55 protein-coding genes and 1 pseudogene (1 of these 56 only partly in view) are annotated in these 56,079 nt (G+C 72.3%); 32 read left to right on the top strand and 24 right to left on the bottom strand.

Going from position 1 to position 56,079, the window contains the following annotated elements:
* On the top strand, positions 1-701 hold the final stretch of the coding sequence (locus tag BSB02_RS24375; protein ID WP_240506627.1) for a substrate-binding and VWA domain-containing protein. Its footprint begins 823 nt before the window's first position; 701 of the gene's 1,524 nt are visible here — the last part of the coding sequence; its start codon lies off the left edge, out of view; it ends in the stop codon at positions 699-701.
* Here the strand turns inward: BSB02_RS24375 and BSB02_RS24370 are convergent.
* Both BSB02_RS24370 and BSB02_RS24365 read right to left on the bottom strand, forming a co-directional pair.
* A complete protein-coding gene (locus BSB02_RS24370; protein WP_084962187.1) occupies positions 693-1,811 on the bottom strand; it encodes a coenzyme F420-0:L-glutamate ligase in 1,119 nt (372 codons plus the stop codon). The two genes, BSB02_RS24375 and BSB02_RS24370, sit on opposite strands and share 9 nt — an antisense overlap.
* Positions 1,808-2,827, bottom strand: coding sequence for a 2-phospho-L-lactate transferase (locus BSB02_RS24365; protein ID WP_084962185.1), 1,020 nt, complete (start codon positions 2,825-2,827; stop codon positions 1,808-1,810). Before BSB02_RS24365 ends, BSB02_RS24370 begins: the two co-directional genes overlap by 4 nt.
* Positions 2,828-3,005: 178 nt before the next feature.
* Here BSB02_RS24365 and BSB02_RS24360 point away from each other — a divergent pair, with 178 nt between their 5' ends.
* Both BSB02_RS24360 and BSB02_RS24355 read left to right on the top strand, forming a co-directional pair.
* Positions 3,006-4,757, top strand: coding sequence for a hypothetical protein (locus tag BSB02_RS24360; RefSeq protein WP_143591077.1), 1,752 nt, complete (start codon positions 3,006-3,008; stop codon positions 4,755-4,757).
* 330 nt (positions 4,758-5,087) lie between these two features.
* Complete coding sequence (locus BSB02_RS24355; protein WP_084962182.1) at positions 5,088-5,348, top strand: WhiB family transcriptional regulator; 261 nt, start codon at positions 5,088-5,090, stop codon at positions 5,346-5,348.
* Positions 5,349-5,436: 88 nt separating this feature from the next.
* On the opposite strand, the gene BSB02_RS24350 is transcribed toward BSB02_RS24355, so the two are convergent.
* Positions 5,437-5,874 (bottom strand): metallopeptidase family protein, encoded by a 438-nt coding sequence (locus BSB02_RS24350; RefSeq protein ID WP_240506626.1) that lies wholly within the window; start codon positions 5,872-5,874, stop codon positions 5,437-5,439.
* A 108-nt stretch (positions 5,875-5,982) separates the two neighbouring features.
* Between BSB02_RS24350 and BSB02_RS24345 the strand changes: the two genes are divergently transcribed.
* The 5 genes from BSB02_RS24345 to BSB02_RS24325 are packed head-to-tail and all read left to right on the top strand — an operon-like array spanning position 5,983 to position 9,973.
* Complete coding sequence (locus tag BSB02_RS24345) at positions 5,983-6,348, top strand: DUF3499 domain-containing protein (RefSeq protein ID WP_084962281.1); 366 nt, start codon at positions 5,983-5,985, stop codon at positions 6,346-6,348.
* Positions 6,349-6,392: 44 nt separating this feature from the next.
* Positions 6,393-7,727: a phosphomannomutase/phosphoglucomutase gene (locus tag BSB02_RS24340; RefSeq protein ID WP_084962180.1), complete on the top strand. Its 1,335-nt coding sequence runs from the start codon at positions 6,393-6,395 to the stop codon at positions 7,725-7,727.
* The gene (locus tag BSB02_RS24335; protein WP_084962178.1) at positions 7,724-7,891 is read left to right on the top strand and encodes a Trm112 family protein; all 168 of its coding nucleotides are present in this window, start codon (positions 7,724-7,726) and stop codon (positions 7,889-7,891) included. The genes BSB02_RS24340 and BSB02_RS24335 overlap by 4 nt, the downstream gene beginning before the upstream one ends.
* A 25-nt stretch (positions 7,892-7,916) precedes the next feature.
* Positions 7,917-9,005, top strand: coding sequence for an SIS domain-containing protein (locus BSB02_RS24330; protein ID WP_084962176.1), 1,089 nt, complete (start codon positions 7,917-7,919; stop codon positions 9,003-9,005).
* A gap of 41 nt (positions 9,006-9,046) precedes the next feature.
* Positions 9,047-9,973 carry a cation diffusion facilitator family transporter gene (locus BSB02_RS24325; RefSeq protein ID WP_084962174.1) on the top strand — a complete coding sequence of 309 codons (927 nt, stop codon included), beginning with the start codon at positions 9,047-9,049 and terminating at the stop codon, positions 9,971-9,973.
* Here the strand turns inward: BSB02_RS24325 and BSB02_RS24320 are convergent.
* The 4 genes and pseudogenes from BSB02_RS24320 to BSB02_RS43655 form a co-directional block, all read right to left on the bottom strand.
* Complete coding sequence (locus tag BSB02_RS24320) at positions 9,928-10,581, bottom strand: response regulator (RefSeq protein WP_084962172.1); 654 nt, start codon at positions 10,579-10,581, stop codon at positions 9,928-9,930. The genes BSB02_RS24325 and BSB02_RS24320 overlap by 46 nt on opposite strands.
* The gene (locus BSB02_RS24315) at positions 10,578-11,720 is read right to left on the bottom strand and encodes a sensor histidine kinase (protein WP_084962170.1); all 1,143 of its coding nucleotides are present in this window, start codon (positions 11,718-11,720) and stop codon (positions 10,578-10,580) included. The genes BSB02_RS24320 and BSB02_RS24315 overlap by 4 nt, the downstream gene beginning before the upstream one ends.
* A gap of 9 nt (positions 11,721-11,729) precedes the next feature.
* Entirely contained in the window at positions 11,730-13,277 is a 1,548-nt protein-coding gene (locus tag BSB02_RS24310) for an asparagine synthase-related protein (protein ID WP_084962168.1), read from the bottom strand.
* Positions 13,278-13,388: 111 nt separating this feature from the next.
* Positions 13,389-14,541: pseudogene (locus tag BSB02_RS43655) on the bottom strand (RNA-guided endonuclease InsQ/TnpB family protein).
* Between the two features lie 23 nt (positions 14,542-14,564).
* On the opposite strand from BSB02_RS43655, the gene tnpA reads away from it, so the two are divergent.
* Positions 14,565-14,993 (top strand): IS200/IS605 family transposase, encoded by a 429-nt coding sequence (gene tnpA, locus BSB02_RS24300; RefSeq protein ID WP_084962166.1) that lies wholly within the window; start codon positions 14,565-14,567, stop codon positions 14,991-14,993.
* Here tnpA and BSB02_RS24295 read toward each other — a convergent pair.
* A complete protein-coding gene (locus BSB02_RS24295; protein ID WP_240506625.1) occupies positions 14,990-15,409 on the bottom strand; it encodes a MerR family transcriptional regulator in 420 nt (139 codons plus the stop codon). The genes tnpA and BSB02_RS24295 overlap by 4 nt on opposite strands.
* Positions 15,410-15,524: 115 nt before the next feature.
* Between BSB02_RS24295 and ahcY the strand changes: the two genes are divergently transcribed.
* A complete protein-coding gene (gene ahcY / locus BSB02_RS24290; RefSeq protein WP_084962164.1) occupies positions 15,525-16,952 on the top strand; it encodes an adenosylhomocysteinase in 1,428 nt (475 codons plus the stop codon).
* A gap of 126 nt (positions 16,953-17,078) precedes the next feature.
* Here ahcY and BSB02_RS43085 read toward each other — a convergent pair whose 3' ends face one another.
* Positions 17,079-17,201 carry a hypothetical protein gene (locus BSB02_RS43085; RefSeq protein WP_276206350.1) on the bottom strand — a complete coding sequence of 41 codons (123 nt, stop codon included), beginning with the start codon at positions 17,199-17,201 and terminating at the stop codon, positions 17,079-17,081.
* 125 nt (positions 17,202-17,326) lie between these two features.
* On the opposite strand from BSB02_RS43085, the gene BSB02_RS24285 reads away from it, so the two are divergent.
* Complete coding sequence (locus BSB02_RS24285; RefSeq protein ID WP_276206349.1) at positions 17,327-18,541, top strand: adenosylhomocysteinase; 1,215 nt, start codon at positions 17,327-17,329, stop codon at positions 18,539-18,541.
* Positions 18,542-18,592: 51 nt separating this feature from the next.
* Complete coding sequence (locus BSB02_RS24280) at positions 18,593-19,957, top strand: LVIVD repeat-containing protein (RefSeq protein WP_084962162.1); 1,365 nt, start codon at positions 18,593-18,595, stop codon at positions 19,955-19,957.
* A 54-nt stretch (positions 19,958-20,011) separates the two neighbouring features.
* On the opposite strand, the gene BSB02_RS24275 is transcribed toward BSB02_RS24280, so the two are convergent.
* Together BSB02_RS24275 and BSB02_RS24270 are read right to left on the bottom strand one after the other, a co-directional pair.
* The gene (locus BSB02_RS24275) at positions 20,012-20,632 is read right to left on the bottom strand and encodes a DUF305 domain-containing protein (RefSeq protein ID WP_143591075.1); all 621 of its coding nucleotides are present in this window, start codon (positions 20,630-20,632) and stop codon (positions 20,012-20,014) included.
* A 53-nt stretch (positions 20,633-20,685) separates the two neighbouring features.
* Positions 20,686-21,636 carry an RDD family protein gene (locus tag BSB02_RS24270; RefSeq protein WP_084962158.1) on the bottom strand — a complete coding sequence of 317 codons (951 nt, stop codon included), beginning with the start codon at positions 21,634-21,636 and terminating at the stop codon, positions 20,686-20,688.
* A gap of 30 nt (positions 21,637-21,666) precedes the next feature.
* Between BSB02_RS24270 and BSB02_RS24265 the strand changes: the two genes are divergently transcribed.
* Positions 21,667-22,662 (top strand): stage II sporulation protein M, encoded by a 996-nt coding sequence (locus BSB02_RS24265; RefSeq protein ID WP_084962156.1) that lies wholly within the window; start codon positions 21,667-21,669, stop codon positions 22,660-22,662.
* A gap of 4 nt (positions 22,663-22,666) precedes the next feature.
* Here BSB02_RS24265 and BSB02_RS24260 read toward each other — a convergent pair whose 3' ends face one another.
* From BSB02_RS24260 to BSB02_RS24240, 5 genes are read right to left on the bottom strand one after another with little or no spacing between them, the layout of a single operon-like run.
* Complete coding sequence (locus tag BSB02_RS24260; RefSeq protein WP_084962154.1) at positions 22,667-24,082, bottom strand: DUF58 domain-containing protein; 1,416 nt, start codon at positions 24,080-24,082, stop codon at positions 22,667-22,669.
* 58 nt (positions 24,083-24,140) lie between these two features.
* Entirely contained in the window at positions 24,141-25,121 is a 981-nt protein-coding gene (locus BSB02_RS24255) for an AAA family ATPase (RefSeq protein WP_084962152.1), read from the bottom strand.
* Positions 25,118-26,335: a DUF4350 domain-containing protein gene (locus tag BSB02_RS24250; RefSeq protein WP_084962150.1), complete on the bottom strand. Its 1,218-nt coding sequence runs from the start codon at positions 26,333-26,335 to the stop codon at positions 25,118-25,120. Before BSB02_RS24250 ends, BSB02_RS24255 begins: the two co-directional genes overlap by 4 nt.
* On the bottom strand, positions 26,332-27,045 hold the full coding sequence (locus BSB02_RS24245; protein WP_084962148.1) for a DUF4129 domain-containing protein: 714 nt from the start codon (positions 27,043-27,045) through the stop codon (positions 26,332-26,334). The genes BSB02_RS24250 and BSB02_RS24245 overlap by 4 nt, the downstream gene beginning before the upstream one ends.
* Positions 27,042-28,325, bottom strand: a complete 1,284-nt coding sequence (locus tag BSB02_RS24240) for a DUF7847 domain-containing protein (protein WP_143591073.1) — start codon at positions 28,323-28,325, stop codon at positions 27,042-27,044. Before BSB02_RS24240 ends, BSB02_RS24245 begins: the two co-directional genes overlap by 4 nt.
* Positions 28,326-28,588: 263 nt before the next feature.
* On the opposite strand from BSB02_RS24240, the gene mtrA reads away from it, so the two are divergent.
* From mtrA to BSB02_RS24210, 6 genes are all read left to right on the top strand, one after another.
* Entirely contained in the window at positions 28,589-29,266 is a 678-nt protein-coding gene (mtrA, locus tag BSB02_RS24235; protein ID WP_084962146.1) for an MtrAB system response regulator MtrA, read from the top strand.
* A gap of 20 nt (positions 29,267-29,286) precedes the next feature.
* On the top strand, positions 29,287-31,044 hold the full coding sequence (mtrB, locus tag BSB02_RS24230; protein ID WP_084962144.1) for an MtrAB system histidine kinase MtrB: 1,758 nt from the start codon (positions 29,287-29,289) through the stop codon (positions 31,042-31,044).
* 4 nt (positions 31,045-31,048) lie between these two features.
* Positions 31,049-32,764, top strand: a complete 1,716-nt coding sequence (locus tag BSB02_RS24225) for an LpqB family beta-propeller domain-containing protein (RefSeq protein WP_143591071.1) — start codon at positions 31,049-31,051, stop codon at positions 32,762-32,764.
* A 132-nt stretch (positions 32,765-32,896) separates the two neighbouring features.
* Positions 32,897-33,682, top strand: a complete 786-nt coding sequence (locus BSB02_RS24220; protein ID WP_084962140.1) for a ComF family protein — start codon at positions 32,897-32,899, stop codon at positions 33,680-33,682.
* 625 nt (positions 33,683-34,307) lie between these two features.
* A complete protein-coding gene (gene hpf, locus BSB02_RS24215) occupies positions 34,308-34,979 on the top strand; it encodes a ribosome hibernation-promoting factor, HPF/YfiA family (RefSeq protein ID WP_084962138.1) in 672 nt (223 codons plus the stop codon).
* Between the two features lie 168 nt (positions 34,980-35,147).
* Positions 35,148-35,834 carry a response regulator gene (locus BSB02_RS24210; protein ID WP_206184857.1) on the top strand — a complete coding sequence of 229 codons (687 nt, stop codon included), beginning with the start codon at positions 35,148-35,150 and terminating at the stop codon, positions 35,832-35,834.
* 173 nt (positions 35,835-36,007) lie between these two features.
* Here BSB02_RS24210 and BSB02_RS41115 read toward each other — a convergent pair whose 3' ends face one another.
* The 4 genes from BSB02_RS41115 to BSB02_RS24195 are packed head-to-tail and all read right to left on the bottom strand — an operon-like array spanning position 36,008 to position 38,321.
* Positions 36,008-36,157, bottom strand: coding sequence for a hypothetical protein (locus BSB02_RS41115; RefSeq protein ID WP_169729423.1), 150 nt, complete (start codon positions 36,155-36,157; stop codon positions 36,008-36,010).
* Between the two features lie 40 nt (positions 36,158-36,197).
* The gene (locus tag BSB02_RS24205) at positions 36,198-36,773 is read right to left on the bottom strand and encodes an AAA family ATPase (RefSeq protein ID WP_084962134.1); all 576 of its coding nucleotides are present in this window, start codon (positions 36,771-36,773) and stop codon (positions 36,198-36,200) included.
* 60 nt (positions 36,774-36,833) lie between these two features.
* The gene (locus tag BSB02_RS24200) at positions 36,834-38,021 is read right to left on the bottom strand and encodes a winged helix-turn-helix domain-containing protein (RefSeq protein ID WP_084962132.1); all 1,188 of its coding nucleotides are present in this window, start codon (positions 38,019-38,021) and stop codon (positions 36,834-36,836) included.
* 39 nt (positions 38,022-38,060) lie between these two features.
* Entirely contained in the window at positions 38,061-38,321 is a 261-nt protein-coding gene (locus tag BSB02_RS24195; RefSeq protein ID WP_084962130.1) for an HGxxPAAW family protein, read from the bottom strand.
* Positions 38,322-38,533: 212 nt separating this feature from the next.
* Here BSB02_RS24195 and secA point away from each other — a divergent pair, with 212 nt between their 5' ends.
* The gene (gene secA / locus BSB02_RS24190) at positions 38,534-41,329 is read left to right on the top strand and encodes a preprotein translocase subunit SecA (RefSeq protein WP_084962128.1); all 2,796 of its coding nucleotides are present in this window, start codon (positions 38,534-38,536) and stop codon (positions 41,327-41,329) included.
* A 670-nt stretch (positions 41,330-41,999) separates the two neighbouring features.
* Here the strand turns inward: secA and BSB02_RS24185 are convergent.
* Positions 42,000-42,437, bottom strand: a complete 438-nt coding sequence (locus tag BSB02_RS24185; protein ID WP_240506623.1) for an Rv3235 family protein — start codon at positions 42,435-42,437, stop codon at positions 42,000-42,002.
* Between the two features lie 485 nt (positions 42,438-42,922).
* On the opposite strand from BSB02_RS24185, the gene BSB02_RS24180 reads away from it, so the two are divergent.
* The gene (locus BSB02_RS24180; protein WP_084962275.1) at positions 42,923-44,296 is read left to right on the top strand and encodes a carbohydrate-binding protein; all 1,374 of its coding nucleotides are present in this window, start codon (positions 42,923-42,925) and stop codon (positions 44,294-44,296) included.
* A 23-nt stretch (positions 44,297-44,319) separates the two neighbouring features.
* Here BSB02_RS24180 and BSB02_RS24175 read toward each other — a convergent pair whose 3' ends face one another.
* Together BSB02_RS24175 and BSB02_RS24170 are read right to left on the bottom strand one after the other, a co-directional pair.
* Positions 44,320-45,657 carry a PTS transporter subunit EIIC gene (locus tag BSB02_RS24175; protein ID WP_240506622.1) on the bottom strand — a complete coding sequence of 446 codons (1,338 nt, stop codon included), beginning with the start codon at positions 45,655-45,657 and terminating at the stop codon, positions 44,320-44,322.
* A gap of 68 nt (positions 45,658-45,725) precedes the next feature.
* Positions 45,726-46,466 carry a GntR family transcriptional regulator gene (locus BSB02_RS24170; RefSeq protein WP_240506621.1) on the bottom strand — a complete coding sequence of 247 codons (741 nt, stop codon included), beginning with the start codon at positions 46,464-46,466 and terminating at the stop codon, positions 45,726-45,728.
* Positions 46,467-46,564: 98 nt separating this feature from the next.
* Between BSB02_RS24170 and BSB02_RS24165 the strand changes: the two genes are divergently transcribed.
* The gene (locus BSB02_RS24165) at positions 46,565-47,599 is read left to right on the top strand and encodes an SIS domain-containing protein (protein WP_084962122.1); all 1,035 of its coding nucleotides are present in this window, start codon (positions 46,565-46,567) and stop codon (positions 47,597-47,599) included.
* Between the two features lie 184 nt (positions 47,600-47,783).
* Complete coding sequence (locus tag BSB02_RS24160) at positions 47,784-48,023, top strand: PTS sugar transporter subunit IIB (protein WP_084962120.1); 240 nt, start codon at positions 47,784-47,786, stop codon at positions 48,021-48,023.
* Positions 48,024-48,079: 56 nt separating this feature from the next.
* On the opposite strand, the gene BSB02_RS24155 is transcribed toward BSB02_RS24160, so the two are convergent.
* A complete protein-coding gene (locus BSB02_RS24155) occupies positions 48,080-49,045 on the bottom strand; it encodes an RNA-guided endonuclease InsQ/TnpB family protein (RefSeq protein WP_240506620.1) in 966 nt (321 codons plus the stop codon).
* Positions 49,046-49,179: 134 nt separating this feature from the next.
* Between BSB02_RS24155 and BSB02_RS24150 the strand changes: the two genes are divergently transcribed.
* From BSB02_RS24150 to BSB02_RS24110, 9 genes are all read left to right on the top strand, one after another.
* Entirely contained in the window at positions 49,180-49,626 is a 447-nt protein-coding gene (locus BSB02_RS24150; RefSeq protein WP_084962117.1) for a PTS sugar transporter subunit IIA, read from the top strand.
* Between the two features lie 111 nt (positions 49,627-49,737).
* Entirely contained in the window at positions 49,738-49,995 is a 258-nt protein-coding gene (locus BSB02_RS24145) for an HPr family phosphocarrier protein (RefSeq protein ID WP_084962115.1), read from the top strand.
* Positions 49,992-51,674 (top strand): phosphoenolpyruvate--protein phosphotransferase, encoded by a 1,683-nt coding sequence (gene ptsP, locus BSB02_RS24140; protein ID WP_084962113.1) that lies wholly within the window; start codon positions 49,992-49,994, stop codon positions 51,672-51,674. The genes BSB02_RS24145 and ptsP overlap by 4 nt, the downstream gene beginning before the upstream one ends.
* An 83-nt stretch (positions 51,675-51,757) precedes the next feature.
* Positions 51,758-52,969: a glycoside hydrolase family 3 protein gene (locus BSB02_RS24135; RefSeq protein WP_240506619.1), complete on the top strand. Its 1,212-nt coding sequence runs from the start codon at positions 51,758-51,760 to the stop codon at positions 52,967-52,969.
* Between the two features lie 22 nt (positions 52,970-52,991).
* Entirely contained in the window at positions 52,992-53,654 is a 663-nt protein-coding gene (locus BSB02_RS24130) for an HAD family hydrolase (protein WP_240506618.1), read from the top strand.
* Between the two features lie 8 nt (positions 53,655-53,662).
* A complete protein-coding gene (locus BSB02_RS24125) occupies positions 53,663-54,175 on the top strand; it encodes a DUF6912 family protein (protein ID WP_084962269.1) in 513 nt (170 codons plus the stop codon).
* A gap of 9 nt (positions 54,176-54,184) precedes the next feature.
* The gene (locus tag BSB02_RS24120) at positions 54,185-54,625 is read left to right on the top strand and encodes a DUF2690 domain-containing protein (RefSeq protein WP_084962112.1); all 441 of its coding nucleotides are present in this window, start codon (positions 54,185-54,187) and stop codon (positions 54,623-54,625) included.
* A 29-nt stretch (positions 54,626-54,654) separates the two neighbouring features.
* Positions 54,655-55,281 (top strand): HAD family hydrolase, encoded by a 627-nt coding sequence (locus tag BSB02_RS24115; RefSeq protein ID WP_084962267.1) that lies wholly within the window; start codon positions 54,655-54,657, stop codon positions 55,279-55,281.
* A 50-nt stretch (positions 55,282-55,331) separates the two neighbouring features.
* Positions 55,332-56,054, top strand: coding sequence for an HAD family hydrolase (locus tag BSB02_RS24110; protein WP_240506617.1), 723 nt, complete (start codon positions 55,332-55,334; stop codon positions 56,052-56,054).
* Positions 56,055-56,079 lie beyond the last annotated feature (25 nt).

The following is a 56,079-nucleotide window of genomic DNA, read 5'->3' as shown; positions in this document are numbered from 1 at the left end:
TGCCCACCCAGGCGCCCAAGATCCGGCAGGAGATCTCGCCCGAGGACATCGACGAGGGCCTGCGCGCCTGGAGCAGGCTCGCGCCGCCCACCAACATGCTCGTGCTCGCCGAGACCTCCCGCCACATGGCCGAGCGGCTGAAGGACGGCACCCGCCTGTCGGTCGCGCTGGCCGCCGCCCGCCTGGGCCTGCAGCTGTTCCCCGACTCCACCCACATGGGCATGTGGGAGTTCGCCGAGCGCACCCGCCCGCGCGTGACCGTCGGGCCGATCACCGAACCGGAGACCGGCCAGGTCATCCGGCGCAGCACGCTCGCCCAGCTCGCCACCGACCTGCGCGCCCGGGAGGGCGAGGACAGCCACCTCTACCGGGCCGTGCTGGACGGCTTCCGCGAGATGACCGAACGCTACGCGGAGGACATGAACAACGCCCTGCTCGTGGTGACGTCGGGACGCGACGACGGCGGCGGGATCGGGCTGCGGGAGCTGACGGACCGGCTGCGCGAGGAGTGGGACCCGGACCGGCCGGTGCAGATCATCGTCGTCGCCTTCGGCGACGGGGTCGACCGCGACGCGCTCGGCCAGATCACCGCCGCCACCAACGGCTCGCTGCACGTCGCCCAGCGCCCCGAGGAGATCATCGACGTGTTCCTGTCCGCCCTGGCCCGGCGGCTGTGCCACCCGACCTGCGGGTCAACGTAGGACGACGACCTCGTCGACATCGCGGTCGACGTCGTACGGCGGGCGGCCCGGCGGGGGAGCCGCGGGGTGGCCGACCGCCACGACGCCGAGCGGCCGCCAGCCCTCGGGCAGGCCGAGCAGGCCGGCCAGGGGCAGCTCGGGGAAGGTCCAGGCCGAGCCGAGGCCCTCGACGGCCAGCTGGATGAGGAGGTTCTCCACGCTCGCGCCCGCCGCCAGCAGGGCCTGGGCGCTCTCCTCGCCCAGGAGGCAGGGCACGACCGCGTAGGGCGGGCGGCCGGGGAGCTTCGCGCGAGCTTCGGCAGATTCCGCCAACACGAACCGGATCCGCTCGGGCGCGGGAGCGGCCATGGCGGCGGCGACCGCCCGCCGTACCGCCGCCGGGTTCACGGGGCGGTCGGCGAAGGCCGTGACCGTGCGGCGGGCGTGGACGACGTCGCGGGAGCCGTACCGGAAGAGGTCCTCGTCGGCGGGGCGGATGAGCGGGCGGACGCCGGGGCCGTCGTCGGGGGTCACCAGGTGGGCCAGGCCCCGCACGACCGCGACGGGGACGCCGGACAGCTTGCCCTTGACCAGCTCGGCCGCCGCGGCGATCTCGTCGGCCAGGGCGGTGACGGTGACGTTGAGCGGGTTGCCGTGCGTGTCGGCGCGCCCGCGGAAGTCCTCGAGCGTGACCACGCCCGCGGCGCCGATGGCCACGTCGGTCAGGCCGTGCCGCCAGGGGCGGCCGAACGTGTCGGTGATGATCACGCCGACGTGCCCGCCGAGGCCCTTCCTGATCCGCCGCGCCGAGGCGTCGGGGTCCTCGGGCAACAGCAGCACGGTCCCCGGCTCGGTGTTGGAGGCGTCCACGCCCGCCGCCGCCATCACGAACCCGTGCCGGGTCTGGGAGATGACGGTGTCGCCGCGCCTGGCCACGACCCGCTCGGTCTCCTCCATGATCGCGGCTGTGCGGTCGGTGGCCCGCCTGATCCGGCCCTCCGCCTTGCTGACGATCTTCGAGGTGACCACGACGATGTCGCCCTCGCGCAGGTCGGCGTCCCGGAGCAGGGCGGCGACGTCGTCGCCCGGGACGACCTCGGGGAGCCCGGGGACGCCGAAGATCTCGATCATCGCGCCAGGTCCAGCGCCAGGTCCAGGGCCGCGCGGGCGATGGCGGCGGCGGCGTCGACGTCGTGCATGAGCAGCGGCCTGGCCGCCACCCGGACGCCCTCGAGCGCGACGCCGGCGTCCTCGGGCGCCACGAGCCAGCCGTCGAGCAGGTCGGCGCCGTACAGCTCCAGCACCGCCTGGGCGCTGGTCTCCACCCCGATCGCGGTCAGGCAGGCGTCGGCCATCCCGCGCACCGGAGCGCCGCCGATGATGGGGGAGACGCCGACCACCGTCTTGGCCAGCAGCGCGTCGCGGATGCCGGGCACCTGGAGGATCGTGCCGATGCTGACCACGGGGTTGGAGGGCGGCAGGAGCACCACGTCGGCCTCGGCGATCGCCTCGAGCACGCCGGGGGCGGGCCGGGCGGTGTCGATCCCGATCAGCGCGAACGACTCGGCGGGCACGGACGCGCGCAGCCTGACCCACCACTCCTGGAAGTGGATCGCGCGGCGGCGGCGCTTATTGGTCGGCTCCGTCGAACCTTGCACCCTGACGTCCGCTTTGCTCCCGTCAGTGTCCGCTTCGACTCCGCCTCCGGGTTCCTCGGTGATGACCACATGCGTCTCGCAGCGGTCGTCGCTCATGGGCAGCAGACGCACCCCGGGCTGCCAGCGCGTGCACAGCGCCTCGGTGACCTGGGAGAGCGGGTAGCCGGCGGCCAGCATCTGGGAGCGCACGATGTGGGTGGCGAAGTCGCGGTCGCCCAGGCCGAACCACTGCGGCTCCACGCCGTACGCGGCCAGTTCCTCCTTGACGACGTGCGTCTCCTTCTCGCGTCCCCAGCCCTGCTCCTCGTTGATCCCGCCGCCGAGGGTGTACATGACGGTGTCGAGGTCGGGGCAGACCCGCAGGCCGAACAGGGTGATGTCGTCGCCGGTGTTGACGATCACGGTGATGTCCGCGTCGGGGGCGGCGGCGCGCAGTCCTCGCAGGAAGCGTGCGCCGCCGATGCCGCCGGCCAGGGAGACGATACGCATGCGGCCCAGTCTGTCACCCATGGGGGTCACTGTTCGCCGACGCCCCTGCCCGCCGCGCGTGAGCGGATTCGACAGGAGATTTGGCGAATTGTGATAGTTGCGGTTGTTGGGACTCCCGCCGTCAGAGTCGCGCATGTGGCACACTCCAGACGGACCAAAGGTCTGTTTGGGGGTAGCTGTGACTAAAGGGAACGCCAACGGGCTGCGAGAACCGGCGGCCTGGATCGTCATCGCGTGGGGAGCGGTGAGCATCCTGGGTGCGGTGCTCGAAACCTTCGCGGGTTCCGGCATGTCCTTCGCCGAACGCGCGGGCGCGCACCTGGCGGGCCTGGCCACCCCCGTCCTGACCGCGCTGCTGGTGGCGGCCGTCCTCCTGGTCACCAAGGCGGGCCCGGCGACGCCGCGCGCCAAGCTCGTCGCCACGATCGCCGCCGCCGAGCTGGTGCTCGCGGTCGTGCTCGGGGCCCTGGGCGTGGTGCTGCGCCTGTTCGACGGCGGCAGCGTGATCAGCTCGATCTGGCTGCTGCTGTCCGGCCTGGCCGGGGTGGCGCTGGCGGTGCTGGCTGTGCTGTACCTGCGCCCGCAGGTGATGGGCGAGCGCACGGCCGCTCCCGGGTACGGCGCGGCCTCCGGGTACACGCCGCCGCCGTCCTACGCGCAGGAGGGCTTCGGCCAGCAGGCCGCCGCGCCGTTCGCCGGTCAGCACGCCGCCCAGCCGTACGGCCAGCAGGCCGAGCAGCCGATGGGTGGGCCCGCGCCCTTCGGCGGCCAGGGCCCGGCCTTCGGCGGGCAACCGGCCCAGGCGCAGCCGCAGATGGCACACGCCCAGCAGGCCCCGGGGCAGGCGCCGTTCGGCCAGCAGCCGCCGATGTACGGCCAGCCGGAGCCGCAACCGGTCCCCTACCAGCCGCCGCAGCCTCAGGCCCAGGCGCCGGCGACGGACTTCGCCCAGCCGAGGGCCGCGCTGCCCGCTCCGGTCGTGGAGCAGCCGCAGAGTGGTGCCTTCCAGGGCTACCAGCCGCAGCCCCAGTCCGCCGGCCACCAGCTGCCGTCCGCTCAGCCTCAGCCCGCTCAGCCGCATCCCGTCCAGCCGCAGCCCGTCGCGCAGCCGGATCCGCTTCACCAGCCCGCGACCCCGCCGCAGGACAGCGGCTACCAGCCCGCGTCGACGAGCCCGGACGTCGGCTATCAGCCCGCCTCGACCTCCCCGGATCTGGGTTACCAGCCGGCGTCGGCCTCGCCTGACGCGGGTTACCAGCCCGCGTCGACGTCTCCGGACCTGGGTTACCAGCCCGCGTCGACCTCCCCGGATCTCGGCTACCAGCCCGCCGGGACACTGCCCGACGCCCGCTCCCCGCTCGCCGGCGAGTACACCCCACCCCCCTACACCCCGGCCGACGCCCAGCCGTCCGCGCCCTACACCCCCAGCCACGCGCAGCCCGGCTCCTACACCCCCGCCCAGACCGAGCCGAGCCTGCCGTACCCCCCGGCGGCCGACCAGCAGCAGCCCTACTACGCCCAGCCCTCGCCGTTCGACCAGCAGGGCGGCCAGCCGTTCACCGGATTCTCCGGCCGCGAGTACGCCCAGACGCTCGGCGAGCCCGACCCGCCCGTCGACCCCCGCTCGCAGCAGCTCCTGGACGCCTACCAGCAGGCCGAGTCCTACCAGCAGTCCGCCTCGGGCGCGCACCACCAGCTGCGCGTGCCCGACTACACGCCCGGCCACGCGGCCCAGCCGTACGACGACCCGTTCGGCCACCCGCAGAGCCCGCCCGCCAGCGCCCCGCAGTCGCCCTCGCCGGCGGAGTCCACCATCCGCATGGACCAGTCCGCCTACCAGGGGGACGCGCTCGGCGGCCCGGCGGCCCGCCAGCAGGGAGACGACCCCATCGACCCCACCGCCATCTACACCCCGGATCCCCGCAGATGAACACCTCGCCGGCGCCGGGCTCGGGTAAAGGAAGGCTGAAGCGGTGCTAGAGAGAAGGTGAGCCCGAGGCGGGAGTCAATCCCGCCCTGGTACGTTCCCGACCGCTGCCGGCGTTGACAACGTCTAGGCAGTGTCATGGACCCCAGGTCCGGGTACACATCGCTAACACACCGGGGCGAGCTGGTCTTTCCCCGGATACCGGCATGCCGCTTGACGTCGCGTGGGACACGCGCGTGTAATTACAGCCATGTTGTTACGCCTCCAGGGTGGGTATTAGGGAGGCGTTCAAAAGGGGGGCTCCAGTGGGGGCGGGCGGCAGGGAGGTGCGCATTGGCCGATCTGGTCATCGCACATGACGAGTTTGACGGCGAAGAGCTCGGGTGGCAGGAGCGGGCCCTGTGCGCCCAGACCGACCCGGAGGCGTTCTTCCCGGAGAAGGGCGGTTCCACACGCGAGGCGAAGAAAGTTTGCCGCGCCTGCGAGGTGCGCGCCGAGTGCCTGGAGTACGCGCTCGAGCACGACGAGCGCTTCGGCATCTGGGGCGGGCTGTCGGAGCGGGAGCGGCGCAGGCTCAAGCGCCAGGCGGTGTGAGGCGGTCGAGGGCCACGTCGTGGCCCTCTTTTCGCGTTCGGGCGCGCCCTGGTCACAGCCGGGCTTTCCGTTGCCGGGCCTGTCGCGGTCAGGCGCCCTCGTCGTAGCCGGGGTCGACCGTCTCGGGCGACAGGCCGAGCAGGCTGGCCACCTGCTCGACGACCGTGTCGTGGATCAGCGCCCCGAGCGTGTCGCGGTCGCGGGCGCGCGCCTCCAGCGGGCGGCGGTAGATCACCACGGCCGCGGGACGGCGGCCGTGCGCCGCCTCGGCGCGCCCGAACGGGATGGCGTCGACGTGGCCGGGACCGTCGCCCAGCTCCCTGGCGGGAGGCACCTCCTCCACCGCGAACTCCACCGCGGCCAGCTGCTTGCCCCACTGCGGGCGCAGCCGCTCGACCGCGTCGAGCACGAGGTCGTCGAAGCGCTCGCCACGGGATCTTGCCATCGGCACCCACGAGGGGGCCAGCGGTCCGCGCAGACCCCGTCCGTGCCGGTCGCGGCGGCGCCCGCCGCGCTTGTCAGTCACGGCTCCAGTTTAGAAGCAGGGCCCGACAGCTGTCCGAATTGTGGCGACACGCTCGTTAGGAGCGGCGAGATAGTGGCGCCCGGGTCGCTGACCGGATACGGTCCCTCCGTGAGCCCCGTCCGCCGCTGTTCCCGCACTGCTTGCCGTCAGCCTGCCGTCTTCACGCTCACGTACGTTTACGCCGACTCGACCGCTGTGCTCGGCCCCCTGGCGACGTACGCGGAGCCACACTGCTACGACCTGTGCGCCGAACATGCCGAGCGACTGACCGCGCCGCGCGGGTGGGAGGTGGTCCGCCTGCCCACCGACGGCGCGGCGCCCAGCTCGGACGACCTGGAGGCGCTCGCCAACGCCGTCCGCGAGGCCGCCCGTCCGGCCCCGTCGGGGACCGAGCCGGTGGGCCAGGGCGTCGAGGTCGGCAGGCGCGGGCACCTGCGGGTTCTGCGTTCGGCCCAGCAGCACCGAGACCGATAGGCTCTGGCTCTGGGGAAACCATCACCAAGGGGCGGAGCTGACGAGTGGGCGACCTCGCCAGGATCTTCAAGGCATACGACGTTCGCGGCGTGGTGCCCGACGAGCTCGACGAGCCCGTCGCCGCCGCCGTGGGCGCCGCCTTCGTCGAGGTGACCGGCGCGCGATCGCTCGTGGTCGCGCGCGACATGCGCGTGTCGTCCGAGCCGTTGGCGCAGGCGTTCGTCCGGGGCGCGCTCGCCAGGGGCGCGCACGTGGTCGACGCGGGCCTGGCCTCCACGGACCTGCTCTACTACGCCAGCGGCAGCATGGAGCTGCCGGGCGTGATGTTCACGGCGAGCCACAACCCGGCCCGCTACAACGGCATGAAGATGTGCCACGCCGGTGCCGTGCCCGTGGGGGCCGACACCGGCCTGACCGAGATACGCGATCGTGCCGCCCGCATCGCCGACGTCGGCCCGGCCACCGGCACGGTCGTCCGCAAGGACCTGCTGCGCGGCTACGCCGCCCACCTGCGCACGCTCGTCGACCTCCACGCGATCCGCCCGCTCAAGGTGGTCGTCGACGCGGGCAACGCCATGGCCGGCCACACGGTCCCCGCCGTCTTCGAGGGCCTGCCGCTGGAGCTCGTCCCGCTCTACTTCGAGCTCGACGGCACCTTCCCCCACCACGAGGCCAACCCGCTGGAGCCGGAGAACCTGCGCGACCTGCAGAAGGCCGTCATCGACAGCCGCGCCGACATCGGCCTGGCCTTCGACGGCGACGCCGACCGCTGCTGGGTGGTCGACGAGCGGGGCGAGTCCGTCTCCCCGTCCGCCATCACCGCGCTGGTGGCCACGCGCGAGCTGGCCAAGCATCCCGGCAGCGTCATCATCCACAACCTGATCACCTCGCGGGCCGTGCCGGAGATCGTGGCCGAGCACGGCGGGCGGCCGGTCCGCACCCGCGTCGGCCACTCCTTCATCAAGGCCGAGATGGCCCGCACCGGCGCGGTCTTCGGCGGCGAGCACTCGGCCCACTACTACTTCCGCGACTTCTGGTACGCCGACTCCGGCATGCTGGCCGCGCTCCACGTGCTGGCCGCGCTGGGCGGGCAGGACCGGCCGCTGTCGGAGGTGGTGGCCGCCTACACCCGCTACCACGCCTCCGGCGAGATCAACAGCTCGGTGCCCGACGTCGCCGGCGCCATGGCCCGCGTACGGCGGGCGTTCGCGGGCAGGGGTGAGGTCGACGAGCTCGACGGCCTGACGGTCACCGGGGCGGGCTGGTGGTTCAACCTGCGCCCGTCCAACACCGAGCCGTTGCTGAGGCTCAACGCCGAGGCGGAGGACGAGCGGACCATGACCACGATCAGGGACGAGGTTCTAGGAGTGATCAAGTGAAGATCGACGACTGGCTGCTGGAGATCCTGGCCTGCCCGGCGTGCAAGTCGCCGCTGCGCGCCGACGCCGAGCACGACGAGCTGGCCTGCACCTCCTGCGGCCTGATCTACCCGGTCCGCGACGACATCCCCGTCCTGCTGGTGGACGAGGCCAGGAAGCCTTGAGCCGGGGGACCGGGAGGAGCCGCGGATGAGGTTCGAGCCCGACCTCCTCGACGACCAGGCCCACCTGGCCGACGCCGATCCCGGGGGCATGCTGCCCGCCGTAGCCTCGGCGGCCGCCCACGTCCGCACGGCGCACCGGATCGCGCTGGAGTGCGGCCTCGACTCCGTCAAGGACCGCCCGCGGGCGATCGTGGTGGTCGGGATGGGGGCGCCCGGCCTGGTCGGCGACATCCTCGGGGCCGCGTGCGGGCCGGGCGCCGCCGTACCCGTCGTGACCGTGAGCTCCCACCGGCTGCCCGGCTGGGTGGGCGCGGCCGACCTGGTGTTCGCCGTCTCCGGGTCCGGCCACAGCCGCGAGACGCTGTCCGCGGCGGCCGAGGCGGCGCGGCGCGGCTGCCACCTGATCGCCGTGGCCAGGAAGGGCTCGCCGCTGGAGTCCGTCGCCGCGCAGAGCTCGGGGACCTTCGTGCCGGTGCCCACGCACGGCCCGTCCCGCTCCAACCTGTGGCTGCTGGCCGTGCCGCCGCTGGTGGCCGCGGCCTCGCTCGGGCTGCTCAGGGCCGAGGCCGAGGTGTTCGAGCGGATGGCCGGGTTGCTGGAGGACGTCGCCTTCCGATGCCGGCCCGCCAGCGAGTCGTTCGTCAACGCCGGCAAGTCGCTGGCCATGGAGCTGGCGGGGACCGTCCCGCTCATCTGGGGCTCCTCGCCCGTGGCGGCCGTGGCGGCCCACCGGATGGCCACCCAGCTCGGCAAGAACGCCAAGTACCCCGCCCTCCACGGCGGGCTGTTCGACCTGGTCGCCGCCTTCGACGGCCCGCTCGCCGAGCGCGACGTCTTCGCCGACGAGGCGACCCCGTCGGTCCGCCTGGTCGTGCTGCGCGACGTCGCCGAGGACGCCGAGCTCGAACAGCGCAGGGTGCTGTCGGTACGGCTCGCGCAGGACCGCGGCGTGCCGGTCTCCGAGGTGACGGCCGAGGGCGAGCACCCGCTGGAGCGCCTGGCCACGTTGATCGAGCTCGTCGACTACGCCAGCGTCTACCTGGCCCTCGGCTACGGCCTGGACCCCACCCCGGTGTCGGCTGTGGCGGAGATGAAGTCCAGAATTTCCCAATAGGATCCTCTGGACCGGAACGATCTGATGACTGGAGTGGACCGTTGAGCGCGAGTGGCGGCACCAAAGCGATCATCGCGGCACTGGCGGCGAACCTTGCCATCGCGACGGCCAAGTTCGTGGCCGCGGCCTTCACCGGGTCCTCGGCCATGCTGGCGGAGGGCATCCACTCGGTCGCCGACTCGGGCAACCAGGTGCTGCTGCTGTTCGGCGGCAAGCGGGCGCAGCGGGCCAGCACCCCCGAGCACCCCTTCGGCTACGGCCGCGAGCGGTACTTCTACTCGTTCATCGTGGCGGTCGTGCTGTTCACCATCGGCGCGGCCTTCTCCCTCTACGAGGGCGTCAGCAAGCTGACGCACCCGCACGAGACCAGCTCCCTGGGGTGGGCGATCGGTGTGCTGGTCTTCGCGATCATCGCCGAGTCGCTGTCGTTCCGCACCGCGATCAAGGAGTCCAACGCGGTGCGCGGCAACCAGTCGTGGGTGGCGTTCGTGCGCCGGGCCAAGTCGCCGGAGCTGCCGGTGATCCTGCTGGAGGACCTCGGCGCCCTGCTCGGCCTGATCTTCGCGCTGTTCGGCGTGTCCATGACGGCCGTGACCGGCGACCCGGTCTGGGACGCCATCGGCACCATCATGATCGGCGCGCTGCTGGCCGTCATCGCGGTCGTGCTGGCCATCGAGACCAAGTCGCTGCTGATCGGCGAGGGCGCCGACCCGGCCACCGAGGAGCAGATCCGCAGCGCGCTGCAGAGCGCGCCCGAGGTCGAGCGCATCATCCACATGAAGACGCTCCACCTCGGCCCCGAGGAGCTGCTCGTCGCCGCCAAGATTGCAGTCGCGCACGACGACACCGCGGCCGAGGTGGCGCGCGGCATCGACGAGGCCGAGCAGCGCATCCGGGCCGCCGTGCCGATCGCCCGCGTCATCTACCTGGAGCCCGACCTGTTCCGCAGCACCAAGCCGGTCTCGTAGGCGTAGACGATGGCCTGCGCCCGGTCGCGCAGGCCCAGCTTGGTCAGCATCCGCGCCACGTGCGTCTTGACCGTGTGCTCCGTCACCACCAGCTCGGCGGCGATCTCCGCGTTCGACAGGCCCCTGGCGACCAGGCGCAGCACCTGCGCCTCGCGCGGCGTCAGGTCGGCGGGCGGCGGGGCCGGGCGCCGCCTGGCGAACTCGGCGATCAGCCGCCTGGTGATCCGGGGCGCGAGCAGCGCGTCGCCCTTGGCCACCACCCGCACCGCCGCGGTCAGCTCGGCGGCGGTGACGTCCTTGAGCAGGAAGCCGCTGGCGCCCGCGGCGAGCGCGTCGTAGACGTAGTCGTCCAGGTCGAACGTCGTGATCATGATGGCGCGGGTGGGCAGGCCCGCCCCGGCGATGCGCCGCACCGCCTCGATGCCGTTCAGCTCGGGCATCCTGATGTCCATCAGCGCGACATCCGGGACGTGCTGCCGCGCCAGCCGTACCGCCTCCAGGCCGTCGGCGGCGGCGCCCACCACGGTCAGGTCGGGGGCGGCCGACAGCACGGCGGTGAAGGCCCGCCGTACGGTCGGCTGGTCGTCGGCGACGAGGACGGTCGTCATTCGGTCGGCAGCCCTGCCTTCACCAGGAAACCGCCGCCGGTGATCGGCTCGGCGGAGAACCAGCCGCCCAGGCTCAAAGCCCGCTCGCGCATGCCGATCAGGCCGTGCCCGCCCTCGCCGATGCTCGCCTCGGGGCCGTCGTCGGCCACGCGCAGCACCAGCATGGCCGGGCGGTAGGCCAGTTCGATCGACACGCGCGAGCCCGGGGCGTGCTTGGCGGCGTTGGCCAGGCACTCCTGGACGATCCGGTAGGCGGACACGTCCACCGCCTGCGGCAGCGGCCTGGGCTCGCCGACCACGTCCAGGTCCACCGGGCCGTCGTGCTGCTCGATCAGCTCCGGCAGCCGTTCCACCCCCGGCTGTGGCGCGGTCTCCGGCGCGTCCTTGACGTCGGCGCGCAGCACGCCCAGCAGGCGGCGCATCTCCGCCAGCGTGGTGCGGGCGTTGGCGGCGATCTCCGCGAACTCCGCCCTGGCGTCCTCGCCCAGGTCCTTGAGGGTGTACGGCGCGGCCTCCGCCTGGACGGCGATCATGGAGATGGAGTGCGCCACGACGTCGTGCATCTCGCGGGCGATCCTGGCGCGCTCGGCCATCGCCGCCTGGTGGCGCAGCGCCTCGGTGTTGTCGGCCCTGACCTGCCGCACCTCGTTGCGGGTGCGCCGCAGGTCGGCGGCCAGGGTGACGATGGCGACGGTCCCGCCCGCCGCCGCGGACAGCAGGATCACCTCCTGCCCCGGCGAGCGGCCGAGGAACACGTAGCCCGCCAGCATCATCACGCACGCGCCCAGGAACGCGGCGGCGAGCAGCCCGCCCGCCAGCCAGGCCAGCCGGCGCTCCAGCAGGCGCAGCAGCGTGTACAGGCTCAGCACGCCCGAGCCGAGCACGCCCAGCAGCAGGCCGTCCGTGCCGATGCCGGAGGCCACCAGCAGGACCACGCCCCCCAGAGGGACGAGCGCCGAGGGCAGCGGGTCGGTGTGGCGGAACGCCTGCGGCAGGGTGGCGGCCAGCACGCCGAGCACGGCCAGCGGCCAGTGGTAGGCCAGGCCGTCGAGGGACAGGAGCTGGAGGAGCCCCACCAGCGCCAGCGCCACGGCGGTCGCCACGTCGGCGAGCGGGAGCGTTCTGTTCAGCAGTCTCATGGCCGTTCCTCAGTGAACCACGTCGAGCAGGCTGGCGACCGTGTACAGGTTCCAGACCGGGGCGGGCTTGGCGGCGTCCAGGGCCGCCCGGTCGAGCCGGACGATCCGCGCCAGGCCGGGCGAGCGCGGGAGCGCCGGCTTGAGCCCCGCGGCGGCTTCCGCACGCCAGTCCGGCGGCTTGGGCACGGCCTTGGCCTTGGTGGCCTCGGCCTCGAAGCGCCAGGGCCGCCCCTCCAGCGGGAGGCCGGCCAGGCCGGGCGCGTACTGCCGCAGCAGCTCGTGGACCAGGCGCTCCGAGCGCCGCCACACCGGGTCGAGCGCCAGCGCGGCGGCCACCACCCGGTGGTCGAGGAACGGCTGGACGCGCAGGCCCCCGCGCTGCGCGCCCGCACGGGAGGCGGCGTGCCAGCGGCCGACCCGATAGCGGAGGTAGAGGTGGTCGAGCGTGTCAGGGGTGGCCCGCTCCAGCCACGGTTTGGCCAGCGTCCTGGCGTGCTCGGCCGCCTCGGGGACGAGCAGCTTCTCGTGGCCCAGGAACATCGAGCGCAGCCGCCTGGCGACGGCGTCGCCGTCCAGGGTGCCCAGCCCGGCCAGGAAGCCGCCGCGCAGGATCTCGCCGCCCTGGCCGCCCAGCGACGGGCGCGGCTGGAAGGGCGCGTAGCGGGCGATGTTCTCGTACGCCGAGGTCATGCCCTCGCAGGCCCGCAGCACCTCCAGGGTCCGCTCCCGTGGGTCCTGGGCGGCGGCGGGCTTGGGCGGCACCACCTGGTGCTCGACGCCGAGCCGCCGGGCGACCTGGCGGGCGAGCACCACGTCGGGGTGGTCGTCGGCGCCGTAGGTGACGGCGACGAACGGCACCCCGGCCGTCTTCAGCAGGACGGCGACCAGGCGGCTGTCCCTGCCTCCCGTCAGCGTCAGCCGTACCGGCTCGGCGACGGCACGCAGCGGCTCGACCGCGGCCACCAGGGCGGAGGCCACGTCGCCGCGACCGGGCAGCGGCACCTCCTCCAGCCGTCTAAGCGGCCCTTCGGTGGTCAGGCGGGTGGCGGGCGGCAGGGCGTGGACGCCCCGGTAGGGGGTCTCGTCGGACAGGAAGTAGCCGGGGCCGACCATGGCCTGCAGCGCGAGCGGGTCCAGCTCGACCCGGCCGCCGGTGGCCACCAGGTGGACCAGCAGCGCCCGGCTGCCCACCACGTGCAGCTCGGGCGTCTCGGCGTAGTAGACCGGGTCGGCGCCGGTCGGCCCGGTGACGGCGGTGACGCCCTGGGGGGTGGCGGCGAAGACCGAATAGCAGCCGCCCAGGTCCAGCCGCCCCGCCAGGGCCTCGGGCAGGTCGGCCGGGTCGGCGAGGTAACCGCTCAGGCCCGCCGAGCCGACCAGCGGCCTGCCGGGCTCGTTGGACCAGGCCAGCAGCGCCACACCGGGCGCGTGCCACTCCTGGCGGGTGACGGTGTCCTGCGGCACGGGGAAGGCCGCCTCGATCGCCTCCATGGCGGTCTGGGTCGCCCGTTCGGCCGCTCCCCGGGCTTTGGCCGCGACGGCGAGGAAGACTTTCATGATTCCGCAGCCTGCCGGGCCGTCCCCCGGGGCGTCGTCACTCTTTCGAGTCAACTTCCCGGCCCTGAAGGACCGAGCTTGCAGCTCCTCACCGTGCATGGAGCGCACGGGTCAGGCCGCGTCGTCGGCAGCGTGACTCACTGCCCAGCCCGCGGCACCGCGCGAGGCGATGTTGCGGGCTGCATTGATGTCGGCGTGCTCAGCGAAGCCGCACGACGTGCAGCGGAAGGTGGCCTGTTCCGGCCGGTTCTTCTTGTCGATGTGGCCGCATGCCGAGCACCTCTGCGAGGTGTATCGGGGGTCCACGTAGACCACCGGCACCCCGGCGCGGGCCGCTTTATAGGCGAGGAACATCCCTAGCTGATGGAATGCCCACAAGTGCAGCGTGACCCGCTGGGGCTTGCGGAGCCGTACCCTCTCACGGATGCCGCCCAGGTCTTCAAGGGCGATGCCGCGACAGGTGCGTTGCGCCTCGGTCACGATCTGCTTGGAGATGCGGTGGTTGGTATCGGCCGCGAAGCGTGCTTCCCGGCCGGACAGCTTGCGTAGGAGCCGCTTGGCGGACTTGGTGCCCTTGGCCTGGAGGCGGCGGCGCAGGCGGCGGTTGCGGTGCCGGACTTGGTTCAGGTGCTTGCCCACGTGGACGGTGCCGTCGTCGGTGGTGGCGATGTTGGCGATGCCCAGATCCACCCCGAGGAAGCCGTCCGGCTCGATCGGGTCGGGCTCGGGGATGTCGCAGGTGGCGTACAGGTACCAGCTCCCGCCCCGGTACACAAGGTCACTCTCGCCTTGCCGATATCGGCGCAGCATGTCGAGCTGGGCCTGGGAGCAGGCGAACGGGATACGCCCGGAACGGCCCGCGCACGGTCCAGATGGACACGGTCTTGGCGTCGAGCTGCCAGGACAGGCACCGGTCATCGAACGGCTGGGCGGCGTCCTTGCGGAACCGGATCGGCTTCGACTCGACGGCCGTACGTCGCTTCGATCCCTCGGGACCGTAGTTCCCGGCCTCCAGGCTCGCCTTCAGCGTGGCGTAGGCACCGGCTGTCTTGCGGGCCACGTGGATCGCGGGCTGTGCGGACAGGCCCATTTCCTTCAGTTCGCCGTATACGAGCCGCTGGAGAGCGAACTTGCCCTTCACCCTGGTGTCGAATGCGCGGCGGGAGGCGAAGTTCGCGGCACGGTTGCACAGGTTCAGCGTCTCCCGCAGTGCCGCCTCGGTGGCGGCGTCGGGGAGCAGCTTTACCTGCACGGCCAGTTTCATGCCCGCAGCCTATCATCTTATCTATGTCGCCAAGATGGGAACCAGATCCCGATGTCAGACGAGGTCGCAGCGTCGTCTATAACCTTCACGTCCATCTTGTCTTCGTCACCAGGTACCGGCGTGACGTGCTCAACGACGCGATGCTCACCCGCTGCGAGGAAGTCATGCGGGACGTGTGCACCCGGCTCGGTGCGACCCTGCGGGAATTCAACGGCGCGGATGACCACGTACACCTGCTCGTGCACTACCCGCCGAAGCTCCCGATCTCGACCCTGGTCAACCGGCTCAAGGGCGTCTCTGCGCACTATCTGCGCAAGGAGTTCACCGGCCGGATCAACCGACACATCATGCACGGGCATCTGTGGTCGCCGTCGTACTTCGCCGGATCCTGCGGCGGGGCACCCCTGGAGATCATCCGTGAATACATCGAGAACCAGAAGCGCCAGGACTAGGATCCGGGCGCAGGCCGGGAAGCCATTCCTCCCGGCCCTGAGGAACCAGGATTCCTGGCTAGAACATCTTGAACCGGCCGCGAGTGAACAGGGCGCAGCAACCGCAGCGCCTTCTCCTTCTCGAAGTCCAGCGCCCGCCGCGGGGCCTGCAGCCGCCCGATCCGCAGGCCCAGGTCCCTTACGGCCTGCGCCACCGCCGGGTCGCTCAGCACCCGAAGGCCGAACGCCAGCTCGGCGGGCGAGATGTCCAGCCGCCGCTCCAGCTCCACCTCCTGCGCCACGGCCGCCAGCTCCTCCGGGCCGAACCGGCGGTGCGCCCCGGTCTCGCGGACCGGCGGCAGGAGGCCCAGGGACTCGCGGTAGCGGAGCATCCGCGGCGACATGCCCAGCCGCTTGGCGGCTTCGGTGATACGCATCCTTACATTCTTATGGAAGATTCCCCGTCCTCGGGATGCGGCCGTCTCGCGGCGCCGCCTAGACTCGTCCGCGACACCGTTCATGCCGCGAGCTTCATGACGCGAGGGGAAACAGATGGACTTCAAGGTCGCCGACCTGTCGCTGGCCGAGTTCGGCCGCAAGGAGATCAGGCTCGCCGAGCACGAGATGCCCGGCCTCATGGCCGTCCGCAAGGAGTACGCGGCCTCCCAGCCCCTCCGCGGCGCCAAGATCATGGGCTCCCTGCACATGACCATCCAGACCGCCGTGCTCATCGAGACGCTCGTCGCGCTCGGCGCGGAGGTCCGCTGGGTGTCGTGCAACATCTTCTCCACCCAGGACCACGCCGCCGCCGCGGTCGTCGTCGGCCCCGACGGCACGCCGGACAACCCGCGGGGCGTCCCGGTGTTCGCCTGGAAGGGCGAGACGCTGGAGGAGTACTGGTGGTGCACCGAGCAGGCCCTCACCTGGCCGGGCGGCGACGGGCCCAACATGATCCTCGACGACGGCGGCGACGCCACGCTGCTGGTGCACAAGGGCGCGGAGTACGAGAAGGCCGGCGCCGTGCCGACCGCCTCCGAGGACGACCCCGAGGAGTGGAAGGTCATCCTGGAGCTGCTCCGCCGTACCGTGGGGCCGGACAAGAAGTGGACGAAGATCGCCGAGCGGATCAAGGGCGTCACCGAGGAGACGACCACCGGCGTCCACCGCCTGTACGAGATGTACAAGAACGGCACCCTCCTCTTCCCGGCGATCAACGTCAACGACTCGGTCACCAAGTCGAAGTTCGACAACAAGTACGGCTGCCGCCACAGCGTCATCGACGGCCTCAACCGCGCCACCGACGTGCTGATCGGCGGCAAGGTCGCCGTCGTGTGCGGCTACGGCGACGTCGGCAAGGGCTGCGCCGACGCGCTGCGCGGCCAGGGCGCCCGCGTCATCGTCACCGAGATCGACCCGATCTGCGCGCTGCAGGCGGCCATGGACGGCTTCCAGGTCACCACCCTGGAGGAGGTCGTCGACAAGGCCGACATCTTCGTCACCGCCACCGGCAACTTCAACATCATCACCGCCGAGCACATGGCGAAGATGAAGCACCAGGCGATCGTCTCCAACATCGGCCACTTCGACAACGAGATCGACATGGCCGGGCTGGCCCGCGTCCCCGGCATCAAGAAGGTCAACATCAAGCCGCAGGTCGACGAGTGGGTCTTCCCCGACGGCCACTCGATCATCGTGCTCGCCGAGGGCCGCCTGATGAACCTCGGCTGCGCGACCGGCCACCCGTCGTTCGTGATGTCCAACTCCTTCACCAACCAGGTGATCGCGCAGATCGAGCTGTTCACCAAGACGGACGAGTACCCGATCGGCGTCTACACGCTGCCCAAGCACCTGGACGAGAAGGTCGCGCGCCTCCACCTGGACGCCCTGGGCGTCAAGCTCACGCAGCTGACCAAGGAGCAGGCGGAGTACATCGGCGTGTCGGTCGAGGGCCCCTACAAGCCGGACCACTACCGCTACTGACCGGTACGCCTCCCCGCCCGCTCGACCGGGCTTTCCGCTCGCACCCCGACCGCCCCAGGGCCGGCCTTGGGGCGGCTGCTGTCGGGGGAACCGCCGGTTTCCGCGGCGCGCTGCGCCATGGCCGTCCTAGGACTGCAGCGAGCACGTCCCGGGCGCCGGGTCGGCGGGACGGTGGACGGCGGGGCCCGGCGCCGGGTGGACGGCGCCCAGCCACCCGACCCCGGCGATCGCCCAACGACACGTCGTCACGGCGAGCACCCCGTCCGACTGCGTAGCGTGGTATCGACCGGCGCGCACCCACGTCGGCGAGTGGCGCCAAGGTGGCGCCAGCCGTACAGCACAAAACCCACCAAACAACCCGAAAGAGGGCATTCGTGGAGCGGATCGGCTGGGCGGCGCGGGCGATGCCCGTGCTCACCGCCATCGGGGAGCGGTTCGCGCGGGAGCGGCCGCTCGACGGGCTGAGGATCGCCGCCTGCCTCCACGTCACCGCCGAGACCGCCGTGCTCATGGAGGCCCTGCGCGCCGGGGGCGCCGAGATCGCCCTGGCCGCCTCCAACCCCCTGTCCACCCAGGACGACGTCGCCGAAGCCCTGACGAGCAGCGGCATCGCCGTCCACGCCAAGGCCGGCGTGGACCGGGCCACGTACTACCGCCACATCCACCAGGCGCTCGACATCGCCCCCGACCTCGTCCTCGACGACGGCTGCGACCTGGTCAACACCCTCCACACCGAGCGCACCGACCTGCTCGCCAACGTCTCCGGCGGCTGCGAGGAGACCACGACCGGCATCATCCGCCTGCGCCAGATGCACGCCGAGGGCGCCCTGGGCTTCCCCGTGGTGGCCGTCAACGACACGCGGACGAAGCGGATGTTCGACAACCGGTACGGCACCGGCCAGTCGACGTTCGACGGCATCATGCGCGCCACCAACACCATGCTCGCCGGGCGCGTGGTCGTCGTCGCCGGGTTCGGGTACTGCGGCCGGGGCGTCGCCGAGCGCGCCAAGGGCATGGGCGCCCGCGTCGTCGTCACCGAGATCGACCCGGTGAAGGCGCTCGACGCGCTGCTGCAGGGCTACGACGTCCAGCCGATGGAGCGGGCCGCGAGGATCGGCGAGGTGTTCGTCACGGTCACCGGCAACCGCGACGTGATCCGCGCCGAGCACCTGGAGGTCATGAAGGACGGCGCCATCCTGGCCAACGCCGGGCACTTCGACGTGGAGATCGACGTCAGGGCGCTGGAGAGCCTCGCGGTCGAGGTGCACCGCGGCGTGCGGCCGAACACCGACGAGTACGTCCTGGCCGACGGCCGCCGCCTGCTCCTGCTGGCCGAGGGCCGCCTGGTGAACCTGACGGCCGCCGAGGGCCATCCCGCCGCCGTGATGGACATGTCGTTCTCGGCCCAGGCGCTGTCGGTGGCGTGGCTGGCCAGGGAGCGCCTACGGCTGGCGCCGGGCGTCTACGAGGTGCCGGAGGAGATCGACGTGGAGGTGGCCAGGCTCAAGCTGGCCGCGGCGGGGACCGAGATCGACACGCTCACCCCGGAACAGGAGGAGTACCTCCACTCGTGGCGTGTTGGATCCTAGCCTCCTTTTGTAGATAATCCGGGCACTCCTTGCGACAGACGGAGGCCCAAAATGTCCCTGCGAGGCTTATCCGCCCGCGTCCTCCTCGCGACCGGCGTCGTGCTGACGATGGTGTCAGCCCCGGCCGGCGCCGCCCCCGACGACTACGTCAAAAGCAACAACATCCGGCTCGAAGCCCACCTCGACCTCGCCCCCGCCGCGACGATCAACAGTGACATCGCCTTCCAGGGCGACTACGCCTACGTCGGGAACTTCAACGGGTTCGCCGTCTACGACATCAAACATCCCAAGCGGCCCAGGCTCGTCAGCTCCGTGCTGTGCCCCGGCGGCCAGATGGACGTGACGATCCTGGGCGACATCCTCGTGACCTCGGTCGACGAGTCCCGCAGCGACGACTCCTGCGCCAGCAAGCCCCAGTCGGCGCGCGAGCCGTCCTCCTGGGAGGGGCTGCGCATCTTCGACGTCAGCGACAAGGCCAACCCTCGCTACGTCAAGTCGGTCGAGACCGACTGCGGTTCCCACACGCACACGCTAGTGCCGGACAAGCAGGGCGAGGCCTTCTACGTCTACGTCTCCTCCTACGCGCCCTCCGACTCCTTCCCCGACTGCCGCCCGCCGCACGACAAGATCTCGATCGTGAAGGTGCCGCTGGACGATCCGGCCGCCGCCGCGGTCGTCGCCACCCCGGTGCTGTTCCCGCCCGACCAGCAGAACGCCGCGGCCACCACCGGCTGCCACGACATCACCGCCTACCCCGCGCTCGACCTGGCCGCCGGGGCCTGCATGGGTGACGGCGTGCTGCTGGACATCTCCGACCGCGAGCAGCCCAGGGTGATCGACCGTGTGACCGACGCGAACTTCGCGTTCTGGCACTCGGCGACGTTCAACAACGCCGGCACCAAGGTCGTCTTCACCGACGAGCTCGGCGGCGGCACCCGCGCCCGCTGCACGGCCGCCGAGGGACCGACCCGCGGCGCCGACGCGGTCTACGACATCGTCGACCGCAGGCTCGTCTTCCGCAGCTACTACAAGATTTCTCGCCTGCAGACCGCCACCGAGAACTGCGTGGCCCACAACGGCTCGCTGATCCCGGTCAAGGGGCGCGACATCATGGTCCAGGCGTGGTACCAGGGCGGCGTGTCGGTCTGGGACTTCACCGACTCGGCGAACCCCAGGGAGATCGCCTTCTTCGACCGCGCGCCGATCTCCGACACCCAGCTCGTGCTGGGCGGCTACTGGTCGGCGTACTACTACAACGGTTACGTCTACGGCAGCGAGATCTACCGCGGGTTCGACGTCTTCCGCGTCGTCGACCCACGGGTGAACCAGGCCGGCAGCGTCAAGCTCGACCTGCTGAACGTGCAGACCCAGGGCGCCTACCCCGAGCGCGGCAACGGCGTGCCGGGCGGGTCCTGATCCCCTGAGGCGCCGGGCCCGCGGGCCCGGCGCCTCCTCACGAGCCTCGAAGGGTCACAGTTCCCGGAGGATCCGGCGCATCCTGCCGATCTCCGCGCCCTGGCTTGCGCCGATCTCGTTGGCCAGCTCCCGGATGGCGGTGTGCGAGCCGTCCCGCAGGACGTCGGCGGACATCCGGACCGCGCCCTCGTGATGCCTGATCATCAGCTCCAGGAAGAGCCGGTCGAAGGCGGCGCCAGAGGCGGCCTTGAGGGCCTCCATCTGCTCGGGGGTGGCCATGCCGGGCATCCCGGTGTGGGCGGCGTGGTGGCCGGGCACGCGCTGGCCCTGCTCGCGCAGCCAGGTGGCGAGGTACTCGATCTCGGGCGCCTGCGTGTCCTTGATGCGCGACGCGATGGCCTTGACCCGCTCGAAGCTCGCCCTCGAAGGGGCCAGCACGCACATGTCGAGGGCCTGGCGGTGGTGGACGACCATGTCCTGGACGTACTTGACGTCCGCGGCGTTGGCCGTGGGGGAGGGCACGGCGGTCGCCGCCTCGCCGGGTGACAGCGTCCTGGCCGCCTCCCCGGGCTTGCCGGGCGCGATCACCGGGACCGTGGAGGACGGCCGGGGCGCCGCGCCGGTGCCGCTGCACCCGGCCAGTACCAGGAGGATCCCGGCGATGAGCGTCCGCATGCGCACACTGTGCCACAAAGGTCCAAAAGGCGGCACCGGCCCCACGGACGGGCTCAGACCGGCGGGGCGAAGCCGCCCGGGGTGGCCTCCGGTTCCTGCTTGTTCCGGTACGGCTGGGCCGGCGGCGCGAACGGAGCGGGCGGAGGAGCCATCGGATAGGCCGCCAGAGGAGCAGGCGGGGGAGCGGGCGGAGGGACGGCCGGATAGGCGGGCGCGTACGCCGGTCGAGGGGGAGGCGGCGCGGGGTGGCCCGTCCCGGCCTGGCGCGCCAGCCGTACCTGGGCCCGGCGGCGGCGCTCGGCCAGGACGGCGCTGAGGTAGGCGTGCGGCGGCACGCCGGGCGGCGGAGGCGGCGCGATGCGGGAGGCGACCTGGTTGGCGATGCGCGTGCCCATCTCGTGCTGGACCGCCGGGCTCAGCTCGTGCCAGCGCAGCAGGTACTGCCTGGCCGCGGCGGCGACGTCGTCGGGCAGCTGCGACAGCTCCAGCGTGCTCGCCCACTGCGCCAGCTGGGGCGGCATCTGGATGACCGTCGAGGTGTCGCGCGGCCCCCGCTCGGAGATCACGATCGTGCCCGCGAAGACGTCGCCGAGCCGCTTGCCCTGCTGCGACACCAGCGAGCAGATCAGCGCCGGCGCGCCGTAGAAGATCCAGAACTCCACGAAGCCCGCCAGCCCGCGAAACAGCGCCTGGCGGAACCGCTCGGGGCTGCCGTCGTCGCTGACCACGCGCAGGCCGAGCGCCATCTTGCCGAGGCTGCGCCCCCGGGTGAGGGTCTCGATCGCGACCGGGTAGCCCACGGTCACCAGCACCACCAGCAGGATGTTCGCCGCCGCGAACAGCGCCGGGTCGCTCACCGAGGCGAACATCGACAGCAGGACGAACACGCCGATGAGGACGGTCCACTGCACGAGCAGGTCGATGAGGACGGCCAGGGCCCGGGTCGGCAGCTGGGCCACCCGTACCTCGAGGACGACGGCGTCACCGGTGACTACCTCGGACATACCGGGAGCCTAGTGCGTCAGAATGTCGGCGTGGACATCGATGCTTTCGTCGCGGCGCACCGCCAGGCCTGGGACCGTCTCGAGCACCTCATCAAGCACCGCTCGAAGCTGACCGGGCCGGAGGTCGACGAGCTGGTGGCCCTCTACCAGCGGGTGTCCACGCACCTGTCCATCGTGCGCTCGGGGCACGCCGACGCGCTGCTGGTGGGGCGGCTGTCGGCGCTGGTGGCCCGCGCGAGGTCGGCGGTCACGGGCGCCCACACCCCGGCCTGGCGGGAGCTGCTGAGGTTCTTCACCGTGTCCTTCCCCGTGGTGGCCTACCGGGCCCGGTGGTGGTGGCTGGGCGCGGCGCTGGCGTTCCTGGCGGTCTCCTGGGTGATGGGCGCGTGGGTCGCGGGCAGTCCCGAGGTCCAGGCGTCGATCGCCTCGGAGGAGGAGATCACGCAGCTGGTCGAGCACGACTTCGCGGACTACTACTCGGAGAACCCGGCGGCCTCCTTCGCCAGCCGCGTCTGGATCAACAACGCCTGGGTCTCCATGCTCATGATCATCTCGGCGATCTTCATGGGCCTGCCGATCCCGTACTTCCTCTACACCAACGCCGAGAACGTCGCGGTGGCCGGAGGGCTCATGGCCTCGCGCGGCAAGCTCGACATCTTCTTCGGCCTCATCACCCCGCACGGCCTGCTGGAGCTGACCGCGGTGTTCCTGGCGGCGGGCGCCGGGATGCGCCTGGGCTGGACCGTCGTCGACCCCGGGCCGCGCGGCAGGCTGGAGGCGCTGGCCGAGCAGGGCAGGGCCGTCGTCGCGGTGGCGCTCGGGCTGGTGGCGGTGCTGTTCGTCTCCGGGCTGATCGAGGCGCTCGTCACCCCGTCCGGGCTGCCGACGTGGGCGCGGATCGCCATCGGGGTGCTGGCCGAGATCGGGTTCCTGGCGTATGTCGTCGTGCTCGGGCGGCGCGCCATGCGGGCCAGGGAGACCGGCGACATCGAGCGCGCCCCCGACATCGCGCCCACCACGGCCTGACCCGCTACAGCCGTCCTGCGGCCTTGAGGGCCAGGTAGGCGTCGGCCAGCGCCGGGGCGATCTCGTCGGGGGCCGCGTCGACCACCTCGACGCCGTGCCGCCGCAGCCGGGCGGTGATCCGCCTCCGGTCGGCCATGGCGCGCTCCGCCGCCGCGGCGTCGTAGACCTGCTCGGCCGTCCCCTTGCGGGCCGCCATCGCGGCCACCAGCGGGTCCGACACGCCCGCGACCAGCACGAGGTGGCGCGAGGACAGCTGGGGGAGCACGGGCATCAGGCCCTCGTCCAGCGCGGCGGCGTTCAGGTCCGTGAGCAGGACCACCAGGCAGCGGTGGCGGGCGCGGGAGAGCACCGCGGCCACCATCCCGGCGGCGTCGGCCTCGATCAGCTCCGCCTCGATCGGCGCCATGACGTTGACCAGGGCGGGCAGCAGCTCGGTGCGGGAGGCTCCGGAGACCCAGGCGCGCACCGCGCGGTCGTAGGCGAGGAAGTCGACCCGGTCGCCGGCGCGGGCGGCCAGCGCGGCGAGCAGCAGGGCGGCGTCCATCGACCAGTCCAGGCGCGGCCAGCCGGGGGCCGGCAGCGCCTCGTCCTGCGTCCGGGAAACGGCCCCCGGCCGGCTCTGCCCGGGGATCGACGGGGTGAGCAGGCCGCGCCGGGGGACCGCCCCGGCCAGCGGGATGGGGGCGACGCCGACCCGGCCCGCCGAGGTGCGGCCGGTGTCGAGGACGATCAGCACCCGCCGGTCGCGCTCGGGCCGCCAGGTGCGGACCACGACGTCGTGGCGGCGGGCGGTCGCGCGCCAGTCGATGGAGCGCACGTCGTCGCCGACGACGTACTCGCGCAGCGAGTCGAACTCGGTGCCCTGCCCGCGGACCAGGGCGGGGTGCTGGCCCTCCAGCTCGCGCAGGCGGGCCAGGCGCGAGGGGAGGTGCTTGCGCGACAGGAACGGCGGCAGCACCCGCACCGACCACGGCGCCCGGTGGGTGCCCTGCCTGGAGGCCAGGCCCAGCGGGCCGCGCGAGCGCACGGCGACCGCGACGGACTCCCGGTCGCCGCGCCGCGCCGGGGCGAGCGTGACGGTGTAGCGGCGGCGCTCGCCGGGCGGGACGTCGACCGGCTGCGAGCGCGGGACGGCTCCCGCGGACGGGGGCCAGGCGTCGCGCAGCTCGCCGCGCACCCGCCGCCTGCCGGGGTTCTCCACGACGATCTGGAGCGTGGCGGTCTGGCCCAGCCGGATCAGCGTGTCGCCGGAGCGGTGGAAGCGCAGGGGCCGTACGGCTCCCGCGAACAGCAGGTCGACCAGGACACCCGCGGCCAGCAGCAGGCACACCCCGGCCAGCGCGGGGCCGGGCTGCGGCGCGATCAGCACGACCACGACGCCCAGCGCCGCCACCAGCGCGGCCCGCCCGCTCAGCGCCATCTCACCACCCCGCCTCGCGCGTGACCCGCCGTACCGCCGGTGGGAACGAGCGGCGAGGTCATCGCGGCACCGGGACCGAGGCCAGGATGCCGTCCAGCAGCCCGTCGGCGGTCGCGCCCTCCAGCTCCGCCTCCGGCCGCAGCTGCACCCGATGCCGCAGCGTGGGCCGCGCCAGCGCCTTGACGTCGTCGGGGGTCACGTACGACCGGCCGGACAGCCACGCCCAGGCCCGGGAGGAGGCCAGCAGCGCGGTGGCGCCACGCGGGGAGACGCCCAGCTGGAGCGACGGCGACTGCCGCGTGGCACGGCAGACGTCGACGACGTAGCCGAGCACCTCGGGCGCCACGTGCGTCCTGGCGACCGCCTCGCGGGCCGCGGCCAGGTCCTCGGCCGTCGCCACCGCCTTGACGTGCGACAGGTCGCGGGGGTCGAAGCCGTGCGCGTGCCGCTCCAGCACCGCGATCTCGTGCTCCCGCGGCGGCAGCGGCACCGTGAGCTTGAGCAGGAAGCGGTCAAGTTGCGCCTCGGGCAGCTGGTAGGTGCCTTCGTACTCCACGGGGTTCTGCGTCGCGCACACCACGAACGGCTCCGGCAGCGGCCGGGCCCCGCCCTCGATGCTGACCTGGCGCTCCTCCATCGCCTCCAGCAGCGCGGCCTGGGTCTTGGGCGGCGTGCGGTTGATCTCGTCGGCCAGCAGCAGGTTGGTGAAGACCGGACCCTCGCGGAACTCGAACTCGGCCGTCTTGGCGTCGTAGATGAGCGACCCGGTGACGTCGCCCGGCATCAGGTCGGGCGTGAACTGCACCCGCTTGAAGTCCAGCGACAGCGCCGCCGCCAAGGTGCGCACCATGAGGGTCTTGGCCACGCCCGGCACGCCTTCGAGCAGCACGTGCCCCCGGCACAGCAGCGCGATGACCAGCCCTGTCACGACCGCGTCCTGGCCGACGACGGCCTTGGCGACCTCGGCGCGCAGCGCGCCCAGCGCCTCCCTGGCCGCGTCGCCCCGGCCGGCGACGCGCGTGGTCTCCTCAACGTTCACTGGATTCCCTTCTCGAGGAAGTCAAGGTACCCGGCCAGTCCGACGAGGCCCGCGTCGTCGGCGGGCGGCGGGCCGTACAGGGCGGCGCCGATCTGCCGCGGGTCCTGCCCGGTCCGTACGGCTATCGCCGACACGACGGCGTCGGGACCGGCGTCAGCGGTCAGCCCGAGCCGGGGCACGATCCGGTCGAGAGCGCCCGCGCGCAGCGCCTCGGCGGCGGTGCCGCGCGCCCGGCGGGCGCGGTAGAGGCGGCCCCGGCCCTCGACGGTCTCCGCGGCGCGCACCACGACCGGGAGCCGTTCGGCGACCACCGGGCCGAGCCGCCTGCCGCGCCACAGGATCGTCAGCAGCAGCGCGATGAGCGCCATCCACACGCCCCACCCGACGTTGTCGGGCATCAGCTCGTGGAACGACTTGCCCTCCGGCCCGGCCAGGGTCTCGTCGTCCTGGCTCTCGCCCTCCTCGGGCGCGGGCCGTACCAGCCAGGTCACCGCCTGCTTGCCGCGCAGCAGGTTGAGCGCCAGCGCGGCGTTGCCGTCCTCGTCGAGCCGCTGGTTGGTCATGAAGCCGCTGCTGCCCACGACCGTCACGGTCCGGCCGCCGGAGGCGTAGCGCAGGAGCGTGGGCTTGTCGTCGGCCGGGTAGCAGCCGACCGCGCCCCGGGGCCCGGAGAAGGTGAGGCCGCCGATGTGGGCGCTGCCCGCCGCCTGGGCGCCCGGCAGGTCGCAGCGCGGCTCGCGGGACCGCTCGCGCACCCGCTCCCGGTTGGCCCTGACCTCGGGCGCGAGGACGTGCAGGTAGCCGGTGTCGCCGACGATCAGCAGGTCGCCGGGCAGGTCGGCGAGCCGCCCGACCTCGGACGGCGTGAGCGGGAAGGCGTCGGTGACGAGCAGGAGCCGGTCGCCGGAGGCCAGCGCGGCGGCCCGGTCGGCGGAGTCGACCCGGTCCACGGTGACGCCGTGGGCGCGCAGCAGCGCGGCCAGCGCCCTGCCGCCGGCCAGCGAGCCGTCGTCGGGGTCGAGGTAGCGGCCGGGGCGTCCCTGCCCGCCGAGGAGCACTGTGGCCGCGGCGACGACCACGAGCAGGAGGGCCACGGCCAGCGGGGCGCGCGCGGCCCGCCAGAGGGTCCGGGGCGTGGCCGACACCGCCGTGGAGGGCTGCTGCGGAGCCGTCGTGTCGCCTGGTTGCCGTTGCGGGGCGAGCAGGTCGCTCATGCCGTGCCTCCCCCCAAGGATCCCCCGGAGCCTGCCCCGGGCGGGACCGAGCCTGTCCCGAGCGGACCCGGGCCGCCGCCGGGCGGAGCGGCGCCCGCCCCGAGCGGCACCGGCCTGGCCACCCGCAGCCGGTCGTCGAGCCCGGCCAGCACCCCGTAGGCGTCGGCCGTGCCCGGCACGTCGCCATAGGTCACGTCGTCGAAGATCCGCGCGGCCGTGGCGAGCTCGGCCGCGAACTCCGGCAGCGCCCGCCCGGCCTCGGCGGCCAGCTCGTCGGCGGTGCGGCCCTGGAGCCGGTCGACGATCGCGCGCTCCTCCAGGTCGCGCACGATGGCGCGCAGCCGTTCCCTGATCGCCTGCGCCCAGCTGCCCTCGGCGGCCAGGCGCTCGGCGTTGGCCCTGTGCTCGGCCGCCGTGAGCAGCCGCTCCCCGAACAGCACCTCGGGGCCCGCGGCCCTGGCCCTGGACGTCTTGCGCAGGGCCCAGGCGACCAGGAAGACCGCCGCCACGACGATCAGCAGGATGAGCGCCGCCGCCACCAGCCCGCCCACCTGGCCGCCGGCGCCCGCGGCGTCCATCAGGTCGCCCAGGAACTGCTGCAGCCGCCGCCACAACTCGTCGACCGGCGATTCGTGCTCGTAGCCGGGCTTGAGGAGCTCTCCGGCGGCCTCGCGCCCGGCCTCCTCGCGTCCGATCGGTGGCGCTGTCACGACCTGGCGGCGTTCGACGGGTGCCAGAGGTCGTCGGCGGAGGCGTGGACCCAGCCCTGCCGCTGCTGTTCGAGCGCGGCGGTCTGCAGCACCAGGTCGAACGCCTCGCTGCGCATCCGGCGGTCGGTGTAGAGGAGCCCGGCGACGCCCGCCTGGACGGGGTAGGAGATCATGCCTCCCACCATCGTGCCGACCGCGATGAGGACGGCCGTGACGATCGACGCGCCGGTCGTCCCGCCGCCGAACATCCCGATCATCATGCCGGCGATGGTGAACGGCACGCTGACGACCCCGCTGATGAAGCCGGCCAGCAGCGCGGTGACCAACAGGATGCCGAGCACCCGCCAGAAGTCGCCGGTCACCAGCCGCCACGAGCGCCGCATGGCGTCGATCGGGCCGCGCCCCTCCAGCACGACGGCCGGGGTGGCGAAGGAGAAGCGGGCGGTGAGGAACAGCGAGTAGGCGATGTACGGCAGGCCGACCAGGACGATGAGGGCGAACAGCACGCCCGCCTGCTGGGCCTGGCCGACTCCCGCGAGCAGCGCGACGGTGAGCGGCACGACGATCAGCAGCGGCGCGAGCAGCAGCGCGGTCAGGATGCCCACCACGCCGAACATGGCCGGCCACCGGCCCTTCAGCAGCCGCCACGCCTCGCCCGCGGTGATCCGGCCGCCGAACACGGCCCGGCCGAGGATCCTGGTGATCACCCCGGTGAGGAGCGTGACGGCCACGATGCCGATCAGCTGCGAGACGAGCGCGCCGCCGTAGGTGGCGAAGACGCCGGAGTCGAGGCGCTGCACGTCCTCCGCGGTGGCCGAGGCGGGGTCGGACAGCACGCCGCCCACGGACCCGACGAAGACGGCCTGGGTGACCGCGACCGGGATCGCCACGAGCAGCGCGGTGATCGCCGACAGGCCCAGCATGGCCTTGGGGTTGGAGCGGATCAGCTTGATGGTGCCGTCGAGGATGTCGCCGAGCGTCAGCGGCCGGAGAGGGATGATGCCGGGACGCAGCGCCGGAGGCGGCGGCGCGTAGCCGTAGCCGGGCGCCGGCTGGCCCGGCGCCTGACCGGGCGGGCCGTAGGGCTGCTGGCCGTACGGCTGCTGCGGCTGACCATACGGCTGGCCATACGGCTGGCCGTACGGCGGAGCCTGCGGCGGGGGCGGCGGCTGCTCGCCGGGCTCACGGCCGGGGGCGGCCCAAGGAGAGGACGCGGGGGCTCCGTACGGCGGAGGCTGCTCGGCCGCCCAGCCGGGGGGCCTCTCGTGACCGTCTGACATACCCCCAATCCTGGCACGCAGCGGCGACGAGACGCGCTATTGGGAGGGCATTCCAGGATGTTTCTCTGCAAGCCGGGCGTAGGGATGGTCTAATCGTCGCCGCTTAACGCAGACTGATGATTGCGGGGGAGAACGCGGGACGTCGGAGAGGGTCGTAGGATTCGACTTTTGACGGTCTCACGTCACATCCAGATGGCAGGCAAGGGTACCCTTTCCTGCATCGTGCTGTATGTCCCACAATGCGTAGAACCGAATGAGGGGCCATGAAAGGTCGCGTGCTGGTCGTCGACGATGACGCCGCTCTCGCCGAGATGCTCGGCATCGTGTTGCGCGGAGAAGGCTTCGAGCCCTCCTTTGTCTCCGACGGCGACAAGGCCCTCGATGCGTTCCGCGAGACCCGTCCCGATCTGGTGCTCCTGGACCTCATGCTGCCCGGGGCCGACGGCATCGACGTCTGCCGCCGCATCAGGGCCGAGTCCGGCGTGCCCATCGTGATGCTGACGGCCAAGAGCGACACCATCGACGTGGTGCTGGGCCTGGAGTCGGGCGCCGACGACTACATCGTCAAGCCGTTCAAGCCCAAGGAGCTCATCGCGAGGGTGCGCGCGCGGCTGCGCCGCACCGACGAGCCGACCCCGGAGATCCTCCAGATCGGCGACATCACCATCGACGTGGCGGGCCACTCCGTCAAGCGCGGCGAGGAGACCATCAACCTCACGCCGCTGGAGTTCGACCTGCTCGTCGCCCTGGCGCGCAAGCCGCGCCAGGTCTTCACCCGCGAGGTGCTGCTGGAGCAGGTGTGGGGGTACCGGCACGCGGCCGACACCCGCCTGGTCAACGTGCACGTCCAGCGGCTCCGCGCCAAGATCGAGAAGGACCCCGAGCACCCCGAGATCGTGGTCACCGTCCGCGGCGTCGGCTACAAAGCCGGCCCGGCGTGACCTGCCGGTAGTTCCCTGAGATGACTCCCGCCGCAACGGCCCGTAGACGGACATTCCGCCAGATTCTCGGAGGAGTCCGGCGGCGGGCCAGGCGTGCCGCGCGCAGGGTGCGGCATCTGTGGCGCAGCTCGCTGCAGATGCGGGTGGTCACCAGCACGCTGGCCATCTCGATGACCGTGGTCGCCGTCCTGGGCTACTTCCTGTTCCAGGAGATCAGCGACTCGGTCGTCGACCCGCGCCGGGCCTCCGTGATCAGCGACGCGCGCAACGACACGGCCACCATCAGGAACATCCTGCTCTCCCAGGAGGACCAGGACGACGCGCCCAAGCCAGGGCAGATCCACACGCCGGCCATCGACCAGGCCATCAAGGCCGTCTCCCCGGTGGAGGACGAGAACCGCCGCTACGACCTGATCATCCTCAACCCCGAGCACCCCGAGGGCTCCCGCATCGCCGGCGCCGTCAGCGAGCAGAGCATCCCCCCGCAACTGCGCGCGGCCATGGACGCCTTCGCCGAGAAGACCCTGGTGGGCGAGCCCACGCGCAAGAGCATCATCGCCGCCGTCCCCTACGAGCGCGGCGGCACCCAGATCTCGGTCGTCACCGGCGTGGTCCTGGAGGAGGGCCGCCAGGTCTACCACTTCTCCCCGCTCACCGCGGAGGAGGACACCCTGTCCGCGGTGCGCCAGGTGCTCGTCCTGGTCGGCCTGGGCCTGGTGCTGCTCCTGGCCGCCATCGCCTCGCTGGTCACCCGCCAGGTCGTGGTCCCGGTACGGCTGGCGCGGCAGGCCGCCGAACGCCTGGCCGCCGGGCAGCTCGACGAGCGGCTGAAGGTGCGCGGCGAGGACGACCTGGCCCGCCTGGCCACCTCCTTCAACGAGATGGCCGCCAACCTGGCGCTGAAGATCCACCAGCTGGAGGAGCTGTCGCAGGTCCAGCGCCAGTTCGTCTCCGACGTCTCCCACGAGCTGCGCACCCCGCTGACGACGGTCCGCATGGCGGCCGACCTCATCTACGACGCCCGCGAGGACTTCGACCCCATGGTCGCCCGCTCGGCCGAGCTCATGCAGGCCCAGTTGGAGCGGTTCGAGTCGATGCTGGCCGACCTGCTGGAGATCAGCCGCTACGACGCGGGCGCCGCCACGCTCGACCTGGAGCAGACCGACATCCGCGACGTCGTGCTGCGCGCCGTCGACGACTCCGTCGCCCTGGCCGAGCGCCACTCCACCCGCTTCGACCTGCGCCTGCCCAACGAGCCGTGCATGGCCGAGATCGACGCCCGGCGCGTGGAGCGGATCCTGCGCAACCTGCTCTTCAACGCCATCGAGCACGGCGAGGGCAAGGACATCGTGGTCACCGTGGGCGCCGACCGCGACGCCGTGGCGGTAGCCGTACGGGACCACGGGGTGGGGTTGAAGCCCGGCGAGGAGAACATGGTCTTCGACCGGTTCTGGCGCGCCGACCCCTCGCGGGCCAGGACCATCGGCGGCACCGGGCTGGGCCTGGCCATCTCCCGCGAGGACGCCACCCTCCACGGCGGCTGGCTGCAGGCGTGGGGGCAGCCCGGCGAGGGCTCGCAGTTCCGCCTGACGCTGCCGCGCGACTCCAGCGTGGAGCTGAAGGGCTCGCCGCTGCCGCTGGAGCCGCCGGAGATCCAGATCCGCCGCACCTGGCGCGGGCACATCACGCCCGTCCTGGCGCCGGCCACCTCCAGCCCCGCCGCCGGTCCCGCCCCCGGCCCCGCGCCCTCGGACGAGGGGGTCGTCCATGCGGAGTAGCCGGATGACCGCCGTGGCCCTGGCCGTCTGCGTGGCGGTCGGCGGGGCGGGCTGCTCGGTCATCCCGCTGAGCAGCGCGCCCATCGCGCCGGACGCCGCCGACGCGGGGGCCGCGCTCGGCGGGTCGTTCCAGCGCCTGGTGCCCACGAAGCCGCGTCCGGAGTGGCGGCCCGACCAGGTCGTCATGGGCATGCAGGCCGCGATGGCCGCCTACGCGGACGAGGGGCAGGACAAGACCCTGTGGAGGTACCTCACCCCGCAGGCGCGCAAAGACTGGAACCCGCACGTGCCCGTGTCGGTGCTGGACCAGCTCGAGGTCAAGCTGTCCGGCCCGCCCGACGCCGAGGCGCGCGTCCAGATCTCCGGCAACATCATCGCCGAGATCCGGGCCGACGGCCGCTACGTCCCCATGACGGCCCCTTCGCCGTTCAGCCGCTGGGTCACCCTCGACAAGACGCGCGACCAGGGGTATGTGGTCTCAGGGCTCAGCTTCGACGGGCTGCTGCTGACCGCGGCCGACGTCGAGCGCTCCTACGAGGACGCCAAGCTCTACTACCTGGACAACAACGACAACCCGGTCCTCGACCTGGTGAAGATCCGCCGCAAGCCGACCGAGAACCTGGCCGAGGGCATCGTCGCCCGCCTGGCGCAGGGGCCCAGCGAGGCGCTGCGCGACGCCGTCCACAGCGCGCTGCCTCCCGGGACCCGCGTGCTGTCGGTGCAGAAACGCGGCGAGGCCGTCGTGGTCGACCTGGGCGGCGCCTTCGACCCCGACCGCATCGGCAACCCCGAGGGGCTGAAGGTCCAGCTCGGGGCCAGCCTGCGCAACCAGGTCAACGGCCGCGTCATCGAGGTCCTCCACGACGGCGAACCGTTCTACGGCACCAGCCCGCTCACGATCAGCCCGAGCGACTACCAGCCGTCCCAGCCCCAGCCCCTGCTCGCCAACGCCTACGTGCTGCGCGACGGCGCCGTGCTGCGCGAACAGGAGCCGCGCAAGGAGTTCTCCGACTGGGTCCCGCGCGGGATGCAGCCGCGTCCCGACTTCAAGGACCCCGCGGTCTCCGCCGACGGCGCGCGGATCGCCGTGTCGGGCTCCGACGGGATCTGGGTCCACCAGGACAGCCAGTGGCGGCTGTGGATCCGGGGCACCGGCCTGGTCTCGCCCGCCTGGCGGCCCGACGGCACGCTGTGGACCTACGACCCGGCACGCCAGACCTTCCTGCGCTTCGACCCCCAGGGCGGCGGGCAGCAGCCCACCCAGATCCCCGCGCCGACGCTGACCGGCGAGACGGTCGAGCGGATCAAGTTCGCCCGCGACGGCGTACGGCTGGCGATCATCGCCCGCGACGCGGGGCAGGGCCAGTCCGTGCAGGTCGGCACGATCCTCCCGGGGCAGGTCGGCAACTTCCGCAAGCTCCTGGAGGCCAAGGCCAGCAAGGACAGGGAGGAGATCGTCGATGTGGCCTGGGAGAACGTCGAGCAGCTGCTCGTGCTGACCGACCAGGCGATCACCCGCGTCCACCTGGTGACCGGGCCCATGCAGAACGTCGGCGGGACCATCAAGGACGCCAACTCCATCGCCTCCTTCGGCGGGCGCACGCTCGTCGGCACCGACACGCGGGTGCTGGAGCTCGACTCCACCCAGAAGCTGGAGCCGCTGGGGAACATCAAGGAGGGCCTGCCCGCCTATCCGGCCTTCCTGTCGGAGCGGCCATAGCGGCTCCCTTGAGGGGCTGTCGCCCTTGCCCGGCGCGACTGCCGGTCCTGGCGGTGCCGCTGTTGGCCTTGCCTGGGACGGCCTCCGGTTTTACGGCGCGACTGTCGGTCCTGTCCGGCACACTGGTCCACCGTGCTGACCGCCTTGCTCGACCTGCTGGCGCCGCAGACCTGCGTCGGCGGCTGCGGCCTGCGCGGCGTGGCGCTGTGCGAGGCGTGCCTGTGCCCGGCTCCGGCCCGCCGGATGCCGGAGCCGTGCCCGCCCGGCCTGCCGGTGTGCTGGTCGGCGGCCGACTACGCCGGACCGGTCAAGCGGGCCATCCTCGCCTACAAGGAGCGCGGCCGCACCAGCCTGGCCGCACCCCTGGCCGAGGCGCTGGCCTTCACGCTGGCCGAGGCGCTGCACTCACCCACGGCCCTCGGCTCGTCCACGGGCGTCAGCCCACCCGCGGCCCTCAGCCCGCTCACGGCCCTCGGCTCGCCTATAGCCGCCGACCGGGCCGTGGCCTCTGGACGCCCCATCACCTCCAAGGCGCCTCTCGTCCTCGTGCCGGTGCCGAGCGCGAGCCGTACCCTGCGAAGCCGCGGCCACGATCCGGTGGGCGAGCTCGCCGCGCGGGCGGCCGGGCTGCTGTGCCGTACGGGCCGGGCGGTGGCGGCGCGGCCGGTGCTCGCCCAGGCCAGGCCGGTCGGCGACCAGGCCGGGCTCACCGCGGCCCGCCGGGCGGCCAACCTCCACGGCTCGCTGCGCGTGGCCCATCCTGTCGGCGCCGCCAGGGCCGTGCTCGTGGACGACGTGGTCACGACAGGGGCCACCATCGCGGAAGCCGCCAGGGCCCTGCGGGCGGCGGGCGTGGCGGTCCCGCTCGCCGTCACGGTGGCGGCGACACGCCGGAGGTCGCGAAATTCCCGACGGTGACCGTCGGTAAAAGAAGATCTTCTTTCGCGGCTCACCCACGCGCCATACCTGCCTATCCGGTCAAGCCCGGTTCTCCAGCTCACCATGCTGGACCGCAGGGCGTCGCCGGGAGCGAATCCCCCGAAACCGGGCACGAGGTGCAGGCCGTAACGCGCACCGACCTCACGCAAAGTGATCGTTCGCTCGATCGCCAGGCTGACATTCCCCGCCGATGCGGATAGCGTTCTGACATGGCACCCGTTCGGGTCCGTGGTTGCGCAGAGCCGGCAGTCCCGGCTCTGCTAGCCGATGCCAGCCGCAGGCGAAACGGCCCACGTAAGGCGACTCTTCGTCGACCGATCACGGTGCGGCTTAGGGGTAAGTCCTGCCTTCCCGGGGGTCCAGATGTCCCCCGTCAGAAGAGAAGGGCGGTAGTGGCGCCAGAGCTGCGAAACCCTCAGCAGGCGGATGTGGGGTCGAAGACCAGGTCGGCCGAACGGGTGCTCATGAGTCTCCTGATGACACCGCGCCTGAAGGTTGCATCTGGGCAACAGGAGGGTAACGGTAAAGGAGAGGAAGTCCCTTGCTGGGCAAGGCGCGTCGTCGGGCGCTCTTCCGCAGTCGCTAGACGAAGGGGGGTTGTTGCATGGACATCATCGTCAAGGGCCGGCACACAGGAGTGAGTGATCGGTTCCGAGACCACGTGACGACCAAGCTGGCCAGGATCGAGCGTCTGAACAACAAGCTCATCCGAGTGGACGTGGAGGTGTCCAAGGAACGCAACCCACGCCTCGCCGACCAGCGCGAGCGTGTGGAGCTCACCATCCACTGCCGCGGTCCGGCCATCCGGGCCGAGGCCTCCGCCGACGATCGCTTCGCCGCGCTCGACATGGCCCTCGACAAGCTGGAGAGCCGCCTTCGCAAACTCGCCGACCGCCGCAAGGTCCACCACGGCAGCCACGCCACGCCGTCCATCGGCGAGCTGTCCGCCTCACTCCTGGCCGGGCCGCCCGACAAGGCCCAGCTCGTGCCCGAGTCAGCAGCCCCCCGCAAGGCCGAGCCGGAGCCCGAGGACTACGCTCCGGACGAGAAGCAGTACGACGACGTCGTGCCGATCGAGATGGAGGGCGAGGGCCCCCTCATCGTGCGCGAGAAGTTCCACAAGGCCGAACCCATGACCATCGACCAGGCGCTCCTGGAGATGGAGCTGGTCGGCCACGACTTCTACCTCTTCCGCGACAAGGAAAGCGGGCATCCGAGCGTCGTGTACAGGCGGCGCGGCTACAACTACGGGGTGTTGCGGCTCGTCGAGCCCTGAGCCCGCCCGGCCCGCCCGTCAAGAAGATCCTCTCGACCACCCAAGAACCGCAAAACCCGTGCCATGATGGCGGTTCAACGGCTCTGGCCCCCCACGAGGAGGAGACATGAGCGAGTTCCGCGAGCGAAGCGGCGGGCGCGCGTGCCCGCGTTCTTCGGAGGCGGCCGCGTGAGGGAATCCGACAAGGCGCGTGAGCCGATCAGGGTCCTGATCGTCGACGATCACGAGCTGATCCGGCGGAGCCTCGCGATGACGCTGACGGCGGAAGCCGACATCGAGGTGATCGGCGAGGCGGGCGACGGACAGGAGGCGGTCGAACTGGCCGACCGCCTCCTCCCCGACGTGGTCCTGATGGACGTGCGCATGCCCAGGCGCGGCGGGATCGAGGCCACGCGCGGCATCAAGGCCTCCGTTCCGAGCACCCGCATCATCATGCTGACCGTGAGCGACGAGGAGGAGGATCTCTTCGAGGCCATCAAGGCGGGAGCGACCGGCTACCTGCTGAAGGACGTCCAGCTCGACGAGGTGCCCGACGCCGTGCGCGGCGTCCACGGCGGCCAGTCGCTCATCAACCCGGCCATGGCGGCCAAGCTCATCAACGAGTTCGCCGCGATGAGCCGCAAGGAGGCCGAACGGCCGCCGCAGCTGCCCGTCCCCCGGCTGACCGAGCGCGAGATGGAGGTCCTGCGCCTGGTCGCCAAGGGCATGAACAACCGCGAGATCGCCAAGCAGCTGTTCATCTCCGAGAACACCGTGAAGAACCACGTCCGCAACATCCTGGACAAGCTCCAGCTGCACTCCCGGATGGAGGCCGTGGTCTACGCGGTGCGCGAACGGATGCTCGAGATCACCTGAGGCCGCACGGGGTCCTGCCGCTCTAGGGGGTACGGCAGCGCCCACGCCTGCGCCTGGCTCGGTTCACCGGACGGTGTCGCCCGGTGAACCGAGCCTTCGCCTTTCCGCGCCCTTTCCTTGGTGGCTTTTCCTTTCGGTGGCCTTTCCCTTCTGCGGCCTTCGCCTTTCGGCGATCAGTGCCGGCGGGTGCGCAGGCGCTCCAGGAAACGGCGCGCCTTGGCCTGGTTGCCGGGGTCGTTCGCGATGCGCTTGGCCTTCTCGACGGTCCGCCGGCCCTGCGGGCTGCGAAGGAAGGAGCGCACGCGGTCCATGAGTTTCGCCATGGGCGTCCCCTACCCACGACACGCGAGACGATTCGGCAGGTCACCCGCATCCGAGGGCGGCCGTCACCCGGTCGAGCACGTCGTGCCACGGGCGGGCGGCCACCACCGGGACGCCCAGCGAGCGGGCCTGGCCGGCCAGCCAGTCGCCGTACAGGCGGCTCACCCTGGCCCGGCCCGCCTGGTCGCCCGCCTCGGGCTCCCGGGCGCGGTAGTTGGCCGCGAGCCGCTCCTCGTCCGGCTCGTGCAGCACCACCGCCCGCACCCGGCCGCCGAACTCCGGCCGGAGGGCCACGGCGGGCAGCAGGTAGTCGCCCTCGACCACGACCGGTGTGCCGGTGTCCAGGTGGTTGGCGACGACCGCCACGATCGCGGGGGTCAGCGCCTCGGCCACCGCGATCTGCACCCGCACGATCTCCTCCGGGCCCAGGGTGCGCGCCCGCGGGTCGACGCGCCAGTAGTGCAGCAGCGGCGCCTGCTCGGGCGTGGTCATCGCCTGCAACGCCTCGACGATGTCGTCGACCTCGACGAGCGGGACGCCCAGGCGGCGGGCCAGCGGATAGGACACCCGCGTCTTGCCCGTGCCGGACGCGCCGCCCAGCAGCACGATCGGCGTCATGCGGGCTCGCGGGCGGGCGCGGCCGGGCTCGCGGGGCTCCTCCGGCCGGCGCCGCCGGGCTCACGCGGGCTCACGCGCCAGCTCCGCGGCCAGGTGCGGCGGGTCGCTCCGCTCCACCCGCACCGAGTCGCACCCCACCCACGCCGCCGCCGACCACAGGGCCTCGCGCACCGCCTCCACCGCCTTGCGCCCGTCGACGCCCGGCTCCAGGTGCACCTGCCGCGCCACCAGCGTCGACCCCTCCCGGGCCGGGTCCACCCGGCCGATGAGGCGGCCGCCCGCCAGCACCGGCATGGTGAAGTAGCCGTGGACGCGCTTGGCCTTGGGAACGTAGAGCTCCAGCGTGTAGGTGAAGCCGAAGACCCGCTCGGTGCGCCCGCGGTGCCAGATGAGCGAGTCGAAGGGGGAGACCAGGGTCGTGCGGTGCCGGCCGCGCACGTCGGAGGCCAGCAGAGCCGGGTCGGCCCATGCGTTGGGGCCGCCCTTCCGGCCCGGCGGCCAGCCGGCCACCGTCACCGGGACCAGCCCGGACCCGCCGCTCAGCAGCGCCTCGTCCAGCATCGCCGCGTGCTGGTTGCGCACCCGTAAAAAGTCGACCAGGTCGCCCCTGGTGGCCACGCCCAGCGAGCGCCCGGCGACGCCCGCGAGCCGCCGGATGCACTCCTCGTCGGGCAGGTCCTGGCCCAGCAGCTCGGCGGGCACGGCCCGCTCGGCCAGGTCGTAGACCCTGCGCCAGCCCACCCGGCGGGTGCAGACCAGCTCGCCGATGTCGAGCAGCCACTCCAGGCCGATCTTGGAGTCGGACCAGTCCCACCAGGGGCCGCCGTTGCGTGCGCCGCCCACGTCGGACGTCGTCACGGGGCCGCTCTGCCGTACGCGCTCCAGCAGCTTGTCGACGTCCGGCGGCACGGTGTGCCAGCGTAGCCCCCGGGCGCGGAAGCCGCGGCGGCGGAAGCCGTACAGCGGCCAGTGCTCGATGGGCAGGATGCAGGCGGCGTGGCACCAGTACTCGAAACTGCGGGCCGGGTCGTGCCAGTAGGCCCGCTCGACGGCCCGCCTGCCGACGGCGCCCAGCCGGGCGTAGGCGACCAGCTCGTGCGAGCGGGCCAGCACCGAGACGGTGTCGAGCTGCACCGCGCCCAGCCGTCGCAGCATGGCGGCGACACCGCCCTTGCGGGCGTCGGCGCCGACGAAGCCCTGGGCGCGCAGCACCAATCGGCGGGCCTCAGCGGCCGTCAAGTCCGTCATGTCGGCGAATGCTAGCGGGGCACACCGACAACGACGGGCTCATCGGTGGTCTTCGACCGTCATCCCCTCGCGCGGCGCGTCGATCACGACGTCGGTGAAGATGTTGAAGACGAGGGCGAGGATCCCCCCGAGGACCGTGATGCCGACGCCGATCCAGACGATCAGCCAGTTGGACTGGGTCAGACCGAACCCGCCCACGGTGAAGCCGATCAGCATGATCGTCACCGCGAGCCAGGAAGAGGCGCGCCCGCCGTGGCTGCCCAGGTTCTCGGTCTGCTCCTTCTTCTGCCCCTCGACCATATGGCAATCCTTTCTTTGCCAGCGGCCTCCTGGCTGGCTTTCCGTGCTCTTGCGCCCTACTCCTCGGCATTCTTCCAGAAGGGGGAGGAGGGCCGCTCATCGCGGTGGCTGTGTCAGGTGGCGGAACGGCCTACGATGGCTACGGGGAAGTATGTCTCGGCCTCTCCTCCTGGCGGCGCCGCCGGGGTAGACCTGCGAGGAGCTTTAATCAAGTGGCAGCCATTCTGGACAAGATCCTTCGCGCCGGCGAGGGCAAGATTCTGCGGAAGCTCAAGCGCATCGCCGATCAGGTCAACTCCATCGAGGACGACTTCAGGAGCATGACCGACGCCGAGCTGCGGGCCATGACCGACGAGTTCAAGCAGCGGCACGCGGACGGCGAGTCCCTCGACGACCTGCTTCCCGAGGCCTTCGCGACCGTACGCGAGGCCTCGCGCCGCGTCCTGGGCCAGCGCCCCTACGACGTGCAGATCATGGGCGCCGCCAACCTGCACTTCGGCAACATCTCCGAGATGAAGACCGGTGAGGGCAAGACCCTGACCTGTGTCATGCCCAGCTACCTCAACGCCCTGACGGGCAGGGGCGTGCACGTCGTCACGGTCAACGACTACCTCGCCCAGCGCGACGCCGAGAAGATGGGCCGCATCCACCGCTTCCTCGGCCTGGAGGTCGGCTGCATCCTGTCGGGGCAGTCGCCCGACGAGCGGCGCAAGCAGTACCAGGCCGACATCACCTACGGCACCAACAACGAGTTCGGCTTCGACTACCTGCGCGACAACATGGCCTGGTCGATCGAGGAGTGCGTGCAGCGCGGCCACTACTACGCCATCGTCGACGAGGTCGACTCCATCCTCATCGACGAGGCCCGCACGCCGCTGATCATCTCGGGCCCCGGCGAGCAGTCCGGCAAGTGGTACCAGGAGTTCGCCAAGATCGTCCCGAGGCTGCGCAGGGGTCAGGAGCCCAAGAACCCCGGCGAGGAGCCCACCGGCGACTACGTGGTCGACGAGAAGAAGCGCACGGTCGGCATCCTGGAGTCGGGCGTGGCCAAGGTCGAAGACTGGCTGGGCATCGACAACCTCTACAAGCCGGAGAACACCCACCTCGTCGGCTTCCTCAACAACGCGCTGAAGGCCAAGGAGCTGTTCAAGCGCGACAAGGACTACATCGTCGCCAACGGCGAGGTCCTCATCGTCGACGAGTTCACCGGCCGCATCCTGCACGGCCGCCGCTACAACGAGGGCATGCACCAGGCCATCGAGGCCAAGGAGGGCGTGCCGATCAAGGACGAGAACCAGACCCTGGCCACCGTCACCCTGCAGAACTACTTCCGCCTCTACGAGAAGCTCGCGGGCATGACCGGCACCGCGGCCACAGAGGCCAACGAGTTCCACCAGACCTACAAGCTCGGCGTGGTGCCCATCCCCACCAACAAGCCGATGATCCGCAAGGACATGCCCGACCTGATCTACCGCACCGAGGACGCCAAGTTCCAGGCGGTGGTCGAGGACATCGTCGAGCGCTACAACATGGGCCAGCCCGTCCTGGTCGGCACCACCTCGGTGGAGAAGTCCGAGCGGCTGTCGAGGATGCTCAAGCGGCGCGGCGTCCCGCACGAGGTGCTCAACGCCAAGAACCACGCCCGTGAGGCCGCGATCATCGCCGAGGCCGGGCGCAAGCACGCCGTCACCGTCGCCACCAACATGGCCGGTCGAGGCACCGACATCATGCTCGGCGGCAACCCCGAGTTCCGCGCCGACATGGAGCTGAAGGCGCGCGGCCTGGACCCGATCGAGACCCCGGAGGAGTACGAGAAGGCCTGGCCCGAGGCGCTGGCCAAGATGGAGGCCGCCGTCAAGGCCGAGCACGAGGAGGTCGTCGCCCTCGGCGGCCTGTATGTGCTGGGCACCGAGCGCCACGAGTCGCGCCGCATCGACAACCAGCTGCGCGGCCGCTCCGGCCGCCAGGGCGACCCCGGCGAGTCCCGCTTCTACCTGTCGCTCGAGGACGACCTCATGCGGCTGTTCAACTCCGCCAGGGTCGACATGATCATGCAGCGTATGAACATCCCCGACGACCAGCCCATCGAGTCCGGCATCGTCACCAAGGCCGTCGCCTCCGCCCAGCACCAGGTCGAGCAGCAGAACTTCGAGATCCGCAAGGAAGTCCTCAAGTACGACGAGGTCATGAACCGCCAGCGCAAGGTGATCTACGCCGAGCGCAGGCGCGTGCTGGAGGGCGCCGACCTGCACGAGCAGGTGCGGGGCTTCATCGGCGATGTGATCGACGGCTACGTCGACGGCGCCACTTCCGAGGGCTTCGCCGAGGAGTGGGACCTGGACAAGCTGTGGAAGGCGTTCGGCGAGCTGTTCCCGATCCAGGTCACCGTCGAGGACCTCGTCGAGGAGGCGGGCAGCCGCGAGGAGCTCACCGCCGACCTCATCCGCGAGCGGGTCAAGGAGGACGCGCTGCGCGCCTACGACCGCCGCGAGGAGGAGCTCGGCTCCGAGGCCATGCGCGAGCTGGAGCGCCGCGTGATCCTCTCGGTGCTCGACCGCAAGTGGCGCGAGCACCTCTACGAGATGGACTACCTGCGCGAGGGCATCGGCATGCGGGCCTACGCCCAGAAGGACCCGCAGATCGAGTACCAGCGCGAGGGCTACGAGATGTTCACCGCGATGCTCGACGGCATCAAGGAGGACGCCGTCGGGTACCTGTTCAACCTCGAGGTTGAGGTGCAGACCAGCCCGATCGTGGAGGAAGAGGACGCGGTGCTGGCGGAGACGCGCTCCATCATCGCGCGCGGCCTGCGCGGGCCTGAGCGCCCCTCCGAGCTGGAGTACATCGCGCCCGGCGAGCAGGGCGAGGTCGAGCACACCCGCGTCCGCACCACGCCGGAGCAGCGCGCCGCCTACGGCAACGTCGAGCGCAACGCCCCGTGCCCGTGCGGGTCGGGCAAGAAGTACAAGCGCTGCCACGGCGACCCCAAGCACGCGCAGCAGGCCTGACGCCGCCGCGAGGCCCCGCACCGACCGTCCCGGTGCGGGGCCTTCGCTTGGTGTTTTTTGGTGGTACGGCGGCGCGGACCGGGTCGCGCGGTTCCGGTACGGCCTGGCGGGCGGATCGGATCGGTTTCGGCTTCGAGCTCGGCTTCGGTGGGCGCTTGGCGGACGCTGCAGAGAACGTGGCTCGGCTGGGCGTGTCGCGGCAACGCCCAGGTCTGTGGAGGCGATTCCGCCGGGTGTGCTTGGGGATGGCAGGGAGCTTTTGTGAGGCGGAGTCTCTACGGCGGCGTGCGTGGTGGGCTCCTGGGGTGTTGAGGCTGGCGGTTCTTGGTGTTGGCCGATGTCGGTGTGCTGCGGGCTGCGTGCTGGTGTCTGGCTGTTGGCGTGCGTGGTGGGTGGGCTCTTGGCGGTGGTTGGGGGCTCGTGGCCCCTTGGCGTTGGCCAATGCGGGCGCGTTACGCTCTGGTGCCCGGCCGCCCACGGTGCTTGGCTGCTCACGGGCGCCCTGCTGTGTGGGTGTCGGTCACTCATGTGTCGTGCTGTGCGGGGTGCGCCGCCAGGCGCACCCCGCTGAGCACAGCCTGAGGCCGATGAGCGCGAAGCGCCGGGGTTAGGCCGAAGGCCATGCTTTTTGAGCGCCGGAGCCTCTTCCGAGGCCGCCGGGCCGTACCCCTCAAGCCGTCTCGAAGTCGGTGCACAGCCACTGGACGCCGCGACGCTCCAGGCGCAGGGCGAGGACGCGGCTGCGGTCGCCGCAGTGGACGAGCATGCACAGCTCCAGCGCGCCGTCCGCCGGTTCCTTGACGTGCGGGGTGCCGACGAAGGGCGGGCGGGTGGCGGCGATCATCCTGCCCGCGCGCAGCAGGTCACGGTAGGCGCGGTCGGTGAGGCGGTCGGCGACCGAGGAGGGAGGGCGGCGGCCGGCGAGGACCTCGGCGAGCGCCTGGCCGAGGTGGCGCAGCGAGCGCTCGTCCGGCACCGCGCCCGGCGCGCCCCACACCAGGGGGCGGACCGCCGCCTCGTCGGTCAGGGCCAGGGCGTCGCTCAACGCCAGGGAGCCCTGGACGGCGGGCCCGGCGGGGCGGGAGAAGCGAGGGAGTCGGGACGACATGACACCTCCATGGGAAGGGGAGCGGAAGTCACCGCTGAGCGGAAGTTCTTGCTGAGGGGACGTCCCTGCTGAGCGGAGGTCCTTGCGGAGCGGATCTCACCGCTGAGCGGATCTCACCGCCGAGCGGACGTCACTGCTAAGAGTTTTCGGCCCGGCCCCCGGATACACCGCGCCGCGACTTTCTCGGGCGGCGCGGGAGTTCCGCACCGATTCGCGCCGAAGATCCCGCCACGACCCCGCTATTCGGTCCACGGCCCTCCAACCGCGGCATGTCCCGAATCCCGGCGGTATAACGCCGCGCTCTGGCCAAGTGTTATGGCCGCCCCCAATCGCCCGGCCGTACCGGAGAAAGCGGCTCCCACCTGCGCGAACTCCGCGAACACCGGCAGGCCATAACACCGGATGGGGAACCCGCTGATATGGCCGCCGGCGGCGGCGCCCCCGTTACGTTTGCGGCGCACCCCCTGATCCGAGGAGAGATGTTCATGCTCCGCAAGCACGTCGCGGGGACGAGCGCGGCCATCGCCCTCGTCCTCGCCGCCGTCCCGGCGGTCGCGTTCGCGGCCACCGCGGGCGAACCCCCCACCCCCTACGCCCAGGCCCGCCAGCAGGCGGAGGCCGCGGCGGATCCCGACGAGAAGCTGGTCCAGGCGCTCAGCCGCGATCTCGGCATCACCGCAGAGCAGGCCCAGGAACGCTTAGTCAACGAGACCGCGGCCGCGAACGTGGAGCCGTTGTTCAGGAACGCGCTCGGCGCGGCCTACGGCGGCCTGTGGGTCACCGGCCCCACCTCCACGCTCATGGTCGCCACCAGCGACGCCGCCAAGCAGGCCACCATCCGCGACCTGGGCGGCACGCCCGTGCTCGTCTCCCAGCCGCTGGCCGCGCTCGAGGCCGCCAAGGCGCGGCTGGACCAGCTCGCCAAGCGGATGCCGCGCTCGGTCCCGGCCTGGTACGTGGACGTCCAGGCCAACAAGCTCGTCGTCCTCGCCCAGGACCCGGCCGCCGCCCGGCGGGTCGTCGCCGCCGGCGGCGTCGACCAGGCCCTGGTGCAGATCCAGCAGTCGGGCGAGCGCCCCGTCCCCCTCTACGACGTGCGGGGCGGCGACGCCTACTACATGGGCGGCGGCGGGCGCTGCTCGGTCGGCTTCGCCGTCACCAAGCCCGGCAGCCAGGGCGGCTTCGTGACCGCCGGACACTGCGGCACGGTCGGCCAGTCGACCAGCGGCTACAACCGCGTGGCGCAGGGCACCTTCCGCGGCTCGTCCTTCCCGGGCAACGACTACGCCTGGGTCGAGGTCAACAGCCAGTGGACGCCCACCCGCTACGTCAACGCCTACAGCCAGGGCCTGATCACCATCACCGGCTCGCAGCAGGCCGTCCCCGGCGCGTCGGTGTGCCGGTCGGGCTCGACCACGCAGTACCACTGCGGCACGATCCAGCAGCACAACACCAGCGTCACCTACCCGCAGGGCACCGTCACGGGCGTCACGCGGACCACGGTGTGCGCCGAGCCGGGCGACTCGGGCGGCTCGTACTTCTCCGGCAGCCAGGCGCAGGGCGTCACCTCCGGCGGCTCGGGCAACTGCTCCAGCGGCGGCACGACGTACTACCAGCCGGTCAACGAGATCCTCTCCGCCTACGGGCTGTCGCTGGTCGCCTCCGGCGGCCCCGGCCCGACGCCGTCGCCGACCCCGACGAGCAGCAACCCGCCGGGCGGCACGTGGGCCCCGTGGACCGCGTACGCCGTGGGCGCCCAGGTCACGTACGGCGGAGCCACCTACCGCTGCCTCCAGGCGCACACCTCCCAGCCCGGCTGGGAGCCGCCGAACGTCCCGGCGTTGTGGCAGCAGGTCTGAACCGGCCTGTCTAACCCGGTTCCTCAGGCCCCCGGCGCTCCCGCCGCCGGGGGCCTCGCCGCCTCCCCGGAGTCCACGTCGGGATCCGGCTCCCGCCCCGGCGTCATGATGTTCAGCCGCCGGATGAGGAAGCTGAAGACCACGTAGTACACGACCCCGTAGACCAGTCCGAGGGCCAGGATGCCCGGCAGGTTGCGGGTGTTGGCCTTGCTGGCGTTCAGCAGCAGGTCGATCAGCCCCGCGGAGAAGCCGAAGCCCAGCTGCCCGTCGATGAGCGTGGTGATCGCCATGGCGGCCCCGGTGAGCAGGGCGTGCACCGCGAACAGCACGGGCGCCACGAAGACGAAGGCGAACTCGATGGGCTCAGTGATGCCCGTGACGAACGACGCCAGCCCGGCCGACAGCATGATGCCGCCCACGGCGGGCCGCCGATGCGGGGGCGCGGCCCGCCACATGGCCAGCGCGGCGGCGGGCAGGGCGAACATCATGACGGGGAAGAACCCGGCCATGAACTCCCCGGCGTGCGGGTCGCCCGCGAAGTAGCAGTTCCAGTCGCCGCCCAGCTCCTTGCCGCCGACGGTGCACTCGGGGACCAGGTACCAGACGATCGAGTTGACGAAGTGGTGCAGCCCGAGCGGGATGAGCAGCCGGTTGAGCACGCCGTAGATCCCGGTGCCGGCCGCGCCCGCGTCGGCCAGCAGCTTGCCCGCCTGGCCGATCCACTCGCCGAGCACCGGCCAGATCCACCCGATCAGCACGCCGAGCACGAGCGAGGCGATGGAGGTCACGATCGGGACGAACCGCCGCCCGCCGAAGAAGGCCAGCCACGCGGGCAGCTTGATGCGGTGGAAGCGCTGCCACAGCAGCGCCGTGACCAGGCCGATCAGGATGCCGCCCAGCACCCTTGTGGGGTTCTGGACGCCGTAGTTGACGACCTCCTCCATCGTGTCGGTGCGCGTGAGGACCTGCTCCCTGATGCCCGAGCCGAGGAACATCGTGCGGGTGACGCGGTCGAAGACGAGGTAGCCCACCACGGCGCTGAGGGCGGTGGAGCCGTCGGCCTTCCTGGCGAAGCCGATGGCCACGCCCACGGCGAACAGCAGCGGGAGGTTCTCCAGCAGCGCGCCCCCGGCCGCGGCCAGGACCTCGGCGACGTCGTTCAGCCACGCCAGGCCCGCGACGTCGGCCAGCCCGCCCGGCTCCGGGCCGTTGGCGCCGAGCATGTCGGGCTGGCCGAAGCGCATGAGCAGGGCGGCGGCCGGCAGGGCGGCGATGGGCAGCATGAGCGAGCGGCCCAGGCGCTGCAGGACGGCCATCAGGCGGGCGAACGGCGAGGGTGGGGCTGCTGTCGTCTCGTTCACCGTGGGTCCTCGCAGGGGGTGGTACGGCGGGGCGTCACCCGCGCCGGGTCAGGCGGTACGGCGGAGCCTCACCCGCGCCGGGCGGGCATCTCCAGGACGGTACGCAGCTGGTAGCGGTCGGCGCGATAGGTGGACACGCCGAGCTCGGCGCAGACCCCGCCGCAGAAGGAGCGGCGCTGGAGCAGCAGCACGGCGCCGCCGCGGTCGAGCTTGAGCAGGTCGGCGTCGCTCGGGTCGGCGATGCCGCCGTCGATGGTCAGCTCGCCGGCGTCGAAGACGATGCCGTAGCGGCGCTCCAGCAGCTCGTACAGTGATTTATCCGTCAAGTCCTGCTTGTCGAGGTCCGGGGCCAGCGAGACCGGGATGTGCGCCCGCTCGATCGACAGCGGCTCCCCGTCGGCGGTGCGGAGCCGTTCGATGAAGTGCACCTCGTCGCCCGGCTGGATGCCGAGCTCCTTGGCCAGGTGGGCGCTGGCGCGCACGATCCTGCGGTCCAGGTCCCGCGCCCCCGGCACCATCCCGCGGGCCCGCATGTCCTCGGTGAAGGAGGTCAGCTGCAGCGCGAGCTCGATCTTCGGCCGCGCGACGAAGGTGCCCTTGCCCGGCACCCGGTGCAGCCGACCCTCCGAGACCAGGTGGTCGACCGCCTGCCGTACCGTCATCCTGGACAGACCGAAGCGCTGGCACAGGTCGCGCTCCGACGGTATGGCGGCACCGATGCTCAGCTCGTTGCTCTCGATGAGGTCGAGCAGGATCTCCCGCAGCTGGAAGTACTTGGGGACCGGGCTGTCGGGATCGATGTGCGCCACAGGGCCTCCCTTCGATCCGACATGGCACATGGGCTATGGTTCGTACTGGTCTAGTCCGGACTAGACCAGATGGCGACAACTATAGCGATGGGAGCGACATGACGACCAGGATGCGGACAGAGATCGCCGAGCAACCGGCGGCGCTACGGGCGACGCTGGACGCCCTGCTGCCCCGGACCGGGGAGATCCGGGCCCTGGCGGAGCGGACCCGCCAGCTGCTGTTCATCGCCCGCGGCACCTCGGACAACGCCGCAGTCTACGGTCGTTACCTGGTCGAATCGCACGCGGGGCGGCTCGCCGCCCTGGCCGCTCCCTCCATCGCCACCACCTACAAGCGCAAGATCGACCTGAACGGCGTGCTCGCGGTGGCCATCTCGCAGTCGGGCCGCACCGAGGAGATCGTGGAGACGCTGGTCTGGGCCAAGGACTGCGGCGCCGCCACGGTCGGCGTGACCAACGGCGGTCCGGACAGCCCGCTCGCCCAGGCGGCCGACCTGGCGCTGTGCACCGAGGCGGGCGTCGAGAAGGCCGTCCCGGCGACCAAGACCTACACCACCCAGCTGGCCGCGCTGGCGGTCCTGGCGCTGGGGCTGGGCGCGGACGTGGACGCGGACGACCTGGCGAAGGTGCCCGACGCGGTGGACAAGCTCATCGCCGACCCCGGCGACCTGGAGACGGTCGTGGAGGGCCTGGCCGACAAGCCGGGCGTGGTGGTCTCCGGGCGCGGCATGGCGTTCTCGACGGCTCTGGAGACCGCGCTCAAGCTCAAGGAGGCCTGCTACCTGCACGCCATGGGCCTGTCGTACGCCGACCTGCTGCACGGCCCGATCGCCGTGGTCGACGCGGAGACCCCGGCGCTGCTGGTCGCCGCCGAGAACAGCCCCACGCTGCCCGGCACGGTGGCGCTGGCCGAGCGCGTGGTCGGCGCGGGCGCCGCCGCCTACACCATCGGCGGCGGTACGGCTCTCGCCTCCGCGGGCACGGCCGCGCTCAACGGCCCCGACCTGCCAGAATGGGTGGCGCCCATGGGGCTGATCGTGCCGGGCCAACTGCTCACCGAGGCCCTGGCCCGCCGCCTGGGCATCGACCCCGACGCCCCCCGCGGCCTCAACAAGGTCACCCAGACCGACTGACGCCCCGGTGGACCTCTCTTCCTCCCTCCCCACCGGGATTCCCGCCCCACCCCCGGGCACTTCCCTCCCGTTCCCGCACCACCCCGAGCGGGAAGGTCGGGGTCGGCGGGTGAGGGAAGTCCTGGAGGTGCCGATCGTCCGAAGTCGTCTAGCCTGATCAGAGGCGCGCGAAAGGGAGGACCCGATGGCGGCTGACGCCAACGCGATCATCGCGGGTCTCGGCGGTGCTGACAACATCATCGAGATCGAGCCCTGCATCACGAGGCTGCGCACCGAGGTGCACGACGCCTCCAAGGTGGACCAGACCGCGCTGCGGGCCGCGGGCGCGCACGGCGTGATGGCCACGGGCAACGTCGTCCAGGTGGTGGTGGGCCCCGAGGCCGACACCATCGCCAGCGACATCGAGGACATCATTGGGTCATGACCCCACGGATAAATCCGGGGGCTTGCAGCTCCTCGCCGCTCACTGGTGGTGAGGGTTCAGGCCGCGTCCGGCTGCATGACGGCAGCCCAGCCCGCGACACCGCGCGCGGCGATATTGCGGGCTGTGTTGACGTCGGCATGCTCAGCGAAGCCGCACGACGTACAGCAGAACGTTTCCTGGTCTGGTCGGTTGCGTTTGTCCACGTGCCCGCACGCCGAACACCCCTGAGAGGTGTAGGCCGGGTCGACGTGGACCAGGGCGACACCGGCGCGGGCCGCCTTGTAGGCGATGAAGCTTCCCAGCTGGTGGAAGCTCCAGGTGTGCAGCGTGGCCCGCTGGGGCTTGCGGAGCCGTACCCGGTCGCGGATCCCACTCAGGTCTTCGAGTGCGATGCCGCGCCCGGTGCGTGCAGCCTCGGTCACGATGCGCTTGGACATCACGTGGTTGAGATCCCGGGCGAACCGGGCCTCTGTGCGGCGGCTTCGTTTCAGCAGCCGCTTGGCGGACTTGGTGCGCTTGGCCTGCAATCTCCGGTGCAGCTCGCGGTTGCGGTGCCGGACGGCGTTGACCGCTTTCCCGGAGTGTCGGGTTCCGTCGCTGGTGGTGGCGATACTCGCGATGCCGAGATCCACGCCGAGGAACCCGCCCGGCTCGGTCACATCGGTGTCGGGGACGTCGCAGGTGGCGATGAGCAGCCACATGCCATCTCGGCGAACAAGGTCGGATTCGCCCTTGCGGTAGGCCGCCAGCAGCCGGGCCTGCTCGTCGGAGCAGCCGAATCGGATGCCCTTCATCCTGCCGTGGACGGTCCAGATGGAGATCGCCCGGTCGGGGATCTGCCAGGACAAGCACCGGTCGTCGAACGGCTGCGCCGCGTCCTTGCGGAATCCGATCGGTTTGGTGAGCGGGTCGCGCAACTTGGCCTTCACCTGAGCACGGACGGTGGTGTAGGCGTCGGCGACTTTCTTGATGACGTGCTGGGCGTGCGTGGGGAACAGTCGCACCTGCACAACGAATTTCACGCTGTGAAGTCGACCGTACGTCGAACAAACGTGCGGGCCGTACGCCATTCCTCCCCAGGGCTAAAGCCCGGGGGCTCCTGGCGGAAGAGAGCTGAATTGGCTGAGTTGGCTGACGACACCGAAGGCCAGGCCCGATGACCACCGTGCTCGCCCCGGTCGAAGGCTCGGCCGTGGGGCTGGCCGCCGTGCCGGACCCGGTCTTCTCCGCCGGGCTGGTCGGCCCGGGCACGGCGATCGACCCGTTGCGCGGCCCGGGCAAGGCCGTCGCGCCCATCGACGGCAGGATCGTGAAGCTCCACCCGCACGCCTACGTCATCGTCGCCGACGACGGCAGGGGCGTGCTGGTCCACCTCGGCATCGACACGGTCCAGCTGCGGGGCGAGGGGTTCCAGCTGCTGGCCGCGGAGGGCGACAGGGTCAGCGCGGGCCAGCCGGTGGTGGCGTGGGATCCGGCGACCGTGGAGGCGAGCGGGCGTTCTCCGGTCTGCCCGGTGGTGGCGCTCGACGCGGGCGCGGAGGAGGTCACCGCCGTGGCGGTCGGCGAGGTCCACGTCGGTGACGAGCTGTTCCGATGGGCGTGACCCCGGCGGGGCGTGACGCAGCGTCCCGGCCGGGGGTATGAGGTGCGTGGGCGTGGCTGGAGGCGGCCGCGCCTTCTGGAATCCGTGTGACGTAGGTGGAGGAGCCCGACGATGGCTGAGCGCAAGGTGACCGTCATGGCGAAGGTGGGCCTGCACGCCCGTCCCGCGGCGACCTTCGTGCAGGCCGCGGCCAAGGCGCCGATCGACGTGACGGTGGCCAAGACCAAGGGCGACCCGGTCAACGCCAAGAGCATCCTGGCGGTGATGGCGCTGGACGTGCGCCAGGGCGAGGAGATCGTGATCCGGGCCGAGGGCGAGGGGGCGGAGGAACTCGTGGACGAGCTGGCCGCCATCGCGTCGGCGCCATGAGCGGCGGCGCCGCCGGGCGCCTCACCGGCCTCGGCGTCAGCCCGGGGGTCGGGTACGGCCCGGCGTACCTGTTCGGCGGGGACGTGCCCGAGCCGCCCGCCGGGCAGCGCCACGCGGGCGAGGCCGGTACGGAACGGGAGCGGGCCGCGCGGGCGCTGGAGGCGGTGGCCGCCGACCTGGAGGCCCGCGGCGAGCGCGCCGGGGGCGAGGCCGGGCAGGTGCTGGCGGCCCAGGCCATGATGGCCAGGGACCCGGTACTGGCCGCGGACGTCGCCGCGCTGATCGACGCCGGCACGGTCGCGGCGAGGGCGGTCTTCGAGGCGTTCGGCAAGTACCGCGACCTGCTGCGGGCGGCGGGCGGCTACCTCGGGGAGCGGGCCGCGGACCTGGAGGACGTGAGGGACCGGGTGGTCGCCTTCCTGACCGGTCACGCCCTGCCCGTCCTGCCGGTCGGGGCGGCCGAGCCGTACGTGCTGGTGGCCCGGGATCTGGCGCCCGCCGACACGGCGCTGCTGACGAGGGAGGCCGTGGCCGGGTTCGTGACCGAGGAGGGCGGGCCGACCAGCCACACCGCGATCCTGGCCAGGGCGATGGGCGTCCCGGCGGTCGTGGCCCTGGAGGGCGCCGCCGCGATCCCCGCCGGGGCGAGGGTCCTGGTCGACGGGTCCTCCGGGGAGGTGGTGGTGGAGCCGGACGACGGCACGGTGGCGCGCGTGACGGCCCGGGCGCGGAAGCGCGGGACCGCCCTCGTGGCCGCCGGTCCCGGCCGGACGCTGGACGGGCATCCGGTGCCGCTGCTGGCCAACGTCGGCGGGCCCGGCGACGTGGAGGCCGCGCTGGCCGCCGGGGCCGAGGGCGTCGGGCTGTACCGGACGGAGTTCCTCTACCTCGACCGGCGCGCCGCGCCCAGCGAGCAGGAGCAGGAGAAGGCCTACCGGGAGGTGCTGCGGGCCTTCCCCGGCCGCCCGGTCGTCGTGCGCACGCTCGACGCGGGCGCCGACAAGGCGCTGGCCTTCCTGCCGCCCGGGCGCGAGCCGAACCCGGCGCTGGGGCAGCGGGGCGTGCGGCTGTCCGGCCGGCATCCGGCCGTACTGGCCGCCCAGCTGCGGGCGCTCGCGGCCGCCGCCGCGGGGACGAACGCCCGGCTCCAGGTCATGGCGCCGATGGTGGCCACCGTGGAGGAGGCCGAGTGGTTCGCGGCGGCCTGCCGTACCGCCGGGCTGTCCTCGGCGGGCGTGATGATCGAGATCCCGGCCGCCGCGCTGCGCGCCGCCGACCTGGCCCCGGCCGCCGACTTCTTCTCGGTCGGCACCAACGACCTGGCCCAGTACGCCTTCGCGGCCGACCGGCAGGTGGCGGCGCTGCGCGCGCTGCACGACCACTGGCAGCCCGCGCTGCTCGACCTCGTCGCGCTGGCCATGACCGGGCACGACCGGCCGTGCGGGGTGTGCGGCGAGGCCGCGGCCGACCCGGCGATGGCGTGCGTGCTGGCCGGCCTGGGCGCGGCCTCGCTCTCGGCCGCCCCCGCCGCGCTGCCCGCCGTACGGGCCGCCCTGGCCGCGCACACCCTGGAGCAGTGCCGTACGGCGGCGCGGGCGGCACGGGCGGCGGCCACGGCGGCGCGGGCCAGGCAGGCGGCCCGCCGGGAGCTGCCCGGGCTGGCCGATCTCGGGCTGTGACCCGCGCGACCCGCCCGGCGCGGATGGCTCGGCGATCCGGGCACCCGCCCGGCGCGGATAGTTTGGAACGCATGGTTCTTCGCGTGGCAGGTTCGCTGGCATTCGCGATCATTGTGGCGGGATGCGCCGGAGCGGCGCCCGTCCCGGCGTCGCCCGCCACCGCCCCCCTGGCGCGGGCGAGCCAGTCGCCCTCCGCCCAGCCCTCCCGCGACGAGGTGGCCCAGGTGCTGGCCGGGCTGAGCCTGGAGGAGAAGGTCGGCCTGCTGTTCATGCCCGCCACCGCCGACGCCCGGCTGGTCAGGAAGTACCGCCTGGGCGGGGTCATCCTGTTCCCCGAGCACGTCAAGAGCGTCCCCCAGGTGGTGTCGCTCACCAACGGCCTGCAGAAGGCCGCCGGGAAGGTCCCGCTGCTGATCGGCACCGACCAGGAGAACGGGCTGGTCTCGCGGATGGGCGCGGTGATGACCAAACTGCCGGGCGCCTCGGTGATCGGCGCCACCGGCGACCCGTCCCTGTCGCGCGCCGCCGCCAAGGCCACCGGCGAGGAGCTGCGGGCCCTGGGCGTCAACCTCGACTTCGCCCCCGTGGCCGACGTCAACGTCAACCCGCGCAACCCGGTCATCGGCAAGCGGGCCTACGGGAACGACCCCGGCAAGGTGGCCACGATGGTCGCCGCCGCCGTCAAGGGCTTCCGGGACGCCGGCGTGGCCAGCACCGCCAAGCACTTCCCCGGGCACGGGGACACCACGGTCGACAGCCACACCGGCCTGCCGGTCATCCGGCACAGCCGCGCCCAGTGGGAGAAGCTGGACGCGCCGCCCTTCAAGGCGGCCGTCGAGGCCGGCGTGGACGCCGTCATGAGCGCCCACATCGTCATGCCCGCCCTGGACCCCTCGGGCGACCCGGCGACGCTGTCCAAGCCCATCCTCACCGGCCTGCTGCGGGAGAAGCTGGGCTTCACCGGGGTGATCTCGACCGACGCCCTCAACATGAAGGGCGTCAGGACGAAGTACGGCGACGGCGAGGTGGCCGTCCGGGCCGTCCTGGCGGGCGCCGACCTGCTGCTCATGCCGCCCGACCTCGGCAAGGCGTACAGGGCCGTGCTGGCGGCGGTCAAGTCGGGCCGGATCTCCCGCGAGCGGCTCGACCAGTCCGTCACGCGGCTGCTGGAGCTGCGCCGTACCCACGGCATCCTGCACCGCGCCCCGGTCGCCTCGGCCGCCGAGGCGACCAAGACGGTCCGCTCGGCCGAGCACCGCGAGCTGGCCGCGCACATCCAGCGCGAGAGCCGGTGAGCGCGGGCCCTAGGCTGTGACCATGCTCAAGGGGTCCATGATCAAGGGAGTCCTGATCGACTGGGGCGGCGTGCTGACGCTCCCGATGCGCGAGGCGATCGCCCACTGGATCGAGGCGGACCGCATCGACGACGCCCACTACCGGCAGGTCATGCGGGAGCTGGTGGAGGAGGCGTACGGCACGAGCGCCGCCCGCAGCGCCATCCACGCGCTGGAGCGGGGCGAGATGGACGTCGTGGCCTTCGAGCGCGACCTCGCGGCCAGGCTGCTGACCCTCGACGGGGTGGCGCCGGAGGCCGAGGGGCTGCTGGCGCGGATGTTCGCGGGCTTCGCCAGGGACGACGCCATGCACGAGGTGCTGCGGGAGCTGCGGCGGCACGGGATTAAGACCTGCCTGGTGTCCAACTCCTGGGGCAACGCCTACCCCCGCGAGGACTGGGACGAGCTGTTCGACGCCGTGGTGATCTCGGGCGAGGTCGGCATGCGCAAGCCCGAGCCGGAGATCTTCCGCCACGCGCTCGACCTGCTCGGCCTGGCCGCCGAGGAGTGCGTCTTCATCGACGACATCGAGCCCAACATCCGGGCCGCCGCCGAGCTGGGCATCAGGGGCATCCACCACCGCGACGCCGACACGACCATCGCCGAGCTTGAGTCGCTGCTCCAGCGCCCGCTGCGCCGGGCATGATGGACGCCATGCGTGTCTACCTGCCGTGCACGATCCCGGCCCTGGCCCGCGCGGTCGAGGCCGGCGAGCTCGGCCCCGCCCCCCTGACCGGCTACGCGGTGACGCCCGCCCTGGTCGAGTGGTACGCCTCGGGCGACACCGAGGAGCTGGAGTACGTCGCGCTCACCGAGGCCGCCCGCGCCTCGCTGCGCATGCTGGCCGCCGACCGCGCCGACGGCGTGCCCGCGCCCGCCCGCCGCGTCGTGGTCGCCGCCGACGTGCCCGACGACGCCCTGCAGCTCAGCCCCAACCTGGAGGACCGGGCGAGGGTACGGCTGCTCGCCGCGGTCCCGATGGCCAAGGTGGCCGCCGTGCACGTCGACGACCAGCTGGCCGGCCCCGACGTCGAGCAGGCGGTCGCCGCCCTGCCGCGGGCCGACGGGGGCGACGAGGACGCCCGCTTCACGGTCGACGGCGCCGAGGCCCACGAGCTGATGTGGTACGCCACCCAGGAGATCCCCGACATCCTCGCCGAGGGTTAAGATCGCCCGATGAAGATCGGACCCGCCCTCGCCGCCGTGGCCGGCGCCGCCTCGCTGCTCCTGCTGCCCGCCGCCCCCGCCGCCGCCCACTCCCTCGACGGCAAGGACCCCTACCGCACCGGCTGCGCCGACTCCAAGCTCTACACCGGCAAGAGCGCGACGCTGCGCAACGAGCTGGGCGAGCCCCTGGGCGTGCTCAAGCTCTACTACTCCACCTCCTGCGGCACGAACTGGGGCGAGGTCTGGGTCTCCAAGCGCGCCACCGGCACGATCACGGTGTCCAGGAAGGGCAAGAGCGTCTCCTTCACCTTCAAGGCCGGCAACGGCGGCCACCACTGGGGCGACATGGTCCACGCGAAGCGGATCTGCGCCTGGGCCAAGGCCACCGTCCGCGACGGGATCGGCCGCGTCAACCACGCCTCCGGCATCACCGGCAGGGCCTGCCGCTGAAGCACGGGCCGGTCTACCCTGTGAACGCCATGACCAAGCACATCGTCTGGGACTGGAACGGCACGCTCTTCCACGACATCGAGGCCATCGTGGGGGCCACCAACGAGGTGTTCGCCCCCTACGGCCTGCCCCCGCTCGACGCCGAGGGCTTCCGCGCGGTCTACACCCGGCCGGTCTGGCTGACCTACGAGCGCCTGCTGGGCCGGGCGCTCGACGAAGGCGAGTGGGAGCGTCTCGACGAGGCCTTCCACACCGGCTACTACCGGCTCATGGCGGCCTGCGGGCTGGCCGAGGGGGCGCGGGCGCTGATCGAGGAATGGACCGGCACGCAGTCGCTGTGCTCGATGGCGCCGCACGACCACGTGGCGCCGCTGGTGGAGTCCTTCGGCCTGCACCGTCACCTGCTGAGGGTCGACGGGCTGCGCGGCCCGACGGGCGGCGGGAAGTCGGAGCACCTGGCGGCCCACATCGCCGCCATGCCGGTCCGGCCCGAGCAGGTGCTCGTCATCGGCGACAGCGTGGACGACGGCGTCGCGGCGCGGCACGTCGGCGCGAGGGCGGTCCTCTACACCGGCGGCATGACGACCAGGGCCGCCCTGGAGCGGACCGGCTTCCCGGTCGTCGACACGCTCGCCGAGGCGCTCAACTATGCCTGAATCGCCCGGCGGGCGGGCGTAGGGGCGGCGCCGGCCGTACGCTTGTGCGGGTGAACCGCCGCCTTGTCCTGTGGAACGTCGACCTGACGCTGGTCGACGTCGCCATCGTCACCCGGGAGGCCTACGCCGAGGCGTTCCGCGTCGTCACCGGGCGTCCGCTGGTCAAGCTGGCGCCCGCGATGGGCCGCCCCGACTCGGAGATCGTGTTCGAGACGCTCGCGCTCAACGGGGTGCGGGCCGAGGACGACCACCTGCCGCGCTTCCTGTCGGCGCTCGCCGTGGCCTTCGCGAACCGGCGTGACCGGCTGGCCGCGACGGGCCGCGTCCTGCCCGGCGCGAAGGAGGCGCTGGCGGCCGTGGCCCGGCTGGAGGGGGTCGTCCAGTCGGTGCTGACCGGCACGATCAAGAGCAATGCGGTGCACAAGCTGCGCGCCTTCGGGCTGCACGAGCACGTCGACTTCGAGCTCGGCGGCTACGGCGAGGAGGTGTACCCCAAGGCCACGCTGCTGCAGGTGGCGCAGAGCCGGGCCGGGCGGCGCCACGGCGTGCCGTTCACGGCGGCCAACACGGTGGTCGTCGGCGACTCCACCCGCGACGTCCAGGCGGCCAGGATCGGCGGCGCCGCCGTGATCGGCGTCGCGACCGGCCGCTCGACCGCCGCCGAGCTGCGCGAGGCGGGCGCGGACATCGTCCTGGCCGACCTGTCCAACACCTCGGAGGTCGTCGCGGCCGTGGCCGCCCTCACCTCTCCCGTCGACCGCAAGGCCGGCTGACGCCCGCGCCCCGGCGAGGAGGGGC

It is taken from the genome of Thermoactinospora rubra (assembly GCF_002093975.1).
Taxonomy (GTDB): domain Bacteria; phylum Actinomycetota; class Actinomycetes; order Streptosporangiales; family Streptosporangiaceae; genus Nonomuraea; species Nonomuraea rubra_A.
Note: the sequence above shows the minus strand (reverse complement) of the source record. Positions and strands in the feature narration are given on the sequence as shown.

Coding starts and splice junctions, on each gene's coding strand:
- BSB02_RS24370 (WP_084962187.1), bottom strand. CDS start 1,811: ATGATCGAGATCTTCGGCGTCCCCGGGCTCCCCGAGGTCGTCCCGGGC.
- BSB02_RS24365 (WP_084962185.1), bottom strand. CDS start 2,827: ATGCGTATCGTCTCCCTGGCCGGCGGCATCGGCGGCGCACGCTTCCTG.
- BSB02_RS24330 (WP_084962176.1), top strand. CDS start 7,917: ATGAGGTTCGAGCCCGACCTCCTCGACGACCAGGCCCACCTGGCCGAC.
- BSB02_RS24320 (WP_084962172.1), bottom strand. CDS start 10,581: ATGACGACCGTCCTCGTCGCCGACGACCAGCCGACCGTACGGCGGGCC.
- BSB02_RS24315 (WP_084962170.1), bottom strand. CDS start 11,720: ATGAGACTGCTGAACAGAACGCTCCCGCTCGCCGACGTGGCGACCGCC.
- BSB02_RS24310 (WP_084962168.1), bottom strand. CDS start 13,277: ATGAAAGTCTTCCTCGCCGTCGCGGCCAAAGCCCGGGGAGCGGCCGAA.
- tnpA (WP_084962166.1), top strand. CDS start 14,565: ATGTCGCCAAGATGGGAACCAGATCCCGATGTCAGACGAGGTCGCAGC.
- BSB02_RS24295 (WP_240506625.1), bottom strand. CDS start 15,409: ATGCGTATCACCGAAGCCGCCAAGCGGCTGGGCATGTCGCCGCGGATG.
- ahcY (WP_084962164.1), top strand. CDS start 15,525: ATGGACTTCAAGGTCGCCGACCTGTCGCTGGCCGAGTTCGGCCGCAAG.
- BSB02_RS24280 (WP_084962162.1), top strand. CDS start 18,593: ATGTCCCTGCGAGGCTTATCCGCCCGCGTCCTCCTCGCGACCGGCGTC.
- BSB02_RS24275 (WP_143591075.1), bottom strand. CDS start 20,632: ATGCGGACGCTCATCGCCGGGATCCTCCTGGTACTGGCCGGGTGCAGC.
- BSB02_RS24270 (WP_084962158.1), bottom strand. CDS start 21,636: ATGTCCGAGGTAGTCACCGGTGACGCCGTCGTCCTCGAGGTACGGGTG.
- BSB02_RS24260 (WP_084962154.1), bottom strand. CDS start 24,082: ATGGCGCTGAGCGGGCGGGCCGCGCTGGTGGCGGCGCTGGGCGTCGTG.
- BSB02_RS24250 (WP_084962150.1), bottom strand. CDS start 26,335: ATGAGCGACCTGCTCGCCCCGCAACGGCAACCAGGCGACACGACGGCT.
- BSB02_RS24240 (WP_143591073.1), bottom strand. CDS start 28,325: ATGTCAGACGGTCACGAGAGGCCCCCCGGCTGGGCGGCCGAGCAGCCT.
- mtrA (WP_084962146.1), top strand. CDS start 28,589: ATGAAAGGTCGCGTGCTGGTCGTCGACGATGACGCCGCTCTCGCCGAG.
- mtrB (WP_084962144.1), top strand. CDS start 29,287: ATGACTCCCGCCGCAACGGCCCGTAGACGGACATTCCGCCAGATTCTC.
- BSB02_RS24225 (WP_143591071.1), top strand. CDS start 31,049: ATGACCGCCGTGGCCCTGGCCGTCTGCGTGGCGGTCGGCGGGGCGGGC.
- hpf (WP_084962138.1), top strand. CDS start 34,308: ATGGACATCATCGTCAAGGGCCGGCACACAGGAGTGAGTGATCGGTTC.
- BSB02_RS41115 (WP_169729423.1), bottom strand. CDS start 36,157: ATGGCGAAACTCATGGACCGCGTGCGCTCCTTCCTTCGCAGCCCGCAG.
- BSB02_RS24205 (WP_084962134.1), bottom strand. CDS start 36,773: ATGACGCCGATCGTGCTGCTGGGCGGCGCGTCCGGCACGGGCAAGACG.
- BSB02_RS24200 (WP_084962132.1), bottom strand. CDS start 38,021: ATGACGGACTTGACGGCCGCTGAGGCCCGCCGATTGGTGCTGCGCGCC.
- BSB02_RS24195 (WP_084962130.1), bottom strand. CDS start 38,321: ATGGTCGAGGGGCAGAAGAAGGAGCAGACCGAGAACCTGGGCAGCCAC.
- BSB02_RS24185 (WP_240506623.1), bottom strand. CDS start 42,437: ATGTCGTCCCGACTCCCTCGCTTCTCCCGCCCCGCCGGGCCCGCCGTC.
- BSB02_RS24180 (WP_084962275.1), top strand. CDS start 42,923: ATGCTCCGCAAGCACGTCGCGGGGACGAGCGCGGCCATCGCCCTCGTC.
- BSB02_RS24165 (WP_084962122.1), top strand. CDS start 46,565: ATGACGACCAGGATGCGGACAGAGATCGCCGAGCAACCGGCGGCGCTA.
- BSB02_RS24160 (WP_084962120.1), top strand. CDS start 47,784: ATGGCGGCTGACGCCAACGCGATCATCGCGGGTCTCGGCGGTGCTGAC.
- BSB02_RS24150 (WP_084962117.1), top strand. CDS start 49,180: ATGACCACCGTGCTCGCCCCGGTCGAAGGCTCGGCCGTGGGGCTGGCC.
- BSB02_RS24145 (WP_084962115.1), top strand. CDS start 49,738: ATGGCTGAGCGCAAGGTGACCGTCATGGCGAAGGTGGGCCTGCACGCC.
- ptsP (WP_084962113.1), top strand. CDS start 49,992: ATGAGCGGCGGCGCCGCCGGGCGCCTCACCGGCCTCGGCGTCAGCCCG.
- BSB02_RS24130 (WP_240506618.1), top strand. CDS start 52,992: ATGCTCAAGGGGTCCATGATCAAGGGAGTCCTGATCGACTGGGGCGGC.
- BSB02_RS24125 (WP_084962269.1), top strand. CDS start 53,663: ATGCGTGTCTACCTGCCGTGCACGATCCCGGCCCTGGCCCGCGCGGTC.
- BSB02_RS24120 (WP_084962112.1), top strand. CDS start 54,185: ATGAAGATCGGACCCGCCCTCGCCGCCGTGGCCGGCGCCGCCTCGCTG.
- BSB02_RS24115 (WP_084962267.1), top strand. CDS start 54,655: ATGACCAAGCACATCGTCTGGGACTGGAACGGCACGCTCTTCCACGAC.